A 56,554-nucleotide genomic window follows, 5' to 3' on the forward strand; every position below is an offset into this window, starting at 1 on the left:
GTTGGCCGGCTCTTCCTGCACCCAGAAGTACTGCTGCGTGTTTTCGTACTGGGCCAGCGTCGCTTCGAGGCGCCGCCGGGGCAGCGGGTACAGCTGCTCGATGCGGACGATCGCGATGTCCTCGCGCTTCTCCTTGGCCTTGCGGGCCGCCAGGTCGTAGTACAGCTTGCCGCTGCACAGCAGCACCCGGGTGACCTTCGACCGGTCACCGACGCCTTCTTCGTAGGTCGGCTCTTCGAGCACCGAGCGGAATTTGATCTCGGTGAAGTCCCGGATGTCGCTGACCGCGGCCTTGTTACGCAGCATGGACTTCGGGGTGAAGACGATCAGCGGCCGGTGGATGCCGTCGAGGCCGTGGCGGCGCAGCAGGTGGAAGTAGTTGGCCGGGGTGGACGGCATGGCGACCGTCATCGAACCCTCGGCGCACACCTGCAGGAACCGCTCGATGCGGCCCGACGTGTGGTCCGGGCCCTGGCCTTCGTGGCCGTGCGGCAGCAGCAGCACGACGTCGGAGAGCTGGCCCCACTTGGCCTCACCGGAGCTGATGAACTCGTCGATGATCGACTGCGCGCCGTTGACGAAGTCACCGAACTGCGCTTCCCACAGCACCATGGCGTCCGGGTTGCCCACCGAGTAGCCGTACTCGAAACCGACTGCGGCGAACTCCGAGAGCGCCGAGTTGTAGATCAGCAGCTTGCCGCCGGTCGGGGTGCCGTCGGTGTTGGTGGCCAGCAGCTGCAGCGGCGTGAACTCCTCGCCCGTGGTGCGGTCGATGAGGACCGCGTGCCGCTGGGTGAACGTGCCGCGCTGGGTGTCCTGGCCGGAGAACCGGATCAGGCGGCCCTCGGCGACCATGGAGCCCAGGGCGAGCAGCTCGCCGAACGCCCAGTCGATCTTGCCCTCGTAGGCCATTTCGCGGCGCTTCTCCAGCACGGGCTTGACGCGCGGGTGCACGTTGAAGCCCTCGGGCACCGCCAGGTGCGCGTCGCCGATGCGGGCCAGCAGCGACTTGTCGACCGCGGTCAGCAGGCGCTGCGGGATGGTCTGGTCGGACTCCACCGATTCGCTGGGCTCGATTTCGTGCTTCTCGAGTTCACGGACTTCGTTGAAGACCCGCTCCAGCTGGCCCTGGTAGTCGCGCAGGGCGTCCTCGGCCTCTTTGATGGAGATGTCACCACGGCCGATGAGGGCTTCGGTGTAGGTCTTGCGGACGCCGCGCTTGGTGTCGATGACGTCGTACATGTACGGCTGGGTCATCGACGGGTCGTCGCCCTCGTTGTGGCCGCGGCGGCGGTAGCACAGCATGTCGATGACGACGTCCTTCTTGAACGCCTCACGGAAGTCGACGGCCAGGCGGGCCACCCAGGCGCAGGCCTCGGGGTCGTCGCCGTTGACGTGGAAGATCGGCGCGCCGATCATCTTGGCGACGTCGGTGCAGTACTCGCTGGAGCGCGAATCCGTTGGCGCCGTGGTGAATCCGATCTGGTTGTTCACCACGATGTGGATGGTGCCGCCGGTGCGGTAGCCCTTGAGCAGTGCGAGGTTCAGCGTCTCGGCCACCACGCCCTGGCCGGCGAACGCGGCGTCGCCGTGCAGCATCATGGGCATGATCGAGAAGCGGCCGTGCGCGTCGCTGTCGTCGTGTTCGTCTCCGACGAGCAGGTCCTGCTTGGCCCGGACCAGGCCCTCCAGGACGGGGTCGACGGCTTCGAGGTGGCTGGGGTTGGCGACCAGCGACACGTCGATCTCGTTGTCGCCGAACATCTGCAGGTAGTGGCCGGTCGCACCGAGGTGGTACTTCACGTCGCCGGAGCCGTGTGCGAGAGCCGGGTTCAGGTTGCCCTCGAATTCGCTGAAGATCTTCGAGTAGGGCTTGCCGACGATGTTGGCCAGCACGTTGAGGCGGCCGCGGTGCGGCATCCCGATGACCACTTCGTCGAGGTTGTGCTCGGCCGCCTGGTCGATGGCGGCGTCCATCATCGGGATGACGGCCTCCGCGCCTTCCAGCGAGAAGCGCTTCTGTCCAACGTATTTGGTGTGCAGGAAGGTCTCGAAGGCCTCGGCGGCGTTGAGCTTGGACAGGATGTACTTCTGCTCGCCGACGGTCGGCTTGTCGTGTTTGACCTCGACGCGCTCCTGCAGCCACTTCTGCTGCTCGGGTTCGAGGATGTGGGTGTACTCGATGGCGGCGTGCCGGCAGTAGGCGTCGCGCAGCACCGACAGCACGTCGCGCAGCTTCATGAACTGCTTGCCGGCGAACCCGTCCACCTTGAACTCGCGGTCCAGGTCCCACAGGGTCAGGCCGTGAGTGTTGACGTCGAGATCGGGGTGGCTGCGGAAGCGGGTCTTGTCCAGCCGCAGTGGGTCGATGTCGGCCATCAGGTGGCCGCGGTTGCGGTAGGCCGCGATCAGCTCGATGATGCGGGCGTTCTTGTGCGCGATCGAGTCCGGGTTGTCGATGCGCCAGCGCACCGGCTCGTAGGGGATGCCGAGTTCGCGGAAGATCTCGTCGAAGAAGGCGTCGTCGAGCAGCAGGCGGTGCACAGTGCGCAGGAAGTCGCCCGATTCGGCGCCCTGGATGATGCGGTGGTCGTAGGTCGACGTCAGCGTGATCAGCTTGCCGACGCCGAGCTCGGCGATGCGCTCTTCACTCGCACCCTGGAACTCGGCCGGGTATTCCATGGCGCCGGCGCCGATGATCGCGCCCTGGCCGCGCATCAGGCGAGGCACCGAGTGCACGGTGCCGATGGTGCCCGGGTTGGTCAGTGAGATGGTGACGCCGCTGAAGTCCTCGGCGGTCAGCTTGCCGTCGCGCGCGCGCCGGACGATGTCCTCGTAGGCGGCGATGAACTGGCCGAATTGCATTGTCTCGCAACGCTTGATCGCCGCGACGACGAGCTGGCGCGAGCCGTCCTTGTTCTGCAGGTCGATGGCCAGGCCGAGGTTGGTGTGCGCCGGTGTGACCGCCGTCGGCTTGCCGTCCACCTCGGCGAAGTACCGGTTCATGTTGGGGAACTGCTTGACCGCCTGGACGATCGCGTAGCCCAGCAGGTGGGTGAAGCTGATCTTGCCGCCGCGGGTGCGCTTGAGGTGGTTGTTGATGACGACGCGGTTGTCGATCATCAGCTTCGCCGGGATGGCGCGCACGCTCGTGGCGGTCGGCACGTCCAGCGACGCGTTCATGTTCTTGACGACGGCGGCCGCGGCGCCGCGCAGCGTCTGCGTCTCGGAGTCCTCGGCGGGCGCGGGTCCGGCGGCAGCCTTGGCGGGGGCGGCCTTGGCGGGCGCGGCGGGGGCCGGGGCAGCCGGTGCGGCAGGGGCCGGGGTGGGTGCCGGCGCGGGGGGCGCGGCAGCCGGAGCCGCGGGTGCGGCGGCGGGGGCCGGGGTTGCCGCGGCTACGGAATCCGTTGTGTCCGTGATGGGTTCGGGGTTGTAGTCACGCAGGAAGTCGTGCCAACTCGGGTCCACCGAGGACGGGTCCTCACGGAATTTGCGATACATCTCTTCGACCAGCCACTCGTTCTGACCGAATGGTGAAGGTGATGTGCTCACGGCCGCTATTCGCCTCGTTTCCTTCTGTCCGACGAGCGCTGGACCTCAGCCCGGCGTTCCCGCCATCTGTTGTGTTGGCGGTCGCCCGCCCGCGTGCCGCCTAAGGCTAACCCGTCGGCCGATTCCTTGGACGGCGGAAGCCCACCTATTGGTTGATCAATCTGCCGAGAGTTTGCTATCGCGCGCCTCGGGCAGGACGAGCAGCGTCTGCCGCCACCGCGCGGGCGCAGGCCCGAAGGCGGTGTGGGCGTTCTCGATGATCTTCTTGCTCATCAACCGGTTGCCGACACCGCCGATCACCGCGCCGACGCCCACCGGCAGCAGCTTGCCGAAGGCGATGGCGCCGCGCTTGAGCGTGTACTTCTTCACGAAGAACTTCAGCAGCCGCGAATTCAGTTGCGAGACAGCCGGCAGCGGCACCGTCGCGGCACCGTCGGCCAGCCACGCGCCGCTGGTGCGGCCGGTGCCGAGCAGGTCCCCGATGGCGTGCTTGCCCTCATCGCCGACGAGTACGGCGAGCACCAGCGCGCGACGACGCTCCCGCTCGGTGACCGGGATGCCGTGCACCTCGGCCACCGCCAGGGCGAACACCGCGGTCGCTTCGAGGAACACCACGGTCTCGCCGGCGACCGCGGACATCGCCACGAGGGTGCCGATCCCGGGGAAGGCCGCGGCCGATCCGACTGCGGCGCCGCTGGCCATGGTCGCGGCGAGGTAGTGCTTCTCGAGTTTGGTGATGATCTCGGCCGGGGTGGCACCGGGGTTGTGCTCACGCAGCCGGTTCACGTAGGCGGCCACGGCGGGCGCCTGCACCCGGGCGCCGCCCTCGAGGATGCGCGAGAGCGCCTTGGCGGCAGCGCCAGGATTCTCGGCGTGGGCGTCATGCTTCATAGGCAACTGCCCCTTCATGCTGGAGCGAGCACTCATCGGCCGGCCTCTCCATCTCCGTACTCAGGAATTCAGGCTAACGGGTGGTCAACGATCGGCGCGCCATCTGAGTGCCCACACCGGCTGAGTCGGTAATGGGGATCACTCTGGCCGGGCCCCGCGCGGGCCGGTTGCCGCCTCCCGGTTTGCCGGGAAGAAAAAACCGGTATGCATTGCTAACCATATTCATGGCAGCATCGCCCCTTGTGGATCTGACAGCGGTAGGCGACGTCGCCGGTAGCGGCGTGCCCGCCGAGGCCCCGGAGGTACGTCCGGCCCCGAGCCGCACCCGGATGATCGTGGTGCTCGGCCTACTCGTCGCGCTCGGCCCGCTGACCATCGACATGTACCTACCGGCGCTGCCCCGGATCGCGTCTGAGCTTGGGCTGTCGTCGTCTGTCGCGCAGCTCACGCTGACGGGCACGCTCGGTGGGCTGGCCCTGGGCCAGCTGATCGTCGGTCCGCTGTCGGATGCGCTGGGCCGTCGGCGGCCGCTGGTCGCCGGCATCCTGCTGCACATGGCGGCCTCGGTGCTGTGCCTGTTCGCGCCGAACATCGAAGTGCTGGGGGTGGCTCGCACACTGCAGGGTGTCGGCGCTGCCGCGGCCTCTGTGGTGGCCATCGCTGTGGTGAGTGACCTGTTCGAAGAGTCGGTCGCGGCGGTCGTGATGTCCCGGTTGATCCTGGTCCTGGGCGTGGCGCCGGTGTTGGCGCCGTCGCTGGGCGCGGCGGTGCTGCTGCATGGTTCGTGGCATTGGGTGTTCGCCGCGCTCGCCGTACTGGGCGGCGCGATCCTGGCGGTGGCGGTGCTGGCCCTGCCCGAGACGCTCGCGGTCGCCGACCGGCGGCCGCTCAAACTGCGGGCCATCCTGCGCACCTACGTCGAGGTGCTGAGCGACATTCGCTTCGTGGTGCTGGTCATCGTCGGCGCCCTCGGCATGTCGGGCCTGTTCGCGTACATCGCCGGTGCGGCGTTCGTGCTGCAGGGCCGTTACGGACTGGACCAGCAGACCTTTGCCCTGGTCTTCGCTGCCGGGGCGATCGCACTCATCGGGGCCACCCAGTTCAACGTCGTGCTGCTGCGCCGGTTCGAACCGCAGAAGATCGCGTTGGTCGCGCTGGTCGCCGCCTCGGCATTCGGCCTCGGGTTCGTCGTACTTGCGGCGCTGCACGTGGGCGGGCTGGCCGGTTTCCTGATTCCGGTCTGGGCGATGCTGGCCGCGATGGGGCTCGTGATTCCGAACACACCCGCCGTCGCACTGGCCCGTCACCCTGATGCCGCCGGCACCGCGGCGGCGGCGCTGGGCGCCGCCCAGTTCGGGCTCGGCGCGGCGGTGGCGCCACTCGTCGGCGCGCTGGGCAACGGTGAGGTGGCCCTCGCGGCCGTGATGACGACGGGCGTCGTGGTCGCACTGTTCGCGCTGCTGTCCGTCGGCGACACGGGTGCATCGGGGCACGAACGCCATCGGTCCTAGGCCTTTGGGGAACGCGCCGAACTGCTGACTTGTTCGGATCCGCGACTGTCCGTAGCGTCGAAGTCGAGACCGGCACATCGCCGGCCACCAGACTTGATACCCACTGCATGCACACGTTGATTTCTGCCGGAGTTCGCCGGTGAGTACTGCTTCGGTCACCCGTCCGTGGAACGCGCTCTGGGCCATGATGTTCGGCTTCTTCATGATCCTGGTGGACTCCACGATCGTCGCCGTCGCCAACGTCGTGATCATGCAGAAGCTCGGCACCGACTACGACGGCGTCATCTGGGTCACCAGCGCCTACCTGCTGGCGTACGCGGTACCGCTGTTGGTCGCCGGTCGGCTCGGGGACCGCTTCGGGCCGCGCAACCTGTACCTGACGGGGCTGGCGGTGTTCACGCTGGCGTCGCTGTGGTGTGGCTTGTCCGGCAGCATCGGGATGCTCATTGCCGCCCGGGTGGTCCAGGGCTTCGGCGCGGCATTGCTGACACCGCAGACCCTCTCCACGATCACCCGCATCTTCCCGCAGAACCACCGTGGTGCCGCCATGAGCGTGTGGGGCGCCACGGCCGGGGTGGCGACGCTGGTCGGTCCGCTGGCCGGCGGTGTGCTGGTGGACCACTTCGGCTGGCAGTGGATCTTCTTCGTCAATGTGCCGATCGGCATCGTCGGGCTGGCCCTGGCCTGGGTGCTGGTTCCGCACCTGCCCACCGAGCGCCACCGGTTCGACATCCTCGGCGTGGTCCTGTCGGGTGTCGGCATGTTCGGCATCGTGTTCGGCCTGCAGGAAGGGCAGACGCACGACTGGGCCTGGTGGATCTGGTTGGTGATCCTGTCCGGCGTGGGCTTCATGGCCGCGTTCGTGTACTGGCAGTCGGTGAACCCGGATGAACCGCTGATCCCGCTGACGGTGTTCCGCGACAACGACTTCTGCCTGTCCAACGTCGCTGTCGCCACCATCGGCTTCTGCGTCACCGCGATGATCCTGCCGGTGATGTTCCACGCCCAGGCCGTCCTCGGGCTGAGCGCGACACGGTCAGCTCTGCTCACCGCACCGATGGCCGTGGTATCCGGGATGCTGGCACCGCTGGTGGGCAAGCTGATCGACCGGTACCCGCCGCAACCGATCGTCGGGTCGGGATTTTCCGCGCTGGCGATCGGGCTGACGTGGTTGTCGTTCGGGCTGACCCCGGACACCCCGCTGTGGCGGCTGGTGCTGCCGTTCGTCGCCATGGGTGTCGGCATGGCGTTCATCTGGTCGCCGCTGGCGGCGACCGCCACCCGGAACCTGCCGCCGCGGCTGGCCGGCGCCGGCTCCGGCGTCTACAACGCCACTCGGCAGGTCGGTTCGGTGCTCGGCAGCGCCGGCATGGCCGCCTACATGACGTCGCGGATCAGCGCCGAGATGCCGACCGGTGGACGGCCCGTTGCCGGGGAGGGCACGCCGGTGACCCTGCCGCCGTTCCTGCACGAGCCATTCGCCACCGCGATGTCGCAGTCGCTGCTGCTGCCCGCGTTCGTCGCGTTGTTCGGGGTGGTCGCCGCGCTGTTCCTGCGGGGTCACGCGACCGGGCTCGCGACACCGGACCCGGTCCGGGAACCGCCCGAGCCCAACTACTTTCCCGATGACGACGACTACGTGGAGTACCTCGTCGACCGCGCCGCGTTCGATGCCGTGGATGACTCCGAGCCGTGGGACACGTCGTACCTTGAGCCGTACCCCGAGCCGTATCTCGAGCCCGACGAGCCGCGCACCGCACCGATCCCGGTGCACGCCGAGCCGCCACCGCCACGGCCGGGCCGGCACTACCGGGAAGACGACGAAGCCGACGACCCGGGTGTCTACGGCCTGCACTCGATGTAGTGGGTCGCGAGCGTGCCATCAGATCGCTGAAATCGCCGGATCCGTGAACTGGCCGCACACTCGCGGCGCGCGCCGGCCGTCCTCAGTAGACCCGGCTGCCCTGCGCCGACAGCACGAAACCGTGGGTCTTCCTGTCCTGGCCCCACGCTTCGCCGGGATTCTGGATCTCGCAGGTGAGTGATCCGTCGCCGGCCGTCGCGCACACTTCGTCGTTCTCGTCGACGGAGCCCTTGGCGCCGGGGACGACGATCTTCTGGCCGGGCGTCAACTCGCGATAGCTTGCCGGGTCGACGGGCACGCCGCCGTCCTGGGTTTCCTTCTGCTTCACGTCAGCCTGGCCGTAACTCGCCGCGCTGCCGGCCGCGACCTCCACCTGCGTCGTGCCCGCGGGCACGCCAGGAAGCTTCCCCCAGCACATGATGCTGGAGTAGTACTGCCACGAGTTCGGTCCGTCGTACAGCTCGCAGTGCACATCACCGGCGGCCTTGAATCGGAACGACGACCAGCCGTAGTGCTTGGGGCCGGCGTAGTCGCAGAGGTTCACCGCGGTGTAGCCGTCGAATCCGGTGATCACGGCGGGCGCGCGGCTCGGATCGGTGGTGCCACAGGCCGGGGCGGCGTGGCCGTCGGGCGCCGCCGGCCCGGTGAGCGTCAGCAGCAGGGGAAGCGTGGCAACAACCAGGGCGTATCGGCGCACCATATCGACGCTACCGCCCACAGTGGGGCGGGGTCAGTGGAACAGGACCGCCGGATTCAGGTAGCCGGTCGGGTCGAACGCCGCCTTTACCGTGCGCATCGCCGCGATGTCGGCGTCGGTGCGGGACATGGTCAGGTAGTCGCGCTTGCGGGTGCCGACGCCGTGTTCGGAGCTGACGTTGCCGCCGCAGTCGGCGATCAGCGTCATCATCGCGGTGTAGAGGGTGCGTTCGGTCTCGTCAGAGACGTTGCAGCGCACCAGGTTCAGATGCAGGTTTCCCTCGCCGATGTGGCCGAACAGCACGGGGATGGCCTCGGGGGCGTATTCGGTGACCAGTGTGACGGCCCGGTCGGTGAATTCATGAATCTTCGAAAGGGGCAGTGACACATCGAATTTCAGTGGCGGTCCGTACCAGCCGAGGATCTCGCCGATCGACTCGCGCACCTGCCACAGGCGCTGCGATGCGGTGATGTCCATGCCCACCGCGGGTTCGCCGACCAGTTCGGCGTCCTCCAGTGCCGAGGCCAGCAGCTCGGTCTGATCGGCGTCGCCGGCCATCTCGATCAGCAGCTGCCAGTCACCGTCCACCGGAGCGGCGACCCCGAGATGTTCGGCGGTCAGCGCACTGCCGCGCGAGTCGATGAGCTCCAGTGCGGCGATGCCGTCCATATCCCGGAATCGGCGGCCGGTATCGATCAATGCGTCCAGATCGTGGAAACCGGCCACGGCGGTAACCCGATGTGCCGGTGCCGGATACAGCCGGAGGTCGAGTCCGGTGATGACCCCCAGCGTGCCCTCGGCGCCGACGAACAGCGAGGTCAGGTCGTAGCCGGTGTTGTCGCTGCGCACCTGACTGTGCCGGCGCACGAGCGAACCGTCGGGCAACGCCACCTCCAGGCCCAGAATCTGTTCGCGCATGTTCCCGTACCGCACGGTCCGCAGGCCGCCGGCATTGGTCGACGCCATGCCGCCGACAGTGGCCGAATCGCGGGACGCGAGGTCCACGCCGAACACCAGCCCGGCGGCGGCTGCGGCGTGCTGCACGGCGGCGCAGGTCGCCCCGGCCCCGACCCGGACCCGGCGTTCGGCGGTGTCCACGGCTCCGATCGCCGACAGCCGTTCGGTGGACAGCAGGATGTCGTCGTGCTCGGGGACGGTGCCGGCCACCAGCGACGTCCGGCCGCCCTGCACCGTGACGCAGGCGCCCGCGTCGCCACACACGCGCAGTACCGCCGCGACTTCCGTGTCACTGCCCGGGCGGACCAACGCTTGCGCGCGGCCGTGATAGCGACCGGTGTGGTCGACGACGCGACTCGCGAGCACATCGGTATCGGTGGTCACATACCCCGCGCCGACGACCGAGGCGAGCCGATCCAACAGCGTCATGGCCGTGGTGCCGGCTGTCGGCGGGCGATCTGGCCGGCGGCGTACCCGACAGCCGGCGGCGGCATGAGCGCGGGCGGGATGCCCATGCGCCCCGTCTTGGTTTGCAGCGTCACCATTGCGGCGGACGGCCGGATCGCGATGACCGACCCCCAGTCCAACGTCACGGTTGCGGTGGGCGTGGCCAGCAGGAATCCGTGGTCGTTGAATCCCGAGGCCCATTGCGCGCCGGGAAACATGTTGCCGCCCAATGCTCGATAGCTGCGGAACCACGTCAAGGTGATGATCAGGATGCAGAAGAGCGGCAGCGCGAAGAGCGCAATACCGATGGCCGCCGCGATGGATGGGGCGCCGCCGGCCGCGAACCCGACGGCGATCACGATGACCAGCCACAGCTGCCACTGAGTCAGGGCGCGCCGGGCGGAGAGCCAGGCGAAGTGCCGGCGATCTGACGGCCCGGCGGTCCAGACGTGATGGACGGGTGGCAGCGGCGGGCCGGGCGGCGGCATGGTCATGCGGTCACCGACAGGAACGCACCGAGTTCGATCATCCCGTCCGGGGTCGACGGGAGATAGTCGGTCAGGTACGTCGAGCGCACCAGGTAGGCGGCGTACTTGGCGCGGCTGATCGCCACGTTGAGCCGGTTGCGATTGAGCAGGAAACCCATGCCGCGGGGCACCTCCGCGATGGACGACGCCGTCATCGAGACGAACACCACGGGGGCCTGCCGCCCCTGGAACTTGTCGACGGTGCCGACCTGGACGTCGCCGTACCCGGCCGCGTCCATCCGCTCGCGCAGGAGCGCCACCTGCGCGTTGTACGGTGCCACGATCAGAATATCTTCGGGCCCAAGAGTTTTGGTGCCGTCTTCGTCCGACCACTGCCTGCCGAGCAGGTCGCCGATGGCCGCGACGATTGCCGCGGCCTCCTCGGGACTGTCGGTCGCATTGCCGTCGTGATCGACGGTCATCAGGTGCACACCGGGTTCGATCCCGGCCAATCGCCGTGCACCGCTGACACTTTCGGCGGCCAGCAGCCGGTTGTCGTACGACAGCGCCGACACCGGAGCGCACACCGCCGGGTGCATCCGGTACGACACGTCCAGGAAGTAGCCGCGTTCGGCGGGCAGGGTGTGCCTGCCCTCGACGAGCCAGCTCAGGGCGGACTCGTCCACGGGCTCGGGGTGCGTGCCCTGGCTGACCTGCGGCAGCTGCTGCGGATCGCCGAGCAGCAGCAGGTTGCTCGCCGCCGGTGCGACGGCGATGGTGTTCGCCAGGCTGAACTGGCCGGCCTCCTCGATGACCAGGAGGTCGAGGGAGCCGCGCGGGACGCGCCCGTCGTTGGCGAAATCCCAAGCGGTGCCGCCGATCACACAGCCGTTGCTGTCCTCGATGAAGCGCGCGTACTGGTTGTCGGGGACATCGGTGAACGGTGCGTCTTCGGGCGCGCGCTTCTTGCCGACGACCCGGCGGTCGACTCCGGCCTTGACCACGCTGCAGAGGACGTTCTCCACGACGGCGTGCGACTGCGCCACCACCCCGATGCGCCAATGGTTGAGGTTGACCAGGTCGGCGATGACCTTCGAGGCCGTGTAGGTCTTTCCGGTGCCGGGTGGACCGTGCACCGCAAGGTACGACGAGTCCAAATCCCGCAGGGCGGCAACGATGTCCGGCGCGGTCTCGCCGGTGCGGGGGAGTGGCCCCTTGGACCGGGTGCGGGGTGCGGACCGCAGGAGGATGTCCAGTGCCGCGTCGGGGGGCAATGACGGCAGCCCGGCGGCCACCGCCTCGGCGGTCGTCGCGATCGAGTTCCGCAGCGGTTTGGTGTTCGGTGGCGGACCCGGAGTCAGGGCGAAAGGCAGCTCGGCGAACTCGTCGCCGTCCTTGCCGGGCCGGTGCATGATCAGCACCTCGGTGCCGTCCTCGTTGCAGTCCAGCACCTTCGCCGGGCCGGCGGCGCGCACGTCGGGATCGTCGGAAAGCCCGGCGGGAGAAGGTGGCTCATACAACGCGAATACCTCGGCGCCGGGTGGGATGGCGCCGGCGGCGATCTCGCCGCGCAGCAGCACCTGGCGCTGGGGCTTGCGGGCCTTGGGTGGCGTGTGCCAGTCGACGGCGATGTGTGGCGTCGCCGTCGAGACGAAAACGTCTGTGCTGTCGGCCCATTCGTCGACCGGATTGTTGATCCGGTCGAAATGCTCCCACCAGAACGGCTTTTCCTCGCGCTGGTGGTACCCGCGGGCGGCCGCGACCATGGCGACGGCCTGCTGCTCGTGCGAGCGTGCCGCGGTGCCGTCGCCCGCGTACTTGAGCAGCGCGCGCTGCGTTGCGTCGTCGGCCGGCTGGGCGATCTCAGGCTGCGCGGGCCCGCCACTGGCGGGTCCGCGTGGCGCGATGCCTTCTGCCCACGCCACACCCAGCAGCCACTCGCGCAGTCGCAGCGTCGAGCGGCAGTCGTAGTGGTTGTAGTCCTCGATCTCTTTGAGGACCGTCGCGGCTTCCTCGTGTTCTCCGGCTGCCGCGAGTTCGGTGTAGCGCGCGTACTGCGTGATGGAGTCGGTGGCCTTGGTGACCTCGCCGACCCGCAACTCCCCGCCCATGTACAGCGGTTCCAGGTACTTGATGCTGTAGCTCTCGGTGCCGACGCGAATGCTCTTGCGTACCAACGGCAGAAGGTCCACCAGTACGCCGCTGCGCAGCAGCTCGTCCACCTCGGCCTCGCCGACGCCATAGCGCCCGGACAGCCGCAGCAGCGTGCTCTTCTCGTAGGCCGCGTAGTGGTAGATGTGCATGTTGGGATGCCGCTTGCGCTGCCTGCGCACCAGCGCCAGGAAATCGATGAGCGCCTTGCGCTCGCTGGCGCGGTCGTGCGCCCAGATCGGATGGAAGTCGCCGGTCGCGGTCAGGGTGCCCCACAGGTACTCCAGACCCCAGTCCCGGCCGTTCTCGGTCCACAGCGGGTCGCCTTCGTAATCGAAGAACAGGTCCCCTCGGTCGGGTTCGGGCAGCCCGGTCAGGGGCTGCGCGTCGACCACCTCGAACTGGGGCTTGTCATCGATCGGGGGAGCGACCTGCAGCCGTGCCTGCCCGACGAGGTTCGCCACGATGCGCGACGAGAGCCCGGGTACGGCGCCGCTGTGTTCGGCCAGCTCGTGCATGGTGGTGACCCCGGCCTCGAGCAGCCGGGCGCGCTGGCTCACCCGCATCCCGGCCACCAGCAGCAGGTCGTCCCGCTCGCGGACTTCGACTTCGCAGTCGTCGCACTGGTGACAAGCCCGCAGTTCCGGGTTTTCCCAGGCCACCGGCGCCCCGCCGGCGCGGTGCTCGTCGAGCAACCGCTGCAGCGCGGTGCGCCGCGGCAGATAGACCGGAAGCAGTTCGGCCACCGGATAACTCGCGATGGTGCCGTCGCCGAGTACCAGGTCGACCTCCGGCGCCACCGGCACTCCGGCCTGTTCCAGCGCATCGGCGTAGGCCGCCAGCTGCAGGAGCGCCTCGACCTTCACCGAGCGGGCCAGCTTCGTGTCCCGCAGGCGATAGTGGCCGTCCTCCAGGATCAGGAAGTCGGCGAAACCGAGGAAGCGGCCGTCGAACATCGCGGCCTGATAGATCACCGGCGCCCGACGGTCGACGGCGGCCCGGGTGGCCTCGGCCGCGGCCAACAGGCCGGCCACGGTGTACGGCCGCGGCCGGCCGATCATCGTGACGTTGCCGGACTCGGCCCGTAGTTGGTCCAGGTGCCGCTGCTCGTGGGCATCACCCAGTTCGGCGGTGCGGGCCAGCAGGTCGTCGTCCACGACGGCTTTCGGTCCCCGGCCGAGCAGCCCGTCGAACCGGCGCAGCAGCGCATACTCGCAGCGCGCCGCCGCCGCGAGGTCGGACGCGCTGTAGATGACCGGCGCGGCCTCATCGGTCGGACTCAGGAACACGTCGCCACCATATGGCAGCCCGGTGACAGACCCGGCTAGCTTGGCTGGGGTGAGCAGGATTTTCTCCACCAGTGTCGCGTCGGTCTATCCCCACTACGTCAACAAGGTCGAGAAGAAGGGCCGCACCACTGCCGAACTCGACCAGGTCATCTGCTGGCTGACAGGCTTCGACGAGGCCGCGCTGGCCGGGCATCTGAAAGCGGAGACGACGTTCGAAGACTTCTTCGCCGCGGCGACGCTGAACCCGAATGCCGCACTCATCACCGGTTCGGTGTGCGGCGTCCGCGTCGAGAACGTCGAGGATCCGCTGATGCGGAAAATCCGGTACCTCGACAAGCTGGTCGACGAGCTGGCCAAGGGCAAGGCGCTGGAGAAGGTGCTCAGGACCTAGTGCGTGTTGCCGATCAACTCGACACCATTGCCGTTCCAGTGGAATCGCACGACGCTCTTGAGCGCTGTTGCCGGGTTGGTGTAGCTCAGCGCGACGGTGTCACCGGTGGTCGCGGCCAGGTCGATGCCGTTGAACCCGTAGGTGTCGGGCACCCCGCTCGGGATCAACTGGCCCAGGTGGAACATCACGGCGCGGGTGTTCGGCTGCTCGGCGTTGGTGTTCGCCTTCACAATCACCACCGACAGTGGCGCGCACTGGTTGTAGTTTCCGGCGAGCGGCTCCGGGCTCCAGCCCTGCTTGCTGCGGGGATCGGCGGGCAACGTGGACACCGCCTTGGCGATGTCCGGGGCCGTGAGACTGACGGCGCACGGGTCAGCCGGCGCCGCGCTGGTCTTCGGACCTGCGACAACGGTCGGCGCCGCGGATTTCTTGGCGCCGGCCGGCGCCGTCGGATCGGGCGTCTTGGAGGCGGTCGAGTCTCCTGACCCACAGGCGGACAGGCTGGCCGCAGCGATTGCGGCCACCGCGATCGTCATGAGTTTCGGTTCGGCGCAGCGCACCCGGCCACCCTATAAGGCGGACCGCCGGGAGTCCGGTCAGCCATGCTGGCCGTACCTGGCCCGATGACCCACTAGACTTCTCGCATAATGACGACGTCTTCGCCCGAGACCGACCCGGATTCGGGCGGCCGCATCACCACAGCAGATACCACCGCTGACCCCGCTTCCGAGACCTCCGCCGACACCGGCGCCGAGGTCACCTTCGCCGACCTGAACATCCGTCCGGAGGTGCTGCGGGCACTGACCGACGTCGGCTACGAATCTCCGTCGCCCATCCAGGCCGCCACCATCCCCGCGATCCTGAACGGGTCCGACGTCGTCGGCCTCGCCCAGACCGGTACCGGTAAGACCGCCGCGTTCGCGGTCCCAGTGCTGTCCAAGATCGACCCCACCAGCCGCAACACCCAGTGTCTGGTGCTGGCGCCGACGCGCGAGCTGGCGCTGCAGGTGGCCGAGGCGTTCGGCAAGTACGGCGCCCACCTGAACATCAATGTGCTGCCGATCTACGGCGGGTCGTCCTACACGCCGCAGCTCGCCGGCCTCAAGCGCGGCGCGCAGGTCGTGGTCGGCACCCCGGGCCGCGTCATCGACCACCTGTCGAAGGGCAGCCTGGACCTTTCGCACCTGGACTACCTGGTGCTCGACGAGGCCGACGAGATGCTGCAGATGGGCTTCGCCGAGGACGTCGAGCGCATCCTGGCCGACACCCCGGAGTACAAGCAGGTCGCGCTGTTCTCGGCGACCATGCCGCCGGCCATCAAGAAGATCACCGCCCGGTACCTGCACGACCCGGTCGAAGTCACCATCAAGGCCAAGGCGCAGACCGCCGAGAACATCACTCAGCGCTACATCCAGGTGGCGGGCGCCCGCAAGATGGACGCCATCACCCGCCTGCTCGAGGTCGAGCCGTTCGAGGCGATGATCGTCTTCGTCCGCACCAAGCAGGCCACCGAAGAAGTTGCCGAAAAGCTCAGGGCCCGCGGCTTTTCCGCGGCAGCGATCAATGGTGACATCGCACAGGCGGTCCGCGAGCGCACCATCAACGGGCTCAAGGACGGCTCGATCGACATCCTGATCGCGACCGACGTGGCGGCCCGTGGCCTCGACGTCGAACGCATCTCGCACGTCCTGAACTACGACATTCCGCACGACCCCGAGTCCTACGTGCACCGCATCGGTCGCACCGGTCGCGCGGGCCGCTCGGGTACCGCGCTGCTGTTCGTCACCCCGAGGGAACGGCACCTGCTCAACTCGATCGAGCGCGTCACACGCAAGAAGCTCGTCGAATCCCAGCTGCCTTCGGTCGACGACGTCAATGCCCAGCGGGTGTCGAAGTTCCGTGACGCCATCACCGAATCGCTCAGCGCGCCGGGTATCGAGATGTTCCGCCGGCTGATCGAGGACTACGAGCGCGACAACAACGTGCCGCTGGCCGAGATCGCGGCGGCGCTGGCGCTGCAGACCCAGGGCGGCGAAGAGTTCCTCATGAAGGAGCCGCCGCCGGAGAAGCGGCGCGAGCGTACGGACCGTGACGACCGCGGAGACCGCGGAGACCGTGGTGATCGTGAGCGCAAGCCGCGGTCGACGCGCGACGACCTGGCCACCTACCGCATCGCGGTGGGTAAGCGGCACAAGGTGATGCCGGGTGCCATCGTCGGCGCCATCGCCAACGAAGGCGGCCTGAACCGCAGCGACTTCGGGCACATCAGCATCCGCGTGGACCACTCGCTGGTCGAGCTGCCCGCGAAGCTGAGCAAGGAAACGCTCAAAAAGCTTGAGAGCACCCGCATCTCGGGCCAGCTGATCCAGCTGGAGCTGGACAAGGGTGGACGTTCGGGCGGTTACGAAGACCGCGGGGGACGTCCGGACCGGGGTTCGTACTCCGACCGTGGCGGCCGTCAGGACCGCGGACCGTACAAGGGCCGGAGTCGTGACGACGACCGGCGCGGTGGACACGGCGAAAGCCGAGGCGAGGGCAAGCGCAAGTACAAGTGACCCGGGTTGATTCACTCACCGGGGTCCGTGCCGTTGCCGCACTGCTCGTCGTACTGACCCACGCGGCGTTCACGACCGGCAAGTACACCCCGACCTATGTCGGGTTGATGTACTCGCGCGCCGAGATCGGTGTGCCGATCTTCTTCGTGTTGTCGGGCTTCCTGTTGTTCACCCCGTGGGTGAAGGCGCTGGCCCGTGTCGATGCCGAAAAGCCTTACCAGGCACCGTCAGTGCGGCGGTACGCGTGGCACCGGGTGCGACGGATCATGCCGGCCTACGTGGTGACGGTGTTGGCGGCCTACGCGCTCTATCACTTCCGGACGGCCGGCCCGAACCCCGGCCACACCTGGCTGGGGCTGCTCCGCAACCTCACGCTGACCCAGATCTACACCGACAACTATCTGTTTTCCTGGCTGCATCAGGGCCTCACCCAGATGTGGAGCCTGGCGGTGGAAGTTGCTTTCTACGTTGCGCTTCCAGCGCTGGCCTACCTGCTGATGGTGGTGCTGTGCCGGCGGCAGTGGCGGCCGGCCCGGCTGCTGGGTGCGCTCGTGGTCCTGGCCGCATGCAGCCTGGCGTGGCTGACGTTGGTGCACACCACCGATTTCCTGCCCGACGGCGCCCGGTTGTGGTTGCCCACGTACCTGATCTGGTTCATCGGCGGCATGCTGCTCTCGGTGCTGTCCGTGATGAAGGTGCGGGGCTACGGATTCCTGTGCATCCCATTGGCATTGGTCTGCTACCTCATCGCGTCGACGCCCATCGCCGGCGCTCCGACAACCTCGCCCGCGACACTGCCGGAAAGCCTGTGGAAGTCGGTGCTTTACGCGTCCATCGCCACGTTGGTCGTCGCGCCGCTGGGCCTGGGGAACCGGGGTTGGTACGCGCGGCTGCTGGGAAGCCGGCCGATGGTCTTCCTCGGTGAGATCTCGTACGAGATCTTCCTGCTGCATCTGGTCATCATGGAGCTGGTCATGGTCGAGGTGATGCATCAGCACATCTGGACGGGGTCGACTTTCGCGTTGTTCACCCTGACTCTGCTGTTCACCATTCCGGCGTCATGGCTACTGCACCGGTTCACGCGGGTCCGGAACTAGGAACAGTCGCAGCAGTCGCAACAGCCGTCGCAGCAGTTGCAATCCCCGCAATCGCAGCAGCAGGCGCTGCAATCGCAGGCAAAGCAGCCGTCGAACCAGCCGGCCTTGCGCTGGGTCTTCTCCTCGGGATTCTCTTCGCCCGTTTCGATTCCGACCAGGTCGTCCGGCGGCAGTTCGCCGAATGACGCGACCGGTGCGCCGGAGTCGGGCGGCACGTCGGTGGCCTCGAATCCCGAACGGCTGAAGGTGCGAGAGACGGCCCGACGCAACTCGTGCGTCAGCAGCCGGTGCACCAACCGCCCGTCGGTGAATTCCGCATCGGCGAGGGCGAGTTCGATACCGAGCACCGCGTCGTCACACATCGTCCGGACGTCGCCGATCGGTGTCGCGGTGGCAGCCACCGGATTCCACTTGCCGTGCACCCGATCGTCGTGGAGATCCTCGACCGCATCGAGCAGGTGCGCGACACGTCCGAACAACTGGCCGACCTCGCGCAGCGGTTCCACGTTCGCCGGCCGTCCGGCCAGTACGGCGGTGTGGGCGAACGCCGCGGCCACCGACGTCTCGGTGGGTTCGGTGACCGCGAGCAACGAACTACCCGGCGCGGCAGCGGCTTCCAACGACGCCTGCCGGCCGATCGCATCCATCAGTACGCCGGTGTCGAAGCCGAGAGCGGTACCGACATCCGTGCCTTGACGCTCCCACCGGTCGGCGATCCGTCGGGCCGCGGGCCGCACGCCCGCCGAGGCGAACACCCCGTCGCCGTCGTCGACGTGATCGCGCACCCGCGCCGCGGCGAGCACCAGGGACACCACCGCCGCCAAGCGCACCGATTCACCTATCGCGACGTCGGCCTTGCGCATGCCCCGCAGCGGGCACCTGCCGGCTTCGCGGCGGCCGGCCATCGCGGAAGACTGCGCCTCCACCAACGCCGACACCACCAGCCCGTCGTAGTTGGTGGCGACGCGGCCGCCCTGTCCGTAGTCGTCGCGAAGTGCGAGACACAGGCCGCACAGTTGGGCGGTCCAGACCGCGGAGAGTTCTTTGCCGAGTCGATGCCGGCAGGGCCGGAGGATGCCGAACACGGCTTGAAGATAGCTGCGGCCAGCGCAAATCGCAGGCGATCACCGAAGGAAACGTATTAGGTTATGCTGCCCTAATGAGCGAGTCGAAGCCATCACGTGGAATCCAGGGTGCACTGGTCAAACTGTGGCGGGGCGGCGACTACGAGTTGACGGTCACCGGCCGGACCCAGATCACCCCGAACTACCTGCGTCTGCACTTCACCACCGGGAGCCTGTTGGCCGAGCGGCCGGTGCACCCGACCATGTGGGTCCGGGGCTGGTTCCCGGACGGGGACAAGGCCCATCAGCGCGGCTACACGCTGGTCAACCCCGATCCGGCGGCCGGCACCACCGACATCGACTTCGCGCTCCATGACGGTCTGGCCACCCGCTGGGCTCAGGACGCCAAGCCTGGCGACACCCTCGAGGTGACGCTGCTCGGCAGCAGCTTCGAGCTGCCGGAGCCCGCGCCCGCCGGGTACCTGCTGGTCGGCGACGCCGCGTCGCTGCCGGCGATCAACTCACTGCTGCAGGCCATCGGCGAGGCGCCCATCCAGGTGTACCTCGAGGCCGGCCACGACGACGACCGCGATCTTCAGGTGGGCACCGGCGCGCCGGGGCTGACGGTCACCTGGGTCGACCGCAAGAACAGCGGCGAGGCGCTGGTCGAGACCGTGCGGGCCTCGGCGTTCGACGCGTCCGACCACTTCGGCTGGGTGGCGTGCGACAACCGCACCACCCGGTCGGTGGTCAAGGTGCTGCGCGAGGACTACCAGATTCCGAAGAAGTCGATCAAGGCGCGGGCCTACTGGGAGGCGTGATTTTCCGGCATCAGCTGGTTCACGACGAATTCCTCGAGCATTGCGCGTTCGTCGGCTTCGTCGGCGCCGGGGAACATCAAGAGCGACACCAGGATCCGGACCAGCCAGTTGGCCCGACGGTGCGCGGCCTCGGTCTCCAGTTCGGGCCAGGACGCTGACAGGAACGCCGCCACCAGTCCGGTAATGACGTCCGACTGGACGGCCACCTCGCCGCCGATGGGCCGCTGGGTGGCGACGAACCACGACGACAGCGCGGGACTTTCCCGCACGCTGCGCAGGGCGACGGCCACACCGTCGAGCAGCCGGGTGCGCGGGTCGGTGATGTCCGCGATCTGCTCGCCGACGCGGGCGAACACCCGGAACGCCTCGCGGTGCACGTAGGCCAGGTGGAGCACGTCACGGTTCTCGTAGTACCGGTACAGCGTGGCGCGGGAACAGCCTGCCGCCCTGGCGATTTCGAGCATTCCGACGGTCGCGGCGTCCTGTTCGGCGAACAGGCGGTCGGCGGCGTCCAGGATGGCCTCTGCCGCGACCTCGGTGCGTCGGCCGGCCAGCCAGTCGTTTGCCATCAGCAAATGGTAAACGGCACCGATAGTGGACGGCGCACGTAGCTGCCACCGGCCCACTCGATGTTGTCTTCGTCGACGGTGAATTCCGGTATCCGCGAGAGCAGTTCGGTCAGGGCGACACGGGACTGCATGCGCGCGGCGGCCGCCCCCAGGCAGTGGTGCGCGCCGTGACTGAACGTCAGGATGTTGCGCGGTGCCCGCGTCACATCCAATTCGCCTGCGTTCGGGCCGTATTGGCGTTCGTCGCGGTTGCCCGAGCCGTAGAGCAGCAGGGTCTTTCGCCCGGCCGGGATGGTTGTGTCGCCGATCGTCACGTCGCGTGTGGTGGTGCGGGCCAGGCCCTGGACCGGTGAGGTGAGCCGGAGCAGTTCGTCGACGGATTCCGTGATCAGATCCGGGTTTTCGACGAGCAGCTTGCGCTGGTCGGGGTGTCGGTGCAGCAGCTGCACCGTGCCGCCCAGCATTCCGGTGGTGGTGTCGTTGCCGCCCGTGACCATGGTGAAGGTGAAGGCGAGGATCGACAGCACGCCGCTGATGTCACCGTCGGCGCCGATGCCCGCGGCGACCAGGTGCGAAACCGTGTCGTCCTCGGGCTCCTTGCGGCGGCGCTCGATCAGCGCGGTGAAGTACCCCATCATGTCGCCGAGCGCGCTGCCCAGTGTCTCGAGCGCGCCGCCGAGGCCGCCCTCGGCAGTATTGGCCGCGACGATGGCCTCGGTCCAGCCGTCGAACTGGTCGCGGTCGGCCTCGGGCACGCCGAGATAGTGCGCGACGACCATCGACGGCAGCGGCTTGAACAGCTCGGCCACGATGTCGCCGCCGCCGGCGGCCTTCAGCTTCTCCAAGCGCTGCACGACGAACTCACGCACCTTGGGCTCGACGGCCTCGACCTGCCGCGGCGTGAAGCCGCGCGACACCAGCTTGCGGAATTCGGTGTGTACGGGCGGGTCCGTCATGACCATCGGTGGGTTGTCCTGCAGGCCAATGAGTTCCAGCTCGCCGTAGTTGACGGTCAGGCCCTGGGCTGACGAGTACGTCTGGTGATCGCGCGCGGCGGTCCAGATGTCCGCGTGCCGCGACAGCACGTAGTAGTCGGCTGCGGGGTTGTCGGCGGGCACCACGTGGTGCACCGGATCGTGGTCGCGCAGTGACCGGTACATCGGCCAGGGGTCGACCCACCCGGCCGAATCGGCAAGCTGGAACGCCACGGGGGAGTCGGATGTCTCGTGAGACAAAATCGCCGTCATGTCTTATGTGTACGGCGACGGGCCTGACGTGTCAATGCCCGAGATCAGATTCCAGCACCCGGATTCAGGATGTTGTCCGGGTCCAATGCTGCCTTGATCCGGCGATTGAGCTCCATGACCTCGGGGCCGAGTTGGCCGGCCAGCCAGGGGCGCTTGAGGCGGCCGACGCCGTGCTCGCCGGTGATGGTGCCGCCGAGTGACACGGCCAGATCCATGATCTCGCCGAACGCGATGTTGGCGCGTCGGGTGTTTTCGGCGTCGTTCGGGTCGTGCACGATCAGTGGGTGGGTGTTGCCGTCTCCGGCATGCGCGATCACCGAGATCAGCAGGTCGTGCCTGCGCGCGATCACGCCAACGCCGTCGACCAGGTCCGCCAGCGCGGGCAACGGCACGCCGACGTCCTCCAGGAGCAGTGGGCCCTTGGCTTCCACGGCGGGGATGGCGAACCGCCGGGCGGCCACGAAGGCCTCGCCCTCGTCGGGGTCGTCGGTCGAAAATACTTCTGTCGCACCGGCTTCGGTGAACACGCGGGCCATGTATTCGGTGTCCTCGACGCCCGCCGCGCCGCGATCGTCGGAGGCGGCGACCAGCATCGCCTTGGCCTTGCGGTCCAGGCCCATCTTGAGCTTGTCCTCGACGGCGTTGATGGCGACGTCGTCCATGAACTCGAGCATCGACGGGCGAATCTTGCCGGTGATGGTCACGACGGCGTCGGCAGCCGCGCGTACCGAGTCGAAGCTCGCCACCACGGTGCACCCGCGGTGTTGAGGCGGCAGTAGGCGCAATGTGGCCTCGGTGACGACACCCAGGGTCCCTTCGCTGCCGACGAACAGCTTGGTGAGGCTCAGTCCCGCAACGTCTTTCAGCCGCGGACCGCCGAGCCGTACCGCGGTGCCGTCGGCCAGGACCACCTGCAGGCCGAGGATGTAGTCGGTGGTGACCCCGTATTTCACGCAGCACAGGCCGCCGGCGTTGGTGGCGACGTTGCCGCCGATGCTGCAGATTTCGAACGATGACGGATCGGGTGGGTACCAGAGTCCTTGGGCGGCAACGGCTTTTTTCACCTCGGCGTTGAGCAGGCCGGGCTGCACCACGGCGGTGCGGGTCGACGTGTCGACGACGATGTCGCGCATCCGCTCGGTGGTCAGGACGATGCCGCCGTCGACTGCGGTGGCGCCGCCGGACAGGCTGGTGCCGGCGCCGCGCGGTACCACCGGGATGTTGTGTGCACTGGCCCACCGCAGGATCGTCTGCACCTCTTCGGTGCTCCGCGGCCGCACCACGGCGAGGGGGGTGCCGGCGTCCGGATCGAGCGCGCGGTCCTGTCGGTAGGACGCGACGATGTCCGGGTCGGTGACGACGGCGTCGGCGGGCAGGTCGGCGATGAGGCTCGGCAGCGCGGTGTGCACGGGGCAAGTCTAGGAGTCGGGTGCCGACCAGCTAAGACCCGCGCCATGTGCCGTGCATATTAATCCCATGTAACGGCCGTGTTACCGGTACGCTCGATGGTGTGTACAGCAAGGCCCTGTTGGCCGAGATGGAGGCGCTGCGCGACAGCCGTCGCGGGGCGCATGTGTCTGCGACCGCGATCGAGCTCCATGTGCGCGCCGTGAGCCGCAGTGTGCGCACGCGCAGACCGGCTTACGTGGCCGATGCGGCCCTCGACCTCATCGCACCCGGGTCGGTGACAAGCGTTGCCGCACTGGAGCTTTGGACGGCCGGCCTCTGGCAGCGGGTGCCCGGCGGCTATCTGATCGACGACCGTGAACTGATCGCCCATCTGTCCGCCGGTCCGGTTCGGAACTGGGCGCGCAGGGTCTGGAAATACCTCAACAGCGAGTCGATCATCCCGTTCTAGCGGCACCGGCATCCGCGCGGACGCCGCGCAATGAAGCAAACAACATGTCGTTCAGCACGTCGATGAGGTGCTCTCGATCGACGGCCATCGCTCCGACCAGGACTGCGGTGAGCGTCTCGGCGACCCCGCCGATGACGAACTGCGCGGCCAGTTGCAGGTCGATCGGCCGCGCATCGGTGCCGTTACCACTCAGGCCGGCGACGATGCCGGCGAACCGCTGAGCCTCGGCGAGGCGGCGGGGACCGAGCGCCGGCGAGGACGCGGACTCGATCAGGACAATGCGGCCTTTGCGTCGATCAGTCAGCACGATGTCGGTCAGGACCGAGAGTGCCGCGCGCGAGCGGGCCCGAGGGCCACCGTCGGTATCGGCGATCGCGGCGAGTCCGCGCTCTTCCAGTTCGGCGACGATGTCGTCGAATACCGCGATGTGCAGGTCCTCGATGCGCGGAAACGATTCGGCGAAGTAGCGCGCCGCGAGGCCGGCCCGCTCGGCGACGCCGCGCAGGGTGGTGGCGGGGATGCCCTTGGTGCCCATCAGGTCCAGGCCTGCGGCGACGAAGCGACGTCGTCGCTCGGCGATGCGGTCGGCGCCGCTCAGTCCGCCGTATTGCCGTGGCCCACTCACGCCACCAATCTTGACACACGTGTGGACAGATGGTTGCCTGATCTTATCTATCAACGCTTGATGACAGATTGGATTCACGCATGACGATCACGGCAGCACCTGTCGACAACGCCGTCGAGCCGTGGCGCCCCGGTCAGCCCCATGCGGAGCTGGCCGCCGATGTCCGGTGGTGGTTGGGCTCGCCCTTGAGCCTGGGTCTCTTCGGGCGCCTGGCGCTCGACCAGGTGGCCTACCGACCGATCGCGGCAGCGGTCGACTGGTCCGGGCGGTTCCAGGAGAACTTCACCGACCGCGGCATTCGGTCGCTGGCCCATGGGATGTTGATGTTGTTCGGTGACGAGTCCGACCGCCGCTTCGACACGGAAGAACTCAAGCGGCTGCACGGTGGCGTGCGGGGCACCGGCAAGGGCGAGTTCTCGGATACCAGGTTCAGCGCGCTGGACCCCGAGCTGTGGAACTGGATCGCGGTCAGCTCTCTGAATCTCTTCTACCGGGGCTACCTCGCGGTCTGTGGTGAAGATCTCGATTCCGAACAGCGCGAGGTTGTGTATCAGACCCTGCGGTGGATGACGAGCTACCTGGAGTTGCCCAGCGCCCGCGCCAAGCTGCCCGAGACGTTGGCCGACATGTTGGCCTACTACGACCGCGTCGCCACAGAGTGCTTGGCCGACAACGGATTCCTGCAGTTTGCCGACGACAGCTTCGATAACCTTCCTGTTCCCGCCCTGCTGCCGAAACGGTTGCAGGGACTCGTTTCGCCGCTGTGGGATGCGGTGACGCCGCTCGCACTGCGCGTGCCGAAGGTGCTGGGCCGGCGCCATGCCCACCCGAAGATGCGGGAACTGCTCGACATCCGATCTACCCGCTTGAGCCGCCTCGAATACGCGGTGTACCTGGCGGCCACGCGGCTGGCGTGGCGGTACCTGCCGCGATCCGTCGTCCTCGATCCGCTGGCGTACAACCGCTACCGCTACGAACGACTGCGGTCGGCCTACCACCGCGTCCAATTGGACAGCTTCGCTGCTTAGCCGCGCCGCGTAGGCGCAGAATCTGGGGGTGCTGCCGCATCCCCGAACCGGAGTGTTGTTCCCGTCCCCGGTCCCGGCCGGGACGGGCTGGCCGGGGGATCCCGCCGACGCGGACACCCCCGTCGCCCGCACCGCGGCGCAGGTCCGGGCCAGCGCCCGTCGCTGCACCGACGTGGCCGACCTCGACGCCCAGGTGTCGGTGTGCCGCGGGTGTCCCCGCCTGGTCACCTGGCGCGAGGACGTCGCCACGCGGACGGTCGCCAAGCGCAAGGCCTATGCCGGTGAGCCGTACTGGGGCCGGCCGGCGCCGGGTCTCGGCGTGGACCGGGCGCGGATCTGGGTGCTCGGGTTGGCGCCGGCCGCGCACGGCGCCAACCGGACCGGCCGGGTGTTCACGGGCGACCGGTCGGGCGATTTCCTGTTCGCCTCCTTGCACCGCGTCGGTCTGGCCAGCAGCGCGGAGAGCATCGATGCGGCAGATGGGCTGACCCTCAACGATATTCGCGTGGTCGCCGCGGTCCGGTGCGCCCCGCCGGACAATGCCCCGACGCCGGAGGAACGTCTCACCTGTGAGCCGTGGCTCAGTGCGGAGTGGCGGTTGACGGGCCAGGACGTGCGGGTGGTCGTCGCGCTCGGTGGGTTCGCGTGGAAGGCCGCGCTGGAGTTGACCGGAGCGGGACGGCCGTATCCGAAGTTCGGGCACGGCGCGCTGGCCACACTGCCAGACGGGCGGCGGCTGCTCGGCTGCTACCACCCCAGCCAGCAGAACACGTTCACCGGCAGACTCACCCCGGTCATGCTCGACGACGTGTTCACGGTGGCCAAGGGAATCGCGTCGGGTGCGAAAGAGTTGGATTAGACCGTGCAGTTGTCTGTCCTTGATCTCGTCCCGGTCCGTAGCGACCAGTCCACCGCCGATGCTTTCGCCGCCACCGTGCGGCTGGCGAAGGTCGCCGACGAGCTCGGCTACACCCGCTACTGGGTGGCCGAACACCACAACATGCCGGCCGTTGCCGCCACCAGCCCGCCGGTGCTGCTGAGCTACCTCGCCGCGCAGACCGGCCGTATCCGCCTCGGGTCCGGCGGTGTCATGCTGCCCAACCACGCCCCGCTGGCGGTCGCCGAACAGTTCGCGCTGCTGGAGGCCGCCGCCCCGGGACGGATCGACCTCGGCGTCGGCCGCGCCCCCGGCACCGACCCCGTGACGTCGATCGCGCTGCGCGGTCCGGCGGGGCGTTCCGACGAGGACATCCGGCGCTTTCCCGAGTACCTCGACGACATAGTGGCGCTCATGAGCCCCGGCGGGGTCAAGGTGTCTCTCAAGGGGCGAAACTTGTTGGATGAGAACTACATCCTGAAGGCGACCCCGGCGGCGGTGAGCCCGCCGAAACTGTGGCTACTCGGCTCGTCGATGTATTCGGCGCACCTCGCCGCGGCCAAAGGGCTGCCGTATGTGTTCGCCCACCATTTCTCCGGGCAGGGCACCGAGGAAGCGCTGGCCACCTATCGCGCGGAATTCCGGCCCAGCGAATTCGCCGAGAAGCCAACCACATTCATGACCGTCAATGCCTGTGTGGCGGAGACGCGCGACGAGGCCGAGCAGTTGATCCGCCCCAACCTGCAGATGATGGCGTGGCTGCGTACCGGCGAGCGCCTACGCGCCCTCGATCTGGTCGAAGACTCCGAGAACAACCAGCTGACCGCTGCGCAGCAGGCCATCGTCGCCGCCGGCATGGAGCGCTCCATCGTCGGCGCGCCCGCGGAGGCTGCGGACCAAATCCGAGACCTGGCATCGTATTTCGGGGTCGACGAGGTGATGGTGAGCCCTGTCGCCGCCGCTCGCCGGGGCTGCGATCCAGCCACCGCCCCGGCGCGCGAGACGACGCTACGCCTGCTCGCCGAGCAGTTGCTCTAGCGCGGCGTCAGCGCGACCACCGGGATGGGCCGGGTGGTGCGCTTCTGGTAGCCCGCGTAGCGGTTGGCGTTGTTCTTGTTGACCACCTGCCACATCCGGGCATAGTCCGGGTCATCGTTGCCGACCACCCGGGCGGTGACGGGGAATCGTTTTGTGCCGACGTTGATTTCGATATTCGGATTGGCCTTCACGTTGAAGTACCAGCCGGGCGCCGTCGGCTCGCCGCCCTTGGACGCGACCACCAGGTAGGCGTCGCCGTCTTTCGCATAGGTCAGCGACGTGGTGCGCGCCAGACCCGTCTTGGCGCCGACGGTGTGCAGCAGGAGGCTGGGTGGGACGCCGGGAAACTGGTGCCCGATCCGGCCTTCGGTCTTCTGATAGATCCGGTCGTGCATCTTCAGCAACGGGAGGCCGAGGTACTTCTCCCACAGGGGCATACTCATGTGCTCAAGTCTGCCTGCGGATCAGAGAGCCGCGCCACCGCCTCCAGTAGGATCTTTCCGCTGGTTTCGCGATCCGGGTCGCGGCGTAGCAGCATGCCCTTGGCGAACGCCAACTTGTCGCCGGTCTTGCGCGGGACCACGTGCAGATGGATGTGGAACACCGTCTGAAATGCGGCTTTGCCGTCGTTGATCGCGATGTTGTTGCCGTCGGCATGCAGGCCCGACTCCCGGGACGCCTGGGCGATGCGCTGACCGAGTTTGGCCATGCCGGCGACCACGTCCGGCGGAGTGTCGACGAGGTTCTCGTAGTGCTGCTTGGGGACCACCAGGGTATGGCCGCGCGAGAACGGGCGGATATCCAGGAACGCCACGAAGTCGGCGTCCTCGTAGATGCGCACCGCGGGCGCCTTCCCGGCGATGATGTCGCAGAACACACAGGCCATCAGGTCACGGTAGGCCAGCCGGCTCAGGCAGCATTTGTCGCACCCCGCAACAGGGCTTGCCCCTCGCCTGGACGTCGTGCGACTCAGACGTTGGTGGCCGCCCACTCGGACAACCGGCGGTCGCGCTCGGCGGCGTCGACTTCCTCGACCCGCGTCATGACGGCCCAGCGCTGGCCGAACGGATCGATGATGGACGCGAACCGGTCGCCGGTGACGAAAGTCTGTGCAGCTTCCCGGATTTTCGCGCCGGCGCGTTCGGCCCGGTCGACCACCGCGTCGACATCGGGGCAGTACAACACCACAGAATGGGTGACCGGACCGCTGCGTGGCGGCGCCACCAGTTCGTAATCGGCGTTGGGATCGGACAATTGCAGCCGGCCGGTACCGAAGTCCAGTTCGGCGTGTGCCACGGTGCCGTCGCTCGCGTCCATCTTCTCGATGAGTTGAGCGCCGAACACCTCGACGTAGAAGTCGATCGCGGCGGCGGCCCCGTCGATCACCAGGAACGGGGTGAGGCTGGTGTAGCCCTGGGGAATTGGTTGCACGCTCATGTCACCCAGTTTCGTATCGTCGGTGGTGTGCAGGCTTGGAAAAACCCGACAACAGCTCCGAAGCTGGGTGTCGTCGGACGTGCCGGGACGGGCTCGGTGTTCGACCTGCAGCAGTGGCAGCCGTCGGCCGCGGCGGCGGTCTGGGTCGAGAATTTCTGGTCGGTCACCTGGGACCTGCGGGATGCCGAGCCATTCGACAGCACCGTCATCACCTTTCCCGCGGTGCACCTGACGCACGAGTGGGGCGCCGACGAGGTACGGCACGGCCACCGATTGCCGGTGACGCTGGTGCACGGCGTCGTCGAGCGGGTGTTCACCACCACGCTGTCGGCGTCGGGTTCGGTGGTGGGTGCCAGGTTCCGGCCTGGTGGGTTCGCGGCCCGGTTCGGTCGGGACGCCGGCGCGCTGACGGGCCGGGTGCTGCCCGTCGACGACGAGTTATTCGGCGCACCAGTCACTTTCGCCGACGACATCGAGCAAGCGGCAGCGGCCCTCGACACCGTGATCGGGCGTCGCGCCGATCCGGATGCCACCTATCGTGAGTTGTTGACGCTGCTCGACCGCGTCAGCGGTGATCCACGGTTGCACCGGGTCGAACAGGTGATGGCCTTGTCTCCGTGGAGTGAACGCACCACGCAGCGAGTCTTCCGCCGCTACGTCGGCGTGCCGGTGAAATGGGTGCTGTGCCGCTACCGTCTGCAGCACGCGGCGCTGGAGATCGAGACGGTGCCGGATCTCGACTTCGCCGACCTGGCAGTGCGTTTGGGCTGGTACGACCAGGCGCATTTCATCAACGACTTCGGAGCCATGCTCGGCTGCACGCCGGGGGAGTACGCGAACAGATACCGCGGTTAGCGGCCGCCCAGGGTGTGGACGATGTCGGGCTTCATCTGCTGTAGCTGCTGACCCCAGTACGCCCAGGTGTGGGTGCCGGTCGGCGGGAAGTTGAAGGTGGCGTTGTGGCCACCCGCGGCGGTGTAGGCAGCCTGGAACTTGGTGTTTGACGCGAGGGTGAAGTTCTCCAGGAACTGTTGCGGCGCTCCGCTGGTCGCGCCGGCGAGGTCATCGGGCGTGCCGGTGCCGCAGTACACCCAGATGCGGGCTCCCGTGCCGGCCAACTTGGCGACGTTCACCGTCGGGTCGTTGCGTGCCCACGCGGGGTCGCTGGGCGGGCCCCACATTGCGCCCGGGTTGAACCCGCCGGCGTCGTTCATCGCCAGCCCGACCAGCGGCGGCCAGAACGGGTCCGAAAGGTTCAAGAACCCCGACAGCGAGCCGGCGTACCGGAACTTGTCAGGGTGGTAGGCGGCGTAGGTCAGGGCCGTCGAGCCGCTCATCGACAGCCCGACGACCGCGTTACCGCCAGTGGAGATGTGCTTGTTGGCGGCCAGCCAGGCCGGTAGCTCGCTGGTGAGGAAGGTTTCCCAGTTGTAGGTCTGGGTGGTGCCGTTGCCGACGGCCGGTTGATACCAGTTGGTGTAGAAGCTCGACATGCCGCCGACCGGCATCACCACGGATACGCCCGAGCCGTTGTACCACTCGAACGCGGCTGTGTTGATGTCCCAGCCGTTGGTGTCATCCTGTGCGCGCAGTCCGTCCAACAGGTAGAGGGCGTGCGGGCCGCCGCCCTGGAATTCCACTTTCACGTTTCGGCCCATCGCGGCTGACGGCACCTCGAGGTATTCGATGGGCAGCCCTGGGCGGGAGAACGCGCCGGCGGGCGTCGCCGCGATCATGCTTGCGACGGTCAGCGACGCCAGCGCCGCACCCAGAAACTTCGCAAATCCCGGCAGGTTCTTGAGGATGCGTGACATGGGTAGACCCCCTGGTCTGGATGCGGATACACACCATTGGCGGGGCTACCCCGACGCGCACAGGGGTAAACCTGGGGGCCGGACAATTCTTGCGAGCCGGATACTCAGCCGATCGCCCGCCACAGGGCGAGCTTGTCGGCGAACGACATGGTCAACGCTCCGCTGCTCGACGGCAGGCGAGCTGCCGGCAGTGCGATGTCGGCTCGCTCGAACAGGGTGTACGCCGTCAGGCCGTTCACGAATCCCCGCTCGATGGTCGGATGTGCGCCGAGAAACGCCTCGAAGTCGTTGAGCACCAACGTCTTCCGGTCGATGTTCGAGTCCAGGCTGCCGACGCGCCGGCAGCTGTGCACGACATCCCACAGCGCCACCCCGGCGCCGGTGACCGCGTCGATGCGCTCGGTATAGGGCAGCTCCGCGTCGAACCCGACGAGCTCGCCCAGCAGCCGCCAGAACTGGTTGCGCGTGTTGGCGTAATACTCGCCGGTGTCCAGTGACTTCTCGCTGGGGAACGAGCCCAGAATCAGCACTCGGGGGTCGGCGCCGACGACCGCCGGCAGCCCGGTGCGCAACGGCATATCTGGCTCGGTCATGTGACCATTCTGCGAGGCCGCCGGTCAGGATAGGTTGGCCGGGTGAGCGAACAAGCTGCCGAGCCGGCGAACAGCGCCGAGTTGACCGACTGGTTGCTGTCCGAAGGGTTCACCCAGGAACAGATCGACGACGCGTTCGCGCCGATGCTGCTGCCCTCCCGGCGTGCGTTGGGCGATGACGGCACCAGGCTGTCGGCCCGCCAGATCAGCGCGCAGTGGGGCATGGATCTCGACCGCCTGCAACGGATTCTGCACGCGGCAGGTCGTCCACGCTCCGAAGATCCAGATGCTGCGCTGTACCTGCCCGTCGACAGCGACCTGATCGGCTACGGCCAGCAGTGTGTTCGCCTGGGACTCCCGGAGGACCAGGTGGTGTCGGTGGTTCAGGTCATGGCCGAAGGCCTGTCCCGCACCGTCGAAGTGATGCGTTATGCCGCCCTGTCCGCGATCCTGCTGCCGGGAGTGAGCCAACTGGACGGCGCCAAGGCGACCGCTGCGCTCGTCAGCCAAATCTCCCCGCTGCTCGGCCCGATGATCCAGGACATGCTGCGCACCCAGCTGCTGCACGCGATGCTCGAGGAAGAAGTCAGCGCCACCGAACGGATTGCCGGCCGACCACTGCCCGGGGCCGGGCAGGTATCGATCGGGTTCGCCGATCTGGTGGGTTTCACCAGCCTCGGTGAGCAACTGCCGCCGGAGGATTTGGAGCGGCTGTCGCAGCGGCTGGCCGACCTGGCCCGCGATCTCGCCGAGCCACCGGTGCGGTTCGTCAAGACCATCGGCGACGAGGTCATGTTGGTCAGCGCCGAGCCGGTACCGCTGCTCGACGTGCTGCTGCAACTGGTCGATGCGGCCGATGCCGACGAGACCCTGCCGCGGCTCAAAGCCGGGATGGCGACGGGTCTGGCCGTGAGCCGGGCGGGGGACTGGTTCGGCGGCTCCGTCAACCAGGCCAGCCGGGTCACCGGAGTGGCCCGGCCCGGCGCCGTCCTGCTGGCCGAATCGGCACGTGAGGCGGTCGGTGACGCACCCGGTTTCGACTGGTCTTTTGCCGGTGCGCGACGGCTGAAAGGTATCCGTGACGAGGTGAAATTGTTCCGGGCGCGCCGCGCAGAGGGCTAGCTGTGGCACGGGTGCCCGACTTGCACCACGACGGGGACACGGCTTACATGGGTAGGCATGCCAGACATTGATCGTCGCAGCATGCTGTCCATGGCGGGGCTGGGCCTGTTGGCCGCCACGCTTCCGGGGACCGAGGCCCACGCTGATACGCCCGGAAAACTCATCTTCGAGGACAACTTCGACGGGCCTGCCGGATCGTCGCCCGACACTTCGAAATGGGAGATCGCGACGGCCCGTGAGTCGATGGAGAATCCGACGTACTGGGAGTTGCCCGAACACGTCGGCCAGTACCGCAACGACCGCAAGAACCTTTTCCTGGACGGCAAGTCGAACCTGGTGATCCGCGCCGCCAAGGACGGCAATACCTACTTCAGTGGCAAGATTTTCGGCACTTTCAAGGCCGGCATCGGCCACACCTTCGAGGCCCGGATCAAGCTCAACTGCCTGACCCCTGGGTGCTGGCCGGCCTGGTATCTGGCCAACAACAGCCCGGGTATCGGCGGCGAGGTCGACATCATGGAGTGGTATGGCAACGGGAGCTGGGCCCCCGGCACCACGGTGCACGCCAACCTCAATGGCGGCGAACATGTTTCGCACACCATCGCGCCCGACACCGCGTGGCACAACTGGCGTTGCCAGTGGGACGACGCCGGGATCCGGTTCTGGCTGGACTACACCGACGGTGCGCAGCCCTACTTCAATGTCCCGGCAAAGTCGTTGCCCAACTGGCACTTCAACGATCCCGGCTACACTCTGTTCCCGATCCTCGGCCTCGCCGTGGCCGGTTCCGGGGGCGGCGATCCCGGCCCGGGTACCTACCCTGCCGACATGCTGGTCGACTGGGTGAAGATCTGGTAGCTAGCGGCTGGGTTTGAAACTGCGCAGCCGCAGGCTGTTGCTCACCACGAACAGCGAGCTGAAAGCCATTGCCGCACTGGCGATCATCGGATTGAGCATACCCGCCGCCGCCAGCGGGATGGCTGCGACGTTGTACGCGAACGCCCAGAACAGGTTGCCCTTGATGGTCTTGAGCGTGGCCCGGGACAGCCGGATGGCGTCGCCCGCTGCCCGCAGATCGCCGCTGACGAGGGTCAGGTCCGAGGCCTCGATGGCGACGTCGGTGCCGGTGCCCATGGCCAGTCCCAGGTCGGCCTGGGCAAGGGCGGCAGCGTCGTTCACGCCGTCGCCGACCATCGCCACGACCCGGCCCTGATCCTGCAGCCGCTTGATCTCGTCGACCTTGTCCGCGGGGAGCACCTCGGCAATCACGGTGTCGATGCCGACTTCGGCGGCCACGGCGCCGGCCGCGCGGGCGTTGTCCCCGGAGAGCAGCACGGGCGTCAGGCCCAACTTCTTGAGGTCGGCAATGGCCTCGGCGGCAGTGTCTTTCACCTTGTCGGACACCACGATGACGCCGGCGATGGTGCCGTCGATCGCCACCCACACCGGGGTGCGGCCTTCGGCTTCAGCGGTCTGCGCGACGTTCTGCAGTTCAGGGGCGGCCGCCGTGGCCAGCCAGCTGTACCGCCCGACGGCGACCTCGTGACCGTCCACCACGCCGGTGACGCCGCGACCGTCGTGGTTGACGAAATCGGTGACGGCCGGCAGCGGTCCGTCCTCGGCGGCCCGGGTTGCGATGGCCTGGGCGATGGGGTGTTCGGACGCGTGCTCCAGCGCGCCGGCGAGCCGTAATGCGTTGTCGGACTCGGCGTGTACCGCCGCCACCGTCATCTTTCCGGTGGTCACCGTGCCCGTCTTGTCCAATACGACGGTGTCGACCTTGCGGGTCGATTCGAGCACCTGCGGGCCTTTGATCAGGATGCCCAACTGCGCGCCGCGGCCGGTGCCGACCAGCAGTGCCGTCGGCGTGGCCAGGCCCAGGGCGCAGGGGCACGCGATGATCAGCACCGACACGGCGGCGGTCAGAGCGGCACTCACCGAACCTTCCCCCGTCGCTGCGCTCGCCCCGAACGCACCGGCGACGAGCCAGCCGATCAGCGTCGCCAGCGCCAGCCCGATGACCACGGGCACGAACACCGCGGACACCCGATCAGCCAGCCGCTGCACCTCGGCCTTGCCGCTCTGGGCATCGGACACCAGGCGCGCCATCTGCGCCAGCTGGGTGTCGGCACCGACGCGGGTCGCCCGAACCTCAAGGCGCCCACCGGCATTCACCGTCGCGCCGGCCAGCTGGTCACCGGGGCCGACCTCGACCGGTACTGATTCGCCGGTCAGCATCGACGCGTCGACCGCGGACGTGCCGGTGAGCACCACGCCGTCGGTGGCGATCTTCTCGCCCGGGCGGACCACGAAGGTGTCGCCGACCGTCAATTCCTCGACGGGGATCCGGACTTCGTGGCCGTCGCGCAGTACCGCGACGTCCTTGGCTCCCAGATCGAGCAGCGCGCGAAGTGCGGCGCCGGACTGCCGCTTGGCGCGGGTCTCGAAGAACTTGCCCGCCAGGATCAGCGTCGTGACGGTGGCGGCGACCTCCAGGTAAAGGTGCTCGCTACCCGTACTCAGCATCCATGCCGACCAGAGGTATGAGGTGAGAACGCCCAGCGACACCAAGGTGTCCATGGTTGCCGCGCCGTGCCGCAGATTGGTCCAGGCGGCGTGGTGCAGCGGCCAGGCGCCCCACAGCACCACCGGAGTGGTGAGCGCCAACGCCCACAGTGGCCAGGTGGGGAACTGCAAGGCGGGAATCATCGACAGCGCGAGGACGGGGATCGTCAGTGCCAGGGACACCAGCAGTCGCGGCAGGTATGCCGTTTCGGTGGGTGCATCGGCCTTGTCGACGCTTGCGCTGTAGCCGGTGGCCTCCACGGCCGCGACCAGCTCGTCGGTGGTCACGCTGTCCGGGTAGGTGATGGCCGCCTGTTCGGTCGCGAAGTTCACGCTGGCGTGAACACCGTCAATCCGGTTGAGCCGCTTCTCGATCCGGGCAGCGCATGACGAACACGTCATGCCGCCCACGGACAGCGTGACCGACGTGGTCATGCGCGATCCGCCTCCGGCTTCTCGCTGGTCGTCATGCTGGTTGGACGACGTCGTATCCGGCGTCTTCGATCGCGGCGGCAACGGTGGCCCGGTCCGGTTCGCCGTCCACGCGTACGGTGCCGGCCTTGAGATCGACCTCGACACCGGTGACGCCGGGCAGCGGCTCGACAGCTGAGGTGATGGACGCGACGCAGTGCCCGCACGACATTCCCTGAACTTCAAGTACCTGACTCATGACGTGAGTATATACCCATAGGGGGTATAGGTAGCCTGTGACGTGAGTCTCGGTCGTACCTCGTCTTTTAGTCGGCCCGGGTGGCATCCTGGTTCCCATGGCACGTAAGGAAATCGACCCGGTTCGGGCCAAGAGCGCCCTGGCTGTCGCGAAGCAGCACCCGGGCATGATCCTGTTCCTGGCTTCGCCCGCGATCATCGCCGTCGTTCTGGTCGGTGTTTTCGTCGGCACCGGTTGGGCAGTGCTACTCGCACTCGCCCTGCTGGTGGCGGGCGGCCTGGTGTTGCGACGCAACCTCTGACGAATCCTGCGTTCGCCCCGGGTGAAACGCCGTTCCGTTGCAGCTGTAACGATGTAATCATGTAAGTATGAGGCAACATCATTCCGGCCAGGACCGCCGCGGCGGCTGGCAACAAGCGCAGCAGCCCGATGCGGGCGACGCCGCCGACTGGTTCGCCGGCCGGCTTCCGCAAGAGTGGTTCTCCGGCGACCCGAGCGTCACGGTCGACCGTGAAGAGATCGTCGTCATCGGGCGGCTGCCCGAGGCGGAGAACCCCGAAACACCAGCTCGAGCTTCCGGGCGGGTCGCGCGCTTCCGGGAAGAAACCCGGTCGGAGCGCATGCACATCGCCGACGAGGCCGAAGCTCGCTACGGCCGCAAAGTGGCCTGGGGCGTCTCGGTGGGGGAGTCGGAGCGAATCCTGTTCACCCACTTGGCTGTTCCGGTGATGACCCGGCTCAAGCAGCCGGAGCGTCAGGTGCTCGACACTCTGGTCGACGCCGGCGTGGCCCGGTCGCGGTCCGATGCGCTGGCGTGGTCGGTCCGGCTAGTCGGTGAGCATGCCGAGGAGTGGCTCGCGAAACTGCGCGATGCCATGACCGCGGTCGACGATCTGCGCGCGGAGGGCCCGCAGCTCTGAGCGACCATTGACCTTCGTTGCCGTCGGGTGCAGTCTCAAGAGACCGGCCCGATGGGAGCGCGCGATGAGCGATCGGTTGTTCAACTACATCGGTGAGATGCTGTGCGGCGGCCTGGACGCCGACCTCAGATCCGCCCGCGTGCTCGGGCCGGGCGATTTCCCGAAATTCTTGACGGATGACGTGCGCCTGCACGTCATCCAGGGGCGGTTGGCGGCCGAGGAATGGGGCACTGCGGAGCGAGGCGGGCCGGTGCGGGTGCTGGCCACGCACATCGTCATCACCGAGCATGGCCTGTTGTACGCGGCCGAGGTCGGCGGTCCGAATCCCGGGTACTACCTGGCGGCGCCGCGGGCCTTGCTCGAACCGGTCGCCGACCACATCGCCGACAGTCCACCGCCGTCGGGCACGGCGGCCGCCGTGGACTGCCGGCTCGATCACGACCTCGCGTCCATCTGGCAGTTCGAGAGCGCGCTCCGGCACCGTCTCGAGTCCGATCCGGTCATTCGAGTTCAGCTGACGCCGGCGTTCGCGGCCTGAGCTATGAGCTCGCCGACGTCGCTGACATCTCTGCGACGCCGAAGTCTGGTGCGCAGTGCAATTTTCACCGTCATCGTGCCCGGAACGATGGCCGGTCTGATCCCGTACTCGCTGACCGGCGGTTGGCGACGAGTCGGCGACCTGTTCGGTCTGCCTGGCGCATGGGTGGGCGGCGTCGCTCTGATCTTGCTCGGGCTCCCGGTGTTGCTCGCGGCGATCTACAAATTCGCCAGCGATGGGCTGGGTACGCCCTTGCCCGGGGCGCCGACGCAGAGCTTGGTCGTGACAGGGCCGCACCGGTACGTCCGCAACCCGATGTACATCGCGGTCGCGACCGTCATCGTTGGTCAGGCGCTCGTCCTCGGTCAGCCCGTACTCCTTTGGTATACAGCTCTCTTCATGTTCGCGACGGCCGCGTTCGTGTACTTCTATGAGCAACCCGCCTTGCTGAGGCAATTCGGCGACGAGTATCGGCGCTACTGCGCTTCCGTCTCTGCCTGGGTGCCGCGGGTCACGCCGTATCGACCGTAGGTCTGTGCGCGGCAGTACACCCCGCAGCCCCGCACATCGGCGCCGCGTCGACGCATTCGGAGTTGGCGACGTCGCCGACCCATTGGGGATGTCCTGATGCAGAAGTGTCACCGATGTCTTGAGACATAACACCAAAATCCGAACACGCAGCCCTTGCAGTTCGAACATATGTTCGATGCAATGTGTTTCTACTGACTCAAACTTTTTGGCAGGGTCGCGTTATCCACAACGAGGCCAGGGTTGAGGAGGTTGAGTGAGTCATGGCCAGATCGCGACGGACGAAGATCCCTGCCGAAGAAAAGACCCGACTGGTGCTGGCCGTGTTGGCCAACGAAATGACGTGCGGGGAGGCCGCACGCCGCAGCGGGGTCTGCCGTGAAACCGTGACGAAGTGGAAGCATCAGTTTTTAGCCGCTGGCGCCGAGCGGCTTGAGGAGGTGCCCAGCGGCCCGGCCGGGGCTAAGGGCACACCCGAACAGCGGCGCCTGCAGATCGAAAACGAACAACTCAAACTGGCGCTGGCCGAAGCCACGGTGCAGCTTCGGATTTGGCAGCGCGGTGCGGCGCTGATCGATCAGGTCCCTTCCAAGACCTCGAAGCCCTAAGAGAGGCGGCGGGGCTGCCGGTTTCGAGGTTCGCGGTACTGGCAGACATCCCCGAACGCACCTATCGGCGGCGGTTGGCCCGATTGCGTCATGGCGCCGCGGATAGAGGTCCGTGGCCGGCGCCGGTGGTTGATCGCATCGAAGGCCTGGCTGCCAAATACGCCGAAGCATGGCCAGCCTGGGGCTACCGCAAGATCGCCGCCATGATGCGCGCCGACGGCCACGACGTCACCAATTCCTCAGTGCAACGAGCACTGAAACGACGCGGCTTGTTGCTGCCCCAGGGATTTCGCGCCGACCGCAAATCCTGGGCGATATTGCGCCGCAAAGTGTTCCGCGACCCACCCACCGAACGCAACCGGGTCTGGCAGACCGACTTCTCCGAATTCGAAACCACCAACGGCGGCATCTGGAGGATCAGTGCCGTCATCGACTACGCCACCAAATACTGCCTGGCGATCACCGTCACCCCCACCAGCCGCGGCATCGATGCCGTGCGCTGCATACAACTGGCCATCGACGAAGCCCAACGCATCCTGGAACTCGACCACCTACACGATGACCGCGCCCTGATGGACGTCCTCGACGCCCACGACAACGTCATCGGCCAGACACCCGCACCGATCGCCATCGTCACCGACAACGGCCCCTGCTACCGCGGCAAGGACTTCGGGGCACTGTTCGCCGACCACACCGACCCACTGCTGCGGCACGTGCGAACCCGGATCAAATCCCCACAAACCAACGGCGTCATCGAACGGTTCTTCGGCACCCTCAAATACGAACACCTATTTCGCGGATACATCGGCGACGGCGACGCCCTCGACATGGAAGCCCACCACTTCCGAACCATCTACAACACCATCCGACCCCACCAAGCCCTCGGCGACCGCACCCCCAAACAGGCCTACCTAAACTCGCCGAACCCACAAAACCTGCCAACTTCTTGACGCAAGACATGTTATGGGAATCGCACCGGATCTCCACCCTCTTCTCGATCGCCTGCGTGACGTGGTCGTCCCCGATGACATCGCGGGGAACGACGCCGTGGAAGCGGCGAAGTGTGTGTTGACGCTGCGGAATGTGGTCGATCATCTGGCGGCGGTGCTGACCGGAGTTCTGGACCGCAGTGGTGTGGCGGCGGCGCAGGGCCGCACGCTGCGGGAATTGTTGATGTCGTTGGGGTGTGCGCCGTCGGTGGCCGAGCGGCTGGTGCGGGTCGGTGGCGCGTTGCCGTTATTGCCGACGCTGGCGGCGCATGCCGGCGATGGGGTGGTCTCCGGTGAGCATGTCGATGCGATCGTCAAGGGCATCAACCACATTCAGGCGCGCGCACCCGGTGAGGTGGATGAGGCGGCCCGGTTCGCGCAGGTGACGGATTTGTTGGGGCAGTTCTTCTCCGGGGCTACTCCGGCCGCGATCGGCGACCGGGCCCGCCGGTTGGGGAACCGGCACGCGGCGGCCGAAGGCGGGTTGCCCGCGGCGGAGGACCGCTCGATCAACACCCTCGATCACCGCGTCACCAGTGATGGACGCCTGCAGGTGCGGGCGGACCTGGATGCCGAAGTGGGCGCCAAGTTGGTGGCCGCGGTCGAAGAGCTGTCGGCGCCGCGCCCCGAACCCGACGGCAGCACCGACACCCGCTCAGCAGGACGGCGGCGGGCCGATGCCCTCGAAACCGTGTTGGACATCGCCGCCCGGGGCGGGGACGTCGCGTCGGCGCCGCGGACGCAGCTGTTGGTGACGGTGCCCGCCGACACCCCGGACCTCGCTCAGTTGGAGTTCATGGGGTCGATCAGCACCATGACCCTGGAGCGGTTGACCTGCGACACCGCGGTCACCACCGTGATCGTGGACGGCGAACAGGTACCCCTCGATATGGGCCGCGAGAAACGTCTGTTCCCGGCGCATCTGCGCAAAGCGTTGTATCTGCGGGATCAGTGCTGCATCAAATGCGGCGCCCCACCCGGGCGCACCCACGCCCACCACATCGTGCACTGGACCCATGGTGGGGACACCAGCCTGAGCAACGGATGCCTACTGTGCCCGGCCTGCCACGCCAACGTCCACCACGACGGCTGGGACGTCGTCATGGGCCTGGACAAACACCCCTGGCTCATCCCACCCGCGACCGTCGACCCACACCGACAACCCATCCCCGCCTATAACCGACGCACCATGCGACTCGACGCAGCCGCCTAGCGCACAGCATCGAATCTTTTGCGCACTTTGACAACTCAACAGTGACAGCGCATCGCGGGCCTGCTGCTTCGGTGGCGGGACGGAAGCAGCAGGCCCGCGTGCCGGCCAAACGCAAGGAACGCGCCACCGGCGTGACGTCCTGGTCGGCTGCGGACGGGCGTTGCGTGCAACCGTCAGGCCCGCGTCATCTCCCAGTACGCCCCACGACGCTGGAGCAGCTCTTCGTGGGACCCGCGCTCGACGATCCGCCCGGCCTGTACGACGAGGATCAGATCCGCGTCCCGGATGGTGGAAAGGCGGTGCGCGATGATGAAACTCGTCCGATTGCGACGAAGTTCCGCGGTGGCCTGGGCGATCAGTAGCTCGGTGCGACTGTCGACGGAACTGGTGGCCTCGTCGAGGATGAGCAGCCGAGGTTGCCGCAGGAGCGCGCGGGCGATGGTGATCAGCTGCTTCTCGCCGGCGCTGATGTTGACGCCGTTCTCGTTCAGCCGCGTCTGATACCCGTTCGGCAGTGTGTGGACGAAATGGTCGACACGCGCGGTTCGGGCGGCCTCGATGACTTCGGCCTCGGTGGCGTCGGGACGTCCGTAGGCGATGTTGTCGTAGATGGTGCCGCCGATCAGCCACGTGTCCTGCAGCACCATGCCGATGTGTGACCGCAGCTCGGCTCGGCTCATCGTCGTGATGTCCTGACCGCCCAGCAGGATTCGACCGGAATCTGGCTCGTAGAACCGCATCAGGAGATTCACCAGCGTGGTCTTGCCCGCTCCGGTTGGCCCGACGATCGCCACGGTGGTGCCGGGTTCGGCGACGAACGACAGGTCGTCGATCACCGGAGCTCCGGGCACATAGGAGAAGTTGACGCGCTCGAACTCCACGCGGTCGGGAGCAGCGGAGACGTGCTCGGCGGCCGCTGTGACAGGGCCTGCCCCGGCCGCGGAGGTGGTCTCGTCGTCCGCGTCCAGGAACTCGAAAACCCGCTCCGCGCTGGCCATCCCGGACTGCATGGTGTTGTACATCGATGCGATCTGGGTCAGCGGCTGGTTGAACTGCCGCACATACTGGATGAACGCCTGGATGCTGCCGAGGCTGATCTGCCCAGTGGCCACCTGGATGCCGCCGACCACCGCGACGCCGACGTAGCTGACATTGCCGATGAACGTCGTGATCGGGGAGACCAGCCCGGACAGCGACTGCGCGCCGAAACTCGCCTGGTACAGATCGTCATTCAGCTCGCGGAACTTCTGCTCGGCCAGCGCCCGGTGCCCGAAGGTCTTGACGACGGTGAAGCCGCTGTAGGTCTCCTCGATATGGGCGTTGAGCCGGCCCATGTTGCGCCACTGCGCCATGAATTGTTGCCGCGACCGCTTGGTGATGATCCGCGTCGCCAGCAACGTGAACGGCACCGTGAGCACCGTGATCAACGCCAGCAGCGGCGAAATCCAGATCATCGCCGCCAATACGGCCACCACCGTCAGCGCCGAGGTCAGCAGCTGACTGACGGTGATGGTCAGGGACGTCTGGACGTTGTCGATGTCATTGGTGACGCGGCTGAGAATTTCCCCGCGGGCACGGGAATCGAAGTAGGACAACGGCAATCGGTGAATCTTGTCCTCGACGTGGGAACGCAGCCGGAACATGGTGCGCTGCACGACGGTGTTGAGCAGTCGTGCCTCGGCCCACACCATCACCGCGGAAACCAGATACAGCAGCAGGGCGAGGGTCAGCACATGGCCGATGGCGGTGAAGTCGACACCCTGTCCCGGAACCACATTCGAGCCGGCGAGCAGATCGGCAAAAGTGTTGTCGCCCCGGGCGCGCGCTGCGGCCACCGCCTCCTCGCGGCTGACCCCGGCCGGCAAGCCGCGGCCGAGCACGCCGTTGAACAACAAGTCGGTCGCATGGCCGAGGATGCGTGGCCCGATCACGCCGACGGCGATCCCCGCGATCCCCAGCAGCATCACCACGACGACCCGACCACGTTCCGGCGCCAGTTGTTTCACCAGGCGCACCGCGGTATCCCGGAAGTTCTCCGATCGCTGACCCGAGGCCAGCATGGCGGCTGACGGCGGCCGGGTCACGCCACGCCTCCGGCGACAACAGCCTGCGAGTCGGCGAACTCGCGGTACACCGCGCAAGTCCCGATCAGCTCGGAATGTGTGCCGACGCCGACCACCTGGCCGTTGTCCAGGACGATGATCTGATCGGCGGCGGCGACCGTCGAAAGGCGTTGGGCGACAATGATCACCGTGGCACCGGCCGCCACCGCGGACAACGCGGCCCGCACGCGGGCGTCGGTGTGGACGTCCAGTGCCGAGAATGCGTCGTCGAACAGGTACACCGCCGGTCGGCGGACCACCGCGCGCGCGATGGCGAGCCGCTGGCGCTGTCCTCCGGAGAAATTCGTGCCGCCCTGAGCGACGGGCATGGCGAGTCCCGCGGGGTGATCCGCCACGAAGTCAGCCGACGCCACACCGAGTGCGGCCCACATCTCGTCCTCGGTGGCGTCGGCCTTGCCGAACCGCAGGTTGTCGGCGACGGTGCCGGAGAACATGTGCCCGCGCTGCGGCACCACGCCGATCATCGACCACAACTGCTCGGGGTCGTAGTCCCGCACGTCGACGCCGTCGACCAGCACGGAGCCCGAGGTGACGTCATACATTCGGCACAGCAGCGCCATCAGTGTCGACTTGCCGGAGCCGGTCGACCCCACGATGGCCGTCACCGTCCCCGGCGAAGCGGTCAGCGAAATTCCGTGCAGCACAGGATCGTCGGCCCCGGGATAGCCGAAGGTGGCCTCCGCTACCTGGATCTCCCCGCGCCGAACGGCCGGCACCACAGGCACGTCGGGCGACACGATCGACGGCTCGGTCGCGAGCACATCGGTGATCCGCTCGGCGCACACCGATGCTCGCGGCAGGATCACCAGCACGATGGTGACCATCAGCACGGCCATCAGGATCTGCATGAAGTACGACAGGAATGCGATCAGCGAGCCGACCTGCATCTGGCCGTCGTCGATGCGGATGCCGCCGAACCAGATCACCGCGACGCTGGACAGATTCACCACGAGAGTCGTCGCGGGCAGCATCAGGGCCTGCCAGCGGCCGACGGTCAGGGTCGTATCGGTCAGGGCGTGATTCGCATCCGCGAACCGAGCGCGTTCGGCGTCTTCCCGGGCGAAGGCCCGAACCACGCGGATGCCGGTGAGCTGCTCGCGCAGCACCCGATTGATGTTGTCGATCAGCCGCTGCATGCTGCGGAACAGTGGCAGCAACCGGGAGATGATGAAGTAGTTGCACACCGCCATCACCGGCACGCTGACCAGCAGCAGCCAGGACAGGCCGGCGTTCTGGTGCACGGCCATCGCGATGCCGCCGATGCACATGATCGGCGCGGTGATCAGCATGGTGCAGGTCATCTGCACCAGTACCTGGATCTGCTGGACGTCGTTGGTGGTGCGGGTCATCAGCGTGGGCGCCCCGAACCGCACCGCTTCGGCGTTGGACCAGCCGAGCACCTGGCGGAACACCGACCACCGCAGGTCGCGGCCGAAACCCATGCCGGCCTGCGAACCGAAGTAGACCGCGCCGATCGCGCACAGCACCTGCAGCGCGCTGACACCGAGCATGACGGCGCCGAGCCTCCCGATGATGGCGGTGTCGCCGCGGGCGACGCCGTGGTCGATGATGCGGGCGTTGAGCGTCGGCAGATACAGCGAGGCCAGCGTGCTGATCAGTTGCAGCGTCGCCACCACCGTCAGCTGCCGCTGATACGGCCTCGTGTACTGCCGCAGCAGTGCCCAGAGCATGCGGTTACTGTGGCACACCCGAGAATGCTTGTAGAAAGACCAGGTCAGTCGGCATGTCGGTGGTTGACCTCAGAACCTGCCGCTACAGTGCATGGCGTGACCCGCAGACAGGTGAAGACTGCCGCCGCGACCGTGCTTGCCGCGGCGATGATTCCGGCGATGTCCGCCTGCTCGGACGACGGCAATGGCGGCGGCGCTCAGGCGGGTGGTCAGTCGGGCCCCGCTGCCTCCGGCCCGGCCAAGCACGGCCCGATGTTCCCGGTGTGTGGCGGTGTCAGCGACCAGACCGTCGGCCAGTTGACCCAGGTCGCCGGTCTCGTCAACACCGCGAAGAACTCGGTCGGGTGCCAGTGGCTCGTCAACGGCGGCATCCTCGGTCCGCACTTCTCGTTCACCTGGTACCGGGGCAGCCCAATCGGCCGCGAACGCAAGACCGAGGAACGGACGCGCGCGGACGTCAGCGACATCAACATCCAGGGCCACTCCGGTTTCGTCGCACTCGGTGAGGACCCGATGATCGGCAAGAGCCTGTGCGAGGTCGGCATCCAGTTCGATGACGATTTCATCGAGTGGTCCATCAGCTTCTCCCAGAAGCCGTTCCCCGACCCGTGCAACATCGCGAAGGAACTGGCCCGGCAATCGATTGCGAACGCGAAATGACACGACGGAAACTGGCTGGAGCGGTGGCCGTGATGTCGGCGTTGGCGCTGGTGGGTTGCGCGCGCTCGGTCGAGGGCACCGCTTTGAAGGAAGGTGCCGGCGGCGGCAGTGAGCACTCGGCGGATTCGTACCCCAACCTGCTCAAGGAGTGCGATGTGCTGACCAACGACGTGCTGGCCAAGACGGTCGGCGCGGACCCGCTGGACATCCAGAGCACCTTCGTGGGTGCGGTGTGCCGGTGGCAGGCTCTCAACCAGTCGGCGGGCCTCATCGACATCACCCGCTTCTGGTACGAGCAGGGCAGCCTCGACGAGGAGACCAAGGTCGCCCAGCACCTCAACTACAAGTACGAGAACAAGTCGATCGCGGGCGTGAAGTCGATCATCATGCACCCCAACGACCCGAACGGTTCGTGCGGTGTGGCCAGCGACGCCGCCGGTGTCGTGGGCTGGTGGGTCAACCCGCAGGGACCGGGCGCGGACACCTGCGGCATGGCCACCAAGCTGATGGAACTGACGCTCGCCACCAACTCCTGACCCGGTACGGCGCCTACCGCGGGATGTGGAACTGGTCCAACGTGGCGCTGCGCAGTTCCAGCTGCGACCAGTGCCGGTCGGTGTGCAGAACCGCGATCGCCGACGTCGGGTATTTCATCGCGATCTGACCGGCGATGTCAGGGTCGCTCGTGTCGAGCGACGCCAGACTCAGCGCGAGCGATGACATGACCGGCTCATGGCCGATCACCAGCAGCGTGTTCGCCGCCTCCAGCGCGCCGTTGATGACCTCGATGGCGATGCCCGCGGTCGCGTCGTAGAGGCGTTCGACGTACGTCACGGGCGCGGTGATCGCGGTGCGGGCGAGCGTCTGCCGGGTCCGGGTGGCGGTCGAGCACAGCACGGCGTCGACGGGCGGTAGGTGCTCCCGAATCCAGTCGCCGGCCAGACCGGCTTCGCGGATGCCGCGCTTGGCGAGCGGCCGGTCGTGGTCGGCGACCCCGTCGGGGTAGTCGGATTTCGCGTGCCGCAGCAGGATCAATGTTCGGGTTCCCGTCACCCGCCCACCGTAGATGCCCGGAGTTGTCGGTGCCGGGTTTTACACTCGCCCCATGCGTTTCGTCCACACCGCCGACTGGCAGCTCGGTATGACCCGGCATTTCCTGGGCGGTGAGGCGCAGCCGCGCTACTCGGCAGCCCGCCGCGACGCGGTGGCGCGCCTCGGTGCGCTGTGCACCGAGGTGGGTGCGGAATTCGTCGTCGTGGCAGGAGATGTCTTCGAGCACAACCAGCTGGACCCGCGTGAGGTCAGCCTGTCGCTGGAGGCCATGCGGGCCATCAAGGTCCCGGTATTCCTGTTGCCGGGCAACCACGATCCGCTGGATCCGTCTTCGGTGTACACCAGCGCGCTGTTCCTGGCCGAATGCCCGCCGAACGTCACGGTGCTCGACGGCGTGCACGAGCTGCGCCCCGGCGTGCAGATCGTCGGTGCACCATGGCGCTCCAAGGCACCCACCACGGACCTGACGGGTGACGTGGTGGCCGCGCTGCCTGCCGACGGTGTCACCCGAATTGTGGTGGGACACGGCGGGGTTGACGTCCTCGATCCCGATCCCACCAAGCCGGCGCTGATCCGGCTCGACTCTGTCGAGGCCGCGGTGCGACGGGGCGCGGTGCACTATGTGGCGTTGGGGGACAAGCACTCCCGCACCGAGGTGGGCAGCACCGGCCGGGTCTGGTACTCGGGTGCGCCCGAAGTCACGAATTACGATGACATCGAATCGGATTCGGGTCACGTCCTGGTGGTCGACGTCGACGATGCGGATCAGGCCGTGACGGTCGAGGCCCGGCGGGTGGGCCGGTGGCGGTTCGTCACGCTGCGCCGGATCGTCGACACGGACCGCGACATCGCCGACCTGGACCTCAATCTCGACGGCCTGCCGGACAAGGAACGCACCGTGGTCCGGCTCGCGCTCACGGGCTCGCTGACCATCTCCGACAAGGCCGTGCTCGACGCGTGCCTGGATCGTTACGCGCGTTTGTTCGCCGCGTTGACGACGTGGGAGCGGCACACCGACCTCGTCGTGGTGCCGGCGGACGGTGAGTTCTCGGACCTGGGCATCGGCGGGTTCGCCGCCGCGGCGGTCGACGAATTGGTCGGCGCCGCAAGCACTTCGGGTGCCGACGCCGATGATGCGCGCGCCGCTCTCGCGCTGCTGCTGCGCCTGGTTGATCGGGGGACCGCGGCGTGAAACTGCACCGGCTGGTCCTGACGAATTACCGCGGTATCACCCACCGCGAGGTCGTTTTTCCCGATCGCGGCGTGGTGGTGGTCGCCGGCGCGAACGAGATCGGCAAGTCGTCCATGATCGAGGCGCTCGATCTGCTGCTGGAGTCGAAGGACCGCTCGACCAAGAAAGAGGTCAAGCAGGTCAAGCCCACCCACGCTGATGTGGGCGCCGAGGTGACGGCCGAAATCTCCACCGGCCCTTACCGGTTCGAGTATTACAAGCGATTCCACAAGAAGGCCGAGACGCGGCTGACCATTCTGGCGCCGCGCCGCGAGCAGCTCACCGGCGAGGAAGCGCACAATCGCGTGCGAGCCATGCTCGACGAGACCGTCGACACCGAACTCTGGCGGGCCCAACGCATCCTGCAGTCTGCCGCCATGGCGCCGGTCGATCTCGCCGGCTGCGACGCGCTGGCCCGGGCACTCGATGTCGCGGCCGGTCAGGCCGGCGCGCTCGAAGGCGCGCTGTCGGGCAACGAGCCCCTCCTGGTCGACCGGATCGATGCGGAATTCTTGAAGTACTTCACGCAGACCGGCCGTCCCACCGGAGTGTGGGCTGAGGCGATCAAAGGCCTGAAGGCCGCGCAGGCCGAGGTCGCGGCACGCACCACCGCGGTGGCCGAGGTCGACGACGCGGTCCGTCGGCACGGTGAGCTGACCGCGGAATTGGCCACGGCAGCCGAGCAATTGACAGCCGCCGACCTACGCCTGGCGGCGGCGCGGGAAGCGGCCACCGCGGTGGCCCGCGTTCGCGACGACCTCGGCCAGGCACGTGTGCAGGCACAGGCGGCGGTGGCTACCTCGACGGCAGCACGCAGCGCACTCGACGAGCGGCAGCGGCTGCAGGCCGACATCGAACAGCGGACTCGCGGCATCGGCGACCTGACCGCCGCTGCCGAGCACGCCGGGCAGCAGCAGGTGGCCGCGACGCAGCTGCAGCAGGCTGCCGATACCGCGGTGGCCGTGGCGCGGTCCGTGGTGGACGCCGGCCGTCTGCGCCTGGATGCGGCGCGGCGCGTGGTGGACCAGTTGTCCCAACGTGCCGAAGCCGCCCGGCTGGCGGGCGTGTTGGAGCGGGTACAAACTGCCGCAGCGGAATTGGCGGTGGTCGCCGAGCAGCTGGCCACGATCACGCTGACCGCGGCGGGCATGCGCACCATCGAAACGGCCGCGGCAGCGGTGGACCGTGCTGCCGCGGCTGCTGAACTCGCCTCGGCGCGAATCGAATTGGTCGCTCACGGTGATGTCGAACTGCGGGTCGGCGAACAGGATGTGACGTTGTCCGCCGGGGCGGAGTGGACCACGAGCGCGGGCGGTCGGACCGATATCGAACTCCCCGGGCTGCTGACGGTGCGGGTGCTGCCCGGTACCCCGGCGGCCGACACCAGTGCGGTTCTCGACGCCGCGCGCAATGCCCTCGCTGCTGCGCTGCAGCCGCACGGGGTGGCCGATGTCGAGGCTGCGCGGGCGCTGGACGCCCGGCGGCGCGAACTCGAGGCCGAGCGTGATCGGCTGACCGTCACGGGGCAGACGCTGCTCGGTGCCGATACGGCCGAGGCGCTCGCCGCTCGGCTGGCGGGGCTGCGGGAGCAGCTCGGCGACACCGATCCCATCGATGTCGGGGCGGCGCGGGCCGAGCTGGAGGCCGCCGACGCCGAACAGCGACGCGCGGCAACCGATTACGAACAATGCCGCGACACGGCCACTGTTGCCGCCGCTGCGGTGGCTGCTGCGCTGACCGCGGCAACGGTCGCCCGTGAGAAGGTGACGGCGGCGACGACCGCGCTCTCCGAGGCTACCGAGCGATTGGCCCGCCAGCGCGAACTGGAGGACGACGCGGCGTTGACCGAGCGCTTCGCGACGCTGGGGGAGCAGGCGGCCGCCGCCACCGCGCGCGAACAGGAACTTGCCGCGGCACTGGCTGCCACCACACCCGACGCCGTCGACGCGGAACTGGCGACGGCCACCGCCGACTCGGTTCGGATCGGCGCCCGGCGCCGCGACCTCGATGACCAATTGCGGGACGTGGCAGCACAATTGAAGGTGTACGGAACGCAGGGCCGCCAGAGCCAGCTTGACGTCGCCGAGATCGCGCTGCGGTACGCGGAATCCGAGCATGCCGCGGTGGGCCGTCGTGCCCGGGCGGCCGAACTGCTGCGTACGGTGATGGGCCGGCACCGGGAGCAGGCCCGGCAGCGCTATGTGGCACCGTTCCGTACCGAGGTGGAACGGTTGGGGCGCATCGTGTTCGGGGACAGCTTCGCCGTCGAGGTGGACAGCGATCTACGGATCTGCAGTCGTACCGTCGGGGGCACCACCGTCCCGTACGAGAGCCTGTCCGGTGGGGCCAAGGAGCAGCTGGGGATCGTGGCCCGGCTGGCCGGAGCCGCCTTGGTGGCCAAGGAGGACACCGTCCCGGTGATCATCGACGACGCACTGGGATTCACCGATGCCGGCCGCTTGACCCGCATGGGTGAGGTGTTCGACGCCGTCGGCGGTGACGGCCAGGTGATCGTGCTGACCTGCAGTCCCGAGCGTTACGCCAGTGTGGGAGACGCGACGCGCATCGAGCTCACCGCTTAGGCCCCTGGCCGGGTGGTTTTCGTGACAGACTGCGGCGGTGATCGCTGACTTCGTCGTCGTGGGTACCGGCTCGGCCGGTGCGGTGCTGGCTGATGGTCTGAGCGCCGACGGTGCTTCGCAGGTGGTGGTGCTGGAGGCGGGGGCCGCCGACAAGAACCAGTTCATCCGCATCCCGGCGGCCTTCGCGAAACTGTTCCGTGGCGAATTCGATTGGGATTACTCGACCGAACCGCAACCGGAGCTCGCCGGCCGTCGCATCTACTGGCCGCGCGGCAAGACCCTCGGCGGTTCGTCGTCGATGAACGCCATGATGTGGGTGCGCGGCCTGCCCGCCGATTACGACGAGTGGGGTGAGCTCGCCGGCGAAGAGTGGTCGTACGCGGCCGTCGAAAAGTACTTCGACCGGATCGAGGCCGGGCCGCTGGTGCTCAGCCCCCAGCGCAGCCCGCGCGGCATCACCGCCGCGTGGCTGGAAGCCGCCAAGCAGTCGGGGCACGAGGGATTCATCGAGACCCGGGTCTGTCAGCGCCGCGGCGCCCGCTGGAGCACCGCTGACGCCTATCTGCGTCCGGCCCTGCGGCGCTCCAACCTGCATCTGCGTACGGGCGCCACCGCCACCAAGGTGCTGATCGAGGACGGCCGCGCGGTCGGCGTCGAGTACCAGGCGGACGGCCGCCGGCAGATCGTCCGGGCGCGCCGCGAGGTGATCCTGTGTGGCGGCGCGATCAACAGCCCGCAGCTGCTGATGCTGTCCGGGATCGGTCCGCGCGAGCATCTGGCCGAGCACGGCATCGACGTCGTCCACGATGCGCCGGGCGTCGGCTCGAATCTGCTGGACCACCTGGTGGTGCTGCTCGGATTCGACGCGAACTGCGACACTTTGACCGGTGCGGAAAAGCCCGTGCAGCTGATCAACTACCTGGCCCGCCGCCGCGGCATGCTCACCTCGAATGTCGGTGAGGCGTATGGCTTTGTGCGCAGCAACCCGGATCTCGCCGAGCCCGACGTCGAGCTGATCTTCGCACCTGCCCCGTTCTACGACGAGGGCATCGGTGACGCCTACCCGCGCGACGCGGTGGCGATGGGACCCATCCTGGTGAAGCCCAAGAGCACCGGCACCATCCGCCTCGCGTCGGCGGATCCGCTGGCCAAGCCGATCATCGACCCGCGGTACCTGTCCGATCCCGAGGGCGCGGATCGCAAGGCACTGCTGACGGGCTTGCGGATGCTGGCGGACATGACCCAGGCGCCGGCGCTCAAGGGACTACTCGGCGATATCGCGCGGCCGGTCGGCGCGCGCGACCTCGACGAGAGGACGCTGGAACTGGCGCTCGCCACGACGTCGCACACGCTGTATCACCCGACCACCACGTGCCGGATGGGCAGTGACGAGGCCAGCGTGGTCGACCCGCAGCTCCGCGTACGTGGTGTCGCGGGACTGCGGGTCGCCGACGCCTCGGTGATGCCGACCATCATTCGGGGCCACACGCACGCCCCGAGCGTGCTGATCGGTGAGAAGGCCGCCGACCTCATCACCGGCTGAGGTCAGAAGTACGCGTTGGCCGGAATCGCGGTGCCGTGCAACAGGTTCTGTCCGACCACCCGGGCCTTGTAGCCGACGGGATTGTGCAGCGTGATGGTGCGGATGTTGCGCCAGTGCCGGTCGAGGTTGCGTTGCCGGCTGGCCGCGCTCGCCCCGCCGAGCTCCAGCAGCTTGGTGGCGGCGCGCGGCGCGATGTCGTCCAGGTGCACCTTCACCTTGGCTGCCTGCAGCTGAGCCTCGGTCGCCAGCTCGGCGTCGGGCACACCGTCCGGGCCGGTCGAATCGATGGCCGCCCCGATCGCCGCCGCCGCATCCAGAACCGCGGCCCGCGCAATGTAGGCGGAGCTGGCCAGTTCGCCGAGTTGGCGCTGCAACAGTGGGTCGTCGGTCGGCGACGTCGCGGAGGCATGGCTGAAACTGCGCTCGCGGGACCGCAGGAGCGCGATCCCGTCGTCCACGATGTTCGCCAAGATCCCGGCCACCACGGCGTGGATGTACAGCTGCAACAGGGTGTATTGCACCGAGGGCACGGGCTCGGCGCCGTACGGCGTGTCCGAGAGCACCTCGTCGGGCAGCACCGTCACGTTCTGGAACCGCGTGGTGCCGGTGCCGGTGCGGCGCTGACCGAAACCGTCCCAGTCGTCGACGATCTCCACGCCCGCTCGATCGGCTGGGACGATGACGATCGCGACCGAGTCGTGGTCGGTGGTCGCGGTCACGGTCAGGTAGTCCGAGAACAGGGTTCCGGTGCTGTAGAACTTCTCACCGGTCAAGGTGAAACCGCCGTCGTGGCCAGGGGCCAATCGGGTGTTGAACACCAGGCTGCCCACCGCATGGGAGCCCTTCTCGCTGAACGCGTTGCCGAACACCTTGCCGTCGGCGACCTTTTCCAGCCAGGCCCGGGAACCCGGCTGGTCCAGGGTGCGCAGCCGCTCCTCGACGAACCAGAAATGCGTGCGGAAGATGTGTGCCACCACCGGATCGGCACGCGCCACGTCGATCACGGCGGAAAACAGTTGCGGCACGGTGAGTCCGGCGCCGCCCAGTTCAGCAGGCAGCCGCAGGGTGCCGAATCCGGCCCGCTTGAGCGCGACCACCTGGTCGAAGGGGTTCACGTCGTCCAGGTCGCGGTCTTTGGCGCCCGCTGCGATGTCGGCCAGCAGGTCGGTCCACGTGGTGGTGTCGGGAACGTCGAGGATCGTCATGCCCCAGTTCTACGTACCAGCACAGTCACAGGCACTGCTTACGCTCGCCCCGAACCAAACGCGGCACAATGAGTGTCGATGACCATGAACGCCAAACGCCGCAAGGCGCACGACAAGCTCGCGGCACTGCCCGGGGTGCGGTCGGTGCGGCGCCCGGTCCGGTCAAGTGGCGCAGAGGAATTCGACCTGTTCTATGTGCGGACCGGGCCGCCGAGCGACCATCCGCTGGTGATCATTCCGGGCGGGCCGGGTGCGGCGTCCATCGGGCATTACCGGAATCTGCGCCGTCGGGCGACGGCCGCCGGTCTGGACGTCATCATGGTCGAGCACCGCGGCGTCGGCATGTCCCGGCACGACGACACCGGCGCCGACCTGCCCGCTGAGGCACTGACCATAGCGGCCGCGGTCGACGACATCGCGGCGGTGCTGGATGACGCGGGCGTCGAGTCCGCGGTGGTCTACGGCACGTCGTACGGCAGTTACCTGGCCGCTGGTGTCGGCGTGCGGCATCCCGATCACGTGCACGCGATGGTGCTGGATTCGCCACTGCTGTGCGCCGATGACATCGACGTGGTGCGCGAAGCCACCCGGGCCGCGCTGTGGGACGGCACCGCGCCCGCCACGGAGGGGCTGGCGAGCCGGGTGCGTGGCCTGGCCGCCGACGGGCAGTTGACGCCGTGGGTGGTGCAGCTGGCGACGGGGCTGTACGGACTGGTCGGCCCGGAAGTGCTGGAACAGCAGCTCGAGTTGCTGCTGACCGGACGGGGCCTGCTGTGGCACGCCATCGGACACAGCACCAAGCTGTTGTTCGAGAGCAAGACGCCGTACCGGCATGAACCCGACCTGGTCGAGCACATCGGCTACCAGGAGCTCAACTACGCCCCCGAGCCTGACGGTCTGCCGATCGACCCGGCGCTGGCATACCGCGAATCCGCTACCGGCGACCCGGATTTCGTCGCCGAACCGTTCGACCTGGTCGCCGCGATGCCGGGATTCGACTGGCCCACCGTGGTGATCTCCGGCGGCCGCGATCTGATCACGCCACCGGCCGTCGCGCGGCGGGTCGCCGAGCTGATTCCGGACGTCGTGCTGCTGGAATTGCCGAGCGCGGGACACAGCGTGCTCGACATGCGCGAGGGGTCGGCACTGACCATCGCCGCCGCGGTGTGCGCCGGTGACTACGCGGGATTACCGGACCGGGCAACAGAATTGGACAACGCGCCATTGGATTTCGCGGTGCGGCTGATGATTCGCGGCATCACGACCGCGGCGGCCGCGGAGTCGCTGGTGCCGGCCGCGCTCCCGCGGGCCATCCGGCAGCTCAGGACCTGGTAGTTCAGGACCGGGTGAACCCGATCGTCATGTAGTTCAGGTCGCCCAGACCCGCTGCGCCGAAATTCGCCAAAGAGCTTCGGACCGCGACGTTTCCAGGTGACTGCGCGAGCGGCAGGCTGAACGTCTCCGCCCACAGCATGCGGTCCAGCTGATTGGCCAGTGCCTGTGCTTTCGCGGGATCGAGTTCGTCGAGGGTCTGCTCGATCTTGGCGTCGATCTCAGGCGTGCCGATCTTGCCCATGTTACTTTCGCCGTCCGAGGCGTAGATCTGCGTCAGACCGCTGAGCGGGAAGGCGTCGCCCTGCCAGGCGAAGACGGCGATGTCGAAGTTGCCCGGAATGATGTACTGGCTGAAGAAGTCTGCGCCCGAGGACACCACCAAGTCGAGCCGGACGCCGATGTCAGCGAGGGTTTTCTGGGCGAGCTGAGCGATCTGCCGGCCGCTGGAGGCGTCATAGAAGATGAACCGGACGGTCAACGGCCGGCCGTCTTTCTCCCGTATCGAGCGGCCGGGGGGCAGCTTCCAGCCCAGGGCGTCGAGTTCCCGTCGGGCTCCTGCCGGGTCGAAAGGCGTCCCGCCGCTGTTGTTCTGATAGCCCTCCTGCCCGGCGACGTAGATGTGGTTGTTGAGCGGCACCGGGTTTTCCACCAGGCCGTGCTGGAGGACGGTGACGATGGTCTGCCGGTCGATGCCCATGGCGACCGCGTGCCGCAGTGCCGGGTCGGCAAGGATCGATCCGGTCGCGCCATTGAAGGTCATATGCGACCAGGTGGGTCCTGGCGCGGTACGGATGTCGACACCCTTGGTCCGGCGAGCCAGCACCATGTCGTCGAGCGAGCCCAGCCCGGTGGCGTCGATGGCGTTGTTCTGCAGCGCGGGAATCCGCGCGGCATCGTCGAGCACCAGGTAGGTGATGCTGTCGAGCCGGGGCCGGGCGCCCCACCATTTCGGGTTGCGGGTCAACGTGATTCGCTGCGCGCCGCGGTCGACGTTCGAGATGACGAACGGACCGGCCGACGGCCCGGGCGTGGTGAGCTGGCCCTTGTTGAACACCTCGGGATCGGACGTCGAGACCTTCGGCAACAGCATGCCGTTGCCCGCGAACATGCCGCGCCAGTCGGCGTAGGGCCGGGTGAAGGTCATGACGGCCTGTCGGTCGTCGACGCCGCGCGTCACCGATGCGACGCGTTCGCTGCCGTTGGGGCTCGCGATCTGGAAGGCCGGGTTCTTACCCGTCGTCGCGGTGACCTGAGCGGCGATGTCCTCCCAGGTGATCGGGGCGCCGTCGGTCCAGACCGCCTTGGGGTTGATCGTGTAGGTGACGACCTGCGGGTTGGTGCCCGTCAGTTGGATGTCGGTGAAGTAGTCGTGGTTGACCGTGGTCGACCCATCGGGGCCGACGATGAACGCCCGCGGCAGGGTCGGCCTGAGGATCGAGGCGGTGTCGACGGTGTTGCCGTCGATGTTCAGTGAGTTGAAGTTGTCGGGAAACGCGGTGAGCGCCAGCCGCAGATTGCCGCCGTCCTTCAGGGTTGCCGGGTCTCGCGGGTTGAGGTCGTTGGCCGCGCCGAGTTTCGGTGCGCCGGCGCCGGATCCGCGGTATTCGCTCGAACAGCCGCTGACGGTGAGGACCAGCGCGACTGTGGCCATCAGGGCCATCAACAGTTGACCGCGACGCGAAGCCATCATTCACCTCCCGGCTGTGGCACGGCATTGAGCAACCGCTGGGTGTACGGGTCCTGCGGATCGGCGAAAACCTGTGCGGCGTCGCCCTGTTCGACGACGGCGCCCTTGTACATGACGGCGACGGTGTGGGCCAGATGCCGGACCACCGAAAGATCGTGCGAGACAAACAGGTACGACAGGTCGAAACGCTGCTGCAGGTCCAGCAGCAGGTTGATGATGCCCGCCTGGATCGAGACGTCCAGGGCCGACACCGGTTCGTCGAGCGCCAGGATCTTGGGCTGGCGCGCCAGGGCCCGGGCGATGCCGATCCGCTGTTTCTGGCCGCCGGAGAACTCGGCGGGGTAGCGCGCGGCGTCCTCGTGCCGCAGGCCGACGATGCCGAGCAGCTCGGTGACGCGGTCGTCGATGCGGTTCTTGTCGAAGCCGCCGACCCGCAGCGGTTCGGCCAGGACATCGAACACCGGCAGCCGTGGGTCCAGTGCCGCGACCGGGTCCTGGAACACCACCTGCAGGTCACCGCGCAGCTCGCGCCGGGTGTCGCGGGTCAGGCCGGCCACATCATGACCGAGCACCGTGATCGAACCCGATTGCGGGGCCGTCAGATTCAGAATCTGATGCAGCGTCGTGGTCTTGCCGGAGCCGGATTCGCCGACGATGCCCAGCGTGCGGCCTTGCTGCAGCTGGAGGCTGACGCCGTCGACGGCACGCAGCTCGCCGACCGTGCGCCGCAGCATCCCGCCACTGAGCTTGAAGGTCTTGACCAGGTCGCTGACTGCGAGCACCACGGGGCGGTCGGCGTCGTCGTCCGCGATGGCCTCGGGTTCGGTTGCCACCCCGTAGATTTCGGCCGCGCTGCGGCCCGTCACCTGGTCGGTGTGGATGCAGGCGGCGGCGTGTCCGGGTGCGACCTCGAGCAGTGCGGGTTCGGCCGCCCGGCAGTCGTCGTCGGCGAGCGGGCAGCGCGGCGCGAAGGGGCAGCCCGGCGGAAGTCCCGCCATCGACGGTGGTGAGCCGGGGATCGGCACCAGCCGCGAGCCCTGTGGCGCGTCGAGCCGCGGTACCGACCCCAGCAGGCCGACGGTGTACGGCATCACCCGGTCGCGGTACAGGTTCGCCACCGGCGCGGTTTCCACCGCCCGGCCCGCGTACATCACCATTGCGCGGTCGGCGAATTCGGCGACCACACCCAGGTCGTGGGTGATCATCAGCACCCCGGCGCCGGTGACGTCGCGGGCGGTGCGCAGTACGTCGAGGATCTGCGCCTGCACGGTGACATCCAGTGCCGTGGTGGGTTCGTCGCAGATGATGAGGTCGGGGTCGTTGGCGATCGCGGTGGCGATGACGACGCGTTGCCGCTCGCCGCCCGACAGTTCATGTGGGAATGCGCGCGCCCGGGCCGCCGGCTGCTTGATGCCGACCAGTTCCAGCAGCTCGACCGCGCGGGCCCGTGC

At 67.8% G+C, this 56,554-nt stretch carries 51 protein-coding genes (2 of these 51 only partly in view); 26 read left to right on the forward strand and 25 right to left on the reverse strand.

Going from position 1 to position 56,554, the window contains the following annotated elements:
• Together ACWW1C_RS06050 and ACWW1C_RS06055 are read right to left on the reverse strand one after the other, a co-directional pair.
• Positions 1-3,501, reverse strand: the 5' portion of a protein-coding gene (locus tag ACWW1C_RS06050; RefSeq protein ID WP_455984171.1) for a multifunctional oxoglutarate decarboxylase/oxoglutarate dehydrogenase thiamine pyrophosphate-binding subunit/dihydrolipoyllysine-residue succinyltransferase subunit. The gene continues 168 nt to the left of window position 1, outside the view; 3,501 of the gene's 3,669 nt are visible here — the first part of the coding sequence; the start codon lies at positions 3,499-3,501; its stop codon lies off the left edge, out of view.
• Between the two features lie 207 nt (positions 3,502-3,708).
• Positions 3,709-4,479 (reverse strand): hypothetical protein, encoded by a 771-nt coding sequence (locus ACWW1C_RS06055; protein ID WP_455982595.1) that lies wholly within the window; start codon positions 4,477-4,479, stop codon positions 3,709-3,711.
• A 188-nt stretch (positions 4,480-4,667) separates the two neighbouring features.
• Between ACWW1C_RS06055 and ACWW1C_RS06060 the strand changes: the two genes are divergently transcribed.
• On the forward strand, positions 4,668-5,954 hold the full coding sequence (locus tag ACWW1C_RS06060; protein ID WP_455982596.1) for a Bcr/CflA family efflux MFS transporter: 1,287 nt from the start codon (positions 4,668-4,670) through the stop codon (positions 5,952-5,954).
• A gap of 184 nt (positions 5,955-6,138) precedes the next feature.
• Entirely contained in the window at positions 6,139-7,818 is a 1,680-nt protein-coding gene (locus ACWW1C_RS06065; protein WP_455984172.1) for a DHA2 family efflux MFS transporter permease subunit, read from the forward strand.
• A gap of 82 nt (positions 7,819-7,900) precedes the next feature.
• Here the strand turns inward: ACWW1C_RS06065 and ACWW1C_RS06070 are convergent, their stop codons facing one another.
• The 4 genes from ACWW1C_RS06070 to ACWW1C_RS06085 are packed head-to-tail and all read right to left on the reverse strand — an operon-like array spanning position 7,901 to position 13,826.
• A complete protein-coding gene (locus ACWW1C_RS06070) occupies positions 7,901-8,515 on the reverse strand; it encodes a hypothetical protein (protein WP_455982597.1) in 615 nt (204 codons plus the stop codon).
• Between the two features lie 33 nt (positions 8,516-8,548).
• Positions 8,549-9,901 carry an FAD-binding oxidoreductase gene (locus ACWW1C_RS06075; RefSeq protein WP_455982598.1) on the reverse strand — a complete coding sequence of 451 codons (1,353 nt, stop codon included), beginning with the start codon at positions 9,899-9,901 and terminating at the stop codon, positions 8,549-8,551.
• On the reverse strand, positions 9,898-10,413 hold the full coding sequence (locus ACWW1C_RS06080) for a hypothetical protein (RefSeq protein ID WP_455982599.1): 516 nt from the start codon (positions 10,411-10,413) through the stop codon (positions 9,898-9,900). The genes ACWW1C_RS06075 and ACWW1C_RS06080 overlap by 4 nt, the downstream gene beginning before the upstream one ends.
• On the reverse strand, positions 10,410-13,826 hold the full coding sequence (locus ACWW1C_RS06085) for a TM0106 family RecB-like putative nuclease (RefSeq protein WP_455982600.1): 3,417 nt from the start codon (positions 13,824-13,826) through the stop codon (positions 10,410-10,412). Before ACWW1C_RS06085 ends, ACWW1C_RS06080 begins: the two co-directional genes overlap by 4 nt.
• A gap of 49 nt (positions 13,827-13,875) precedes the next feature.
• Here ACWW1C_RS06085 and ACWW1C_RS06090 point away from each other — a divergent pair, with 49 nt between their 5' ends.
• Entirely contained in the window at positions 13,876-14,217 is a 342-nt protein-coding gene (locus ACWW1C_RS06090) for a DUF2200 domain-containing protein (RefSeq protein WP_455982601.1), read from the forward strand.
• Here the strand turns inward: ACWW1C_RS06090 and ACWW1C_RS06095 are convergent.
• Entirely contained in the window at positions 14,214-14,753 is a 540-nt protein-coding gene (locus ACWW1C_RS06095) for an LppP/LprE family lipoprotein (protein ID WP_455984173.1), read from the reverse strand. The two genes, ACWW1C_RS06090 and ACWW1C_RS06095, sit on opposite strands and share 4 nt — an antisense overlap.
• Before the next feature lie 111 nt (positions 14,754-14,864).
• Here ACWW1C_RS06095 and ACWW1C_RS06100 point away from each other — a divergent pair, with 111 nt between their 5' ends.
• Entirely contained in the window at positions 14,865-16,772 is a 1,908-nt protein-coding gene (locus ACWW1C_RS06100) for a DEAD/DEAH box helicase (RefSeq protein WP_455982602.1), read from the forward strand.
• Positions 16,769-17,869: an acyltransferase family protein gene (locus tag ACWW1C_RS06105; RefSeq protein WP_455982603.1), complete on the forward strand. Its 1,101-nt coding sequence runs from the start codon at positions 16,769-16,771 to the stop codon at positions 17,867-17,869. Before ACWW1C_RS06100 ends, ACWW1C_RS06105 begins: the two co-directional genes overlap by 4 nt.
• On the opposite strand, the gene ACWW1C_RS06110 is transcribed toward ACWW1C_RS06105, so the two are convergent.
• Complete coding sequence (locus tag ACWW1C_RS06110; RefSeq protein ID WP_455982604.1) at positions 17,866-18,954, reverse strand: DUF5685 family protein; 1,089 nt, start codon at positions 18,952-18,954, stop codon at positions 17,866-17,868. The genes ACWW1C_RS06105 and ACWW1C_RS06110 overlap by 4 nt on opposite strands.
• A 74-nt stretch (positions 18,955-19,028) precedes the next feature.
• Here ACWW1C_RS06110 and ACWW1C_RS06115 point away from each other — a divergent pair, with 74 nt between their 5' ends.
• Positions 19,029-19,754: a siderophore-interacting protein gene (locus ACWW1C_RS06115; protein WP_455982605.1), complete on the forward strand. Its 726-nt coding sequence runs from the start codon at positions 19,029-19,031 to the stop codon at positions 19,752-19,754.
• Here ACWW1C_RS06115 and ACWW1C_RS06120 read toward each other — a convergent pair.
• From ACWW1C_RS06120 to ACWW1C_RS06130, 3 genes are read right to left on the reverse strand one after another with little or no spacing between them, the layout of a single operon-like run.
• Positions 19,739-20,323 carry a TetR/AcrR family transcriptional regulator gene (locus ACWW1C_RS06120; RefSeq protein ID WP_455982606.1) on the reverse strand — a complete coding sequence of 195 codons (585 nt, stop codon included), beginning with the start codon at positions 20,321-20,323 and terminating at the stop codon, positions 19,739-19,741. The two genes, ACWW1C_RS06115 and ACWW1C_RS06120, sit on opposite strands and share 16 nt — an antisense overlap.
• Positions 20,323-21,570, reverse strand: coding sequence for a cytochrome P450 (locus ACWW1C_RS06125; protein WP_455982607.1), 1,248 nt, complete (start codon positions 21,568-21,570; stop codon positions 20,323-20,325). Before ACWW1C_RS06125 ends, ACWW1C_RS06120 begins: the two co-directional genes overlap by 1 nt.
• Positions 21,571-21,614: 44 nt before the next feature.
• Complete coding sequence (locus tag ACWW1C_RS06130) at positions 21,615-22,979, reverse strand: FAD-binding oxidoreductase (protein WP_455982608.1); 1,365 nt, start codon at positions 22,977-22,979, stop codon at positions 21,615-21,617.
• Positions 22,980-23,080: 101 nt separating this feature from the next.
• Here ACWW1C_RS06130 and ACWW1C_RS06135 point away from each other — a divergent pair, with 101 nt between their 5' ends.
• A complete protein-coding gene (locus tag ACWW1C_RS06135; protein ID WP_455982609.1) occupies positions 23,081-23,428 on the forward strand; it encodes a hypothetical protein in 348 nt (115 codons plus the stop codon).
• Here ACWW1C_RS06135 and ACWW1C_RS06140 read toward each other — a convergent pair.
• Positions 23,415-24,053, reverse strand: coding sequence for a TetR/AcrR family transcriptional regulator (locus tag ACWW1C_RS06140; RefSeq protein ID WP_455982610.1), 639 nt, complete (start codon positions 24,051-24,053; stop codon positions 23,415-23,417). The two genes, ACWW1C_RS06135 and ACWW1C_RS06140, sit on opposite strands and share 14 nt — an antisense overlap.
• Before the next feature lie 80 nt (positions 24,054-24,133).
• Between ACWW1C_RS06140 and ACWW1C_RS06145 the strand changes: the two genes are divergently transcribed.
• Genes ACWW1C_RS06145 through ACWW1C_RS06155 form a run of 3 tightly spaced genes read left to right on the forward strand, consistent with a single transcriptional unit; the run spans position 24,134 to position 26,996 of the window.
• A complete protein-coding gene (locus ACWW1C_RS06145) occupies positions 24,134-25,081 on the forward strand; it encodes an oxygenase MpaB family protein (protein WP_455982611.1) in 948 nt (315 codons plus the stop codon).
• 28 nt (positions 25,082-25,109) lie between these two features.
• The gene (locus tag ACWW1C_RS06150) at positions 25,110-25,940 is read left to right on the forward strand and encodes a uracil-DNA glycosylase (protein WP_455982612.1); all 831 of its coding nucleotides are present in this window, start codon (positions 25,110-25,112) and stop codon (positions 25,938-25,940) included.
• A gap of 3 nt (positions 25,941-25,943) precedes the next feature.
• Positions 25,944-26,996: an LLM class flavin-dependent oxidoreductase gene (locus ACWW1C_RS06155; RefSeq protein WP_455982613.1), complete on the forward strand. Its 1,053-nt coding sequence runs from the start codon at positions 25,944-25,946 to the stop codon at positions 26,994-26,996.
• Here ACWW1C_RS06155 and ACWW1C_RS06160 read toward each other — a convergent pair.
• From ACWW1C_RS06160 to ACWW1C_RS06170, 3 genes are all read right to left on the reverse strand, one after another.
• The gene (locus ACWW1C_RS06160; RefSeq protein ID WP_455982614.1) at positions 26,993-27,439 is read right to left on the reverse strand and encodes a nitroreductase family deazaflavin-dependent oxidoreductase; all 447 of its coding nucleotides are present in this window, start codon (positions 27,437-27,439) and stop codon (positions 26,993-26,995) included. The two genes, ACWW1C_RS06155 and ACWW1C_RS06160, sit on opposite strands and share 4 nt — an antisense overlap.
• A complete protein-coding gene (locus ACWW1C_RS06165) occupies positions 27,436-27,882 on the reverse strand; it encodes an HIT family protein (RefSeq protein ID WP_455982615.1) in 447 nt (148 codons plus the stop codon). The genes ACWW1C_RS06160 and ACWW1C_RS06165 overlap by 4 nt, the downstream gene beginning before the upstream one ends.
• 83 nt (positions 27,883-27,965) lie before the next feature.
• On the reverse strand, positions 27,966-28,433 hold the full coding sequence (locus ACWW1C_RS06170; protein WP_455982616.1) for a VOC family protein: 468 nt from the start codon (positions 28,431-28,433) through the stop codon (positions 27,966-27,968).
• A gap of 27 nt (positions 28,434-28,460) precedes the next feature.
• Here ACWW1C_RS06170 and ACWW1C_RS06175 point away from each other — a divergent pair, with 27 nt between their 5' ends.
• Entirely contained in the window at positions 28,461-29,288 is an 828-nt protein-coding gene (locus tag ACWW1C_RS06175; RefSeq protein WP_455982617.1) for an AraC family transcriptional regulator, read from the forward strand.
• On the opposite strand, the gene ACWW1C_RS06180 is transcribed toward ACWW1C_RS06175, so the two are convergent.
• Positions 29,285-30,247: an alpha/beta hydrolase gene (locus tag ACWW1C_RS06180; protein ID WP_455982618.1), complete on the reverse strand. Its 963-nt coding sequence runs from the start codon at positions 30,245-30,247 to the stop codon at positions 29,285-29,287. The genes ACWW1C_RS06175 and ACWW1C_RS06180 overlap by 4 nt on opposite strands.
• Before the next feature lie 104 nt (positions 30,248-30,351).
• Complete coding sequence (locus tag ACWW1C_RS06185; protein WP_455982619.1) at positions 30,352-30,840, reverse strand: DNA-deoxyinosine glycosylase; 489 nt, start codon at positions 30,838-30,840, stop codon at positions 30,352-30,354.
• Positions 30,841-30,882: 42 nt separating this feature from the next.
• Here ACWW1C_RS06185 and ACWW1C_RS06190 point away from each other — a divergent pair, with 42 nt between their 5' ends.
• Complete coding sequence (locus tag ACWW1C_RS06190; protein ID WP_455982620.1) at positions 30,883-31,962, forward strand: adenylate cyclase regulatory domain-containing protein; 1,080 nt, start codon at positions 30,883-30,885, stop codon at positions 31,960-31,962.
• A gap of 57 nt (positions 31,963-32,019) precedes the next feature.
• The gene (locus tag ACWW1C_RS06195) at positions 32,020-32,820 is read left to right on the forward strand and encodes a glycoside hydrolase family 16 protein (RefSeq protein WP_455982621.1); all 801 of its coding nucleotides are present in this window, start codon (positions 32,020-32,022) and stop codon (positions 32,818-32,820) included.
• On the opposite strand, the gene ACWW1C_RS06200 is transcribed toward ACWW1C_RS06195, so the two are convergent.
• Together ACWW1C_RS06200 and ACWW1C_RS06205 are read right to left on the reverse strand one after the other, a co-directional pair.
• Positions 32,821-34,962, reverse strand: a complete 2,142-nt coding sequence (locus ACWW1C_RS06200) for a heavy metal translocating P-type ATPase (RefSeq protein WP_455982622.1) — start codon at positions 34,960-34,962, stop codon at positions 32,821-32,823.
• Between the two features lie 31 nt (positions 34,963-34,993).
• Positions 34,994-35,197, reverse strand: a complete 204-nt coding sequence (locus tag ACWW1C_RS06205) for a cation transporter (RefSeq protein ID WP_455982623.1) — start codon at positions 35,195-35,197, stop codon at positions 34,994-34,996.
• A 97-nt stretch (positions 35,198-35,294) separates the two neighbouring features.
• Between ACWW1C_RS06205 and ACWW1C_RS06210 the strand changes: the two genes are divergently transcribed.
• From ACWW1C_RS06210 to ACWW1C_RS06240, 7 genes are all read left to right on the forward strand, one after another.
• Positions 35,295-35,498, forward strand: a complete 204-nt coding sequence (locus ACWW1C_RS06210; RefSeq protein WP_455982624.1) for a hypothetical protein — start codon at positions 35,295-35,297, stop codon at positions 35,496-35,498.
• 67 nt (positions 35,499-35,565) lie between these two features.
• Positions 35,566-36,117, forward strand: coding sequence for a hypothetical protein (locus ACWW1C_RS06215; RefSeq protein ID WP_455982625.1), 552 nt, complete (start codon positions 35,566-35,568; stop codon positions 36,115-36,117).
• 64 nt (positions 36,118-36,181) lie between these two features.
• A complete protein-coding gene (locus ACWW1C_RS06220) occupies positions 36,182-36,655 on the forward strand; it encodes a glucose-6-phosphate dehydrogenase (protein WP_455982626.1) in 474 nt (157 codons plus the stop codon).
• 48 nt (positions 36,656-36,703) lie between these two features.
• Entirely contained in the window at positions 36,704-37,186 is a 483-nt protein-coding gene (locus tag ACWW1C_RS06225; RefSeq protein ID WP_455982627.1) for a methyltransferase family protein, read from the forward strand.
• Positions 37,187-37,446: 260 nt separating this feature from the next.
• Complete coding sequence (locus ACWW1C_RS06230) at positions 37,447-37,791, forward strand: transposase (protein ID WP_418001499.1); 345 nt, start codon at positions 37,447-37,449, stop codon at positions 37,789-37,791.
• A 125-nt stretch (positions 37,792-37,916) separates the two neighbouring features.
• Positions 37,917-38,741, forward strand: a complete 825-nt coding sequence (locus tag ACWW1C_RS06235; protein WP_455980067.1) for a transposase — start codon at positions 37,917-37,919, stop codon at positions 38,739-38,741.
• Positions 38,742-38,754: 13 nt separating this feature from the next.
• A complete protein-coding gene (locus ACWW1C_RS06240) occupies positions 38,755-39,993 on the forward strand; it encodes a DUF222 domain-containing protein (RefSeq protein WP_455982628.1) in 1,239 nt (412 codons plus the stop codon).
• Between the two features lie 173 nt (positions 39,994-40,166).
• Here the strand turns inward: ACWW1C_RS06240 and ACWW1C_RS06245 are convergent, their stop codons facing one another.
• Positions 40,167-42,053 carry an ABC transporter ATP-binding protein gene (locus ACWW1C_RS06245; protein ID WP_455984174.1) on the reverse strand — a complete coding sequence of 629 codons (1,887 nt, stop codon included), beginning with the start codon at positions 42,051-42,053 and terminating at the stop codon, positions 40,167-40,169.
• 20 nt (positions 42,054-42,073) lie between these two features.
• The gene (locus tag ACWW1C_RS06250; RefSeq protein WP_455982629.1) at positions 42,074-43,807 is read right to left on the reverse strand and encodes an ABC transporter ATP-binding protein; all 1,734 of its coding nucleotides are present in this window, start codon (positions 43,805-43,807) and stop codon (positions 42,074-42,076) included.
• A 147-nt stretch (positions 43,808-43,954) separates the two neighbouring features.
• Here ACWW1C_RS06250 and ACWW1C_RS06255 point away from each other — a divergent pair, with 147 nt between their 5' ends.
• A complete protein-coding gene (locus ACWW1C_RS06255) occupies positions 43,955-44,467 on the forward strand; it encodes a DUF3558 domain-containing protein (protein WP_455984175.1) in 513 nt (170 codons plus the stop codon).
• Entirely contained in the window at positions 44,464-45,003 is a 540-nt protein-coding gene (locus ACWW1C_RS06260; protein ID WP_455982630.1) for a DUF3558 domain-containing protein, read from the forward strand. Before ACWW1C_RS06255 ends, ACWW1C_RS06260 begins: the two co-directional genes overlap by 4 nt.
• Before the next feature lie 13 nt (positions 45,004-45,016).
• Here ACWW1C_RS06260 and ACWW1C_RS06265 read toward each other — a convergent pair whose 3' ends face one another.
• Positions 45,017-45,520 (reverse strand): SixA phosphatase family protein, encoded by a 504-nt coding sequence (locus tag ACWW1C_RS06265; RefSeq protein WP_455982631.1) that lies wholly within the window; start codon positions 45,518-45,520, stop codon positions 45,017-45,019.
• A gap of 52 nt (positions 45,521-45,572) precedes the next feature.
• Between ACWW1C_RS06265 and ACWW1C_RS06270 the strand changes: the two genes are divergently transcribed.
• The 3 genes from ACWW1C_RS06270 to ACWW1C_RS06280 are packed head-to-tail and all read left to right on the forward strand — an operon-like array spanning position 45,573 to position 50,876.
• Positions 45,573-46,712, forward strand: coding sequence for a metallophosphoesterase family protein (locus tag ACWW1C_RS06270; protein ID WP_455982632.1), 1,140 nt, complete (start codon positions 45,573-45,575; stop codon positions 46,710-46,712).
• Positions 46,709-49,333: an AAA family ATPase gene (locus ACWW1C_RS06275; protein ID WP_455982633.1), complete on the forward strand. Its 2,625-nt coding sequence runs from the start codon at positions 46,709-46,711 to the stop codon at positions 49,331-49,333. The genes ACWW1C_RS06270 and ACWW1C_RS06275 overlap by 4 nt, the downstream gene beginning before the upstream one ends.
• Positions 49,334-49,370: 37 nt before the next feature.
• On the forward strand, positions 49,371-50,876 hold the full coding sequence (locus tag ACWW1C_RS06280) for a GMC family oxidoreductase (protein ID WP_455982634.1): 1,506 nt from the start codon (positions 49,371-49,373) through the stop codon (positions 50,874-50,876).
• 2 nt (positions 50,877-50,878) lie between these two features.
• Here the strand turns inward: ACWW1C_RS06280 and ACWW1C_RS06285 are convergent, their stop codons facing one another.
• On the reverse strand, positions 50,879-52,081 hold the full coding sequence (locus tag ACWW1C_RS06285) for an acyl-CoA dehydrogenase family protein (protein WP_455982635.1): 1,203 nt from the start codon (positions 52,079-52,081) through the stop codon (positions 50,879-50,881).
• A 78-nt stretch (positions 52,082-52,159) separates the two neighbouring features.
• Here ACWW1C_RS06285 and ACWW1C_RS06290 point away from each other — a divergent pair, with 78 nt between their 5' ends.
• Positions 52,160-53,416 carry an alpha/beta fold hydrolase gene (locus tag ACWW1C_RS06290; RefSeq protein WP_455982636.1) on the forward strand — a complete coding sequence of 419 codons (1,257 nt, stop codon included), beginning with the start codon at positions 52,160-52,162 and terminating at the stop codon, positions 53,414-53,416.
• Position 53,417: 1 nt separating this feature from the next.
• Here the strand turns inward: ACWW1C_RS06290 and ACWW1C_RS06295 are convergent, their stop codons facing one another.
• Complete coding sequence (locus ACWW1C_RS06295; protein WP_455982637.1) at positions 53,418-55,106, reverse strand: ABC transporter family substrate-binding protein; 1,689 nt, start codon at positions 55,104-55,106, stop codon at positions 53,418-53,420.
• Positions 55,103-56,554, reverse strand: partial view of a dipeptide ABC transporter ATP-binding protein gene (locus tag ACWW1C_RS06300; RefSeq protein WP_455982638.1) — the 3' portion only. It continues 384 nt past the right edge of the window; the window shows 1,452 of its 1,836 coding nt (coding positions 385-1,836); its start codon lies off the right edge, out of view; its stop codon occupies positions 55,103-55,105. The genes ACWW1C_RS06295 and ACWW1C_RS06300 overlap by 4 nt, the downstream gene beginning before the upstream one ends.

The organism is Mycobacterium sp. HM-7, from assembly GCF_053852335.1.

What these genes read in the sequence shown, in the direction of transcription:
- ACWW1C_RS06165 (WP_455982615.1), bottom strand. Translation starts at nt 27,882, where the DNA reads ATGGCCTGTGTGTTCTGCGACATCATCGCCGGGAAGGCGCCCGCGGTG.
- ACWW1C_RS06100 (WP_455982602.1), top strand. Translation starts at nt 14,865, where the DNA reads ATGACGACGTCTTCGCCCGAGACCGACCCGGATTCGGGCGGCCGCATC.
- ACWW1C_RS06290 (WP_455982636.1), top strand. Translation starts at nt 52,160, where the DNA reads ATGACCATGAACGCCAAACGCCGCAAGGCGCACGACAAGCTCGCGGCA.
- ACWW1C_RS06215 (WP_455982625.1), top strand. Translation starts at nt 35,566, where the DNA reads ATGAGGCAACATCATTCCGGCCAGGACCGCCGCGGCGGCTGGCAACAA.
- ACWW1C_RS06180 (WP_455982618.1), bottom strand. Translation starts at nt 30,247, where the DNA reads ATGTCACGCATCCTCAAGAACCTGCCGGGATTTGCGAAGTTTCTGGGT.
- ACWW1C_RS06075 (WP_455982598.1), bottom strand. Translation starts at nt 9,901, where the DNA reads ATGACGCTGTTGGATCGGCTCGCCTCGGTCGTCGGCGCGGGGTATGTG.
- ACWW1C_RS06245 (WP_455984174.1), bottom strand. Translation starts at nt 42,053, where the DNA reads ATGCTGGCCTCGGGTCAGCGATCGGAGAACTTCCGGGATACCGCGGTG.
- ACWW1C_RS06205 (WP_455982623.1), bottom strand. Translation starts at nt 35,197, where the DNA reads ATGAGTCAGGTACTTGAAGTTCAGGGAATGTCGTGCGGGCACTGCGTC.
- ACWW1C_RS06250 (WP_455982629.1), bottom strand. Translation starts at nt 43,807, where the DNA reads ATGCTCTGGGCACTGCTGCGGCAGTACACGAGGCCGTATCAGCGGCAG.
- ACWW1C_RS06285 (WP_455982635.1), bottom strand. Translation starts at nt 52,081, where the DNA reads ATGACGATCCTCGACGTTCCCGACACCACCACGTGGACCGACCTGCTG.
- ACWW1C_RS06060 (WP_455982596.1), top strand. Translation starts at nt 4,668, where the DNA reads ATGGCAGCATCGCCCCTTGTGGATCTGACAGCGGTAGGCGACGTCGCC.
- ACWW1C_RS06055 (WP_455982595.1), bottom strand. Translation starts at nt 4,479, where the DNA reads ATGAGTGCTCGCTCCAGCATGAAGGGGCAGTTGCCTATGAAGCATGAC.
- ACWW1C_RS06260 (WP_455982630.1), top strand. Translation starts at nt 44,464, where the DNA reads ATGACACGACGGAAACTGGCTGGAGCGGTGGCCGTGATGTCGGCGTTG.
- ACWW1C_RS06095 (WP_455984173.1), bottom strand. Translation starts at nt 14,753, where the DNA reads ATGACGATCGCGGTGGCCGCAATCGCTGCGGCCAGCCTGTCCGCCTGT.
- ACWW1C_RS06125 (WP_455982607.1), bottom strand. Translation starts at nt 21,570, where the DNA reads ATGACGGCGATTTTGTCTCACGAGACATCCGACTCCCCCGTGGCGTTC.
- ACWW1C_RS06200 (WP_455982622.1), bottom strand. Translation starts at nt 34,962, where the DNA reads ATGACCACGTCGGTCACGCTGTCCGTGGGCGGCATGACGTGTTCGTCA.
- ACWW1C_RS06240 (WP_455982628.1), top strand. Translation starts at nt 38,755, where the DNA reads ATGGGAATCGCACCGGATCTCCACCCTCTTCTCGATCGCCTGCGTGAC.
- ACWW1C_RS06185 (WP_455982619.1), bottom strand. Translation starts at nt 30,840, where the DNA reads ATGACCGAGCCAGATATGCCGTTGCGCACCGGGCTGCCGGCGGTCGTC.
- ACWW1C_RS06145 (WP_455982611.1), top strand. Translation starts at nt 24,134, where the DNA reads ATGACGATCACGGCAGCACCTGTCGACAACGCCGTCGAGCCGTGGCGC.
- ACWW1C_RS06065 (WP_455984172.1), top strand. Translation starts at nt 6,139, where the DNA reads ATGATGTTCGGCTTCTTCATGATCCTGGTGGACTCCACGATCGTCGCC.
- ACWW1C_RS06255 (WP_455984175.1), top strand. Translation starts at nt 43,955, where the DNA reads ATGATTCCGGCGATGTCCGCCTGCTCGGACGACGGCAATGGCGGCGGC.
- ACWW1C_RS06195 (WP_455982621.1), top strand. Translation starts at nt 32,020, where the DNA reads ATGCCAGACATTGATCGTCGCAGCATGCTGTCCATGGCGGGGCTGGGC.
- ACWW1C_RS06160 (WP_455982614.1), bottom strand. Translation starts at nt 27,439, where the DNA reads ATGAGTATGCCCCTGTGGGAGAAGTACCTCGGCCTCCCGTTGCTGAAG.
- ACWW1C_RS06210 (WP_455982624.1), top strand. Translation starts at nt 35,295, where the DNA reads ATGGCACGTAAGGAAATCGACCCGGTTCGGGCCAAGAGCGCCCTGGCT.
- ACWW1C_RS06080 (WP_455982599.1), bottom strand. Translation starts at nt 10,413, where the DNA reads ATGACCATGCCGCCGCCCGGCCCGCCGCTGCCACCCGTCCATCACGTC.
- ACWW1C_RS06295 (WP_455982637.1), bottom strand. Translation starts at nt 55,106, where the DNA reads ATGATGGCTTCGCGTCGCGGTCAACTGTTGATGGCCCTGATGGCCACA.
- ACWW1C_RS06220 (WP_455982626.1), top strand. Translation starts at nt 36,182, where the DNA reads ATGAGCGATCGGTTGTTCAACTACATCGGTGAGATGCTGTGCGGCGGC.
- ACWW1C_RS06170 (WP_455982616.1), bottom strand. Translation starts at nt 28,433, where the DNA reads ATGAGCGTGCAACCAATTCCCCAGGGCTACACCAGCCTCACCCCGTTC.
- ACWW1C_RS06120 (WP_455982606.1), bottom strand. Translation starts at nt 20,323, where the DNA reads ATGGCAAACGACTGGCTGGCCGGCCGACGCACCGAGGTCGCGGCAGAG.
- ACWW1C_RS06270 (WP_455982632.1), top strand. Translation starts at nt 45,573, where the DNA reads ATGCGTTTCGTCCACACCGCCGACTGGCAGCTCGGTATGACCCGGCAT.
- ACWW1C_RS06230 (WP_418001499.1), top strand. Translation starts at nt 37,447, where the DNA reads ATGGCCAGATCGCGACGGACGAAGATCCCTGCCGAAGAAAAGACCCGA.
- ACWW1C_RS06115 (WP_455982605.1), top strand. Translation starts at nt 19,029, where the DNA reads ATGAGCGAGTCGAAGCCATCACGTGGAATCCAGGGTGCACTGGTCAAA.